This window comes from Serratia sp. 3ACOL1, assembly GCF_003668775.1.
GTDB classification, from domain to species: Bacteria; Pseudomonadota; Gammaproteobacteria; order Enterobacterales; family Enterobacteriaceae; genus Chania; species Chania fonticola.
This window is the reverse complement of the sequence record NZ_CP033055.1, coordinates 4,782,567-4,840,237: the sequence shown is the minus strand read 5'-3', so window position 1 is coordinate 4,840,237 and position 57,671 is coordinate 4,782,567. Positions and strand designations below refer to the sequence as shown.

Here is a 57,671-nt window from a genome sequence, read left to right as displayed (position 1 = left end):
GGTCATTGCGCGTTTGATCTTCTTGGTCACCGCCTTCGGATCTTCCAGCAGGCCGATCACGTTGTTACGGTTATCGTCCGACTTGGACATTTTCTTGGTCGGCTCTTGCAGCGACATCACGCGCGCACCAGATTTCGGAATAAACGGCTCCGGCACTTTGAACACGTCGCCGTACAGCGCGTTAAAGCGCTGGCCAACGTCACGGCTCAGTTCCAGATGCTGCTTCTGGTCTTCACCGACCGGCACCTGATTGGTCTGGTACAGCAGAATGTCTGCTGCCATCAGTACCGGATAGCTGAACAGACCGGCGTTGATGTTTTCCGCATAGCGCGACGACTTGTCTTTGAACTGGGTCATGCGGCTCAGTTCACCGAAATAGGTGTAGCAGTTCAGCACCCAGCTCAGTTGCGTATGTTCTGGCACATGAGACTGCACGAAGATGGTACTTTTCTCTGGATCGATGCCACAGGCCAGGTACAGCGCCAGCGTATCCAGGGTGGCTTTTCGCAGCTGTTGTGCATCCTGACGCACGGTGATGGCATGCAGATCGACTATGCAGTAGATGCAATCAAACTCGTCCTGCAGCTGCACCCACTGGCGCAGCGCCCCCATGTAGTTGCCGATAGTCAGTTCACCGGACGGCTGCGCGCCGCTGAAAACGATGGGCTTACTCATAGTTAAATTTCCCGATCTTCTAAAGATGACAGCCCAAGTGCGGGCAACAAATCGGCGAAGCGCTCCAACACGCGGTCGGGGTGGCTCAGGGCGATCGCTTCACCGTAGTTATATCCGTAAGTCAGACCGACGCTCGGGCAACCTGCCGCCTGCGCCGCCTGAATATCATTGCGTGAATCACCGACGAACAGCACTTCACCGGCCCGCAGGCCAAGCTTCCCGAACACCAGATACAGCGGGGCAGGATGTGGCTTTTTCTCCACCACGTCGTCACCGCCGATAATCAGTGAGAAAAAGTCGATAATGCCGAGCGACGTCAGCAAAGGGGCCACAAAGGGTGTCGGTTTGTTGGTGACCAGCGCTAGCGGGTAGCCAAGCTTGGCCAACTGGGCCAGCGTCTCTATTACCTGTGGAAACAGGCGGCTGCCGCTTTCTACGGTTTGCCCATAGAAATGGTCGAAACGTTGACGCATTTGCAGGCACAGCTCTGGCGTGGCTTCCACCTCTGCCCAGCGCAGCGCACGCTGGACCAGCACATCGGCACCGTTACCAATCCAGGTGCCAACACGGGCCTCACCGGCCTGCGGCAGACCCATTTCAGCCAACGCCATATCGATGGCCGCCGCCAATCCCGGTGCACTGTCTACCAGCGTGCCGTCGAGATCGAAGGCCAGACCACGGATAGCGCTAAAATCAGCCATGACTCACCTTTGCCAGCTCGCTGCGCATCTGATCGATCACCGCGCGGTAATCCGGTTTGCCAAAGATGGCCGAGCCTGCCACGAACATGTCCGCGCCCGCTGCAGCGATCTCAGCAATGTTGTCTACCTTCACGCCGCCGTCCACTTCCAGGCGAATGTCGCGGCCGCTTTCGTCGATCAGTTTGCGAACCTGACGCAGCTTGTCTAACGTGCCATGGATAAAGGATTGACCACCAAAACCAGGGTTGACCGACATCAGCAGGATCACGTCGATCTTGTCCATCACGTAATCGAGATAGCTCAACGGGGTCGCTGGGTTAAACACCAGACCCGCCTTGCAACCGTTCTCTTTGATCAGTTGGATGGTACGGTCAACGTGTTCGGAAGCTTCGGGATGGAAAGAGATGTAGGTTGCCCCAGCCTTGGCAAAGTCCGGCACGATGCGATCGACCGGTTTTACCATCAGATGGACGTCAATCGGTGCGGTAATGCCGTAATTGCGCAAGGCTTCGCACACCATTGGCCCGATCGTCAGATTAGGCACGTAGTGGTTATCCATCACGTCAAAATGCACCACGTCAGCACCGGCGGCCAACACTTTGGCAGTATCTTCACCCAGGCGGGCAAAATCTGCAGACAGAATGGACGGGGCAATCAAAAACTTTTTCATCCGCTTCTCCAAACGTAGGGGTCGAGTTATTCAGCTTTTTTATACAGCGCCAGAAGTTCGTTCACTTTACTACGGCCTAAAATATTGCGGCTGATGGTGCGACGAGCCTTCACCACATGCAGCGAAGCATGCTGATACCAGTCACGCGTCAGCTCGGTGTCATGGTTGGAAATCAACACCGGCACCTGACTTTCAACCGACAGCTGATGCGCAATGCGCGCCAGCCCTTGCTGATCGGCCAGGCTAAAGCTGTTGGTGTGATAAGCGGTAAAATTCGCCGTTGCCGACAGAGGAGCATATGGCGGATCGCAATAGACCACCGCACCTTGGGTCGCCTTCACCATGGTATCGTGATAGTGCTCGCAGACAAAAGTGGCATTGCGTGATTTTTCAGCAAACCAATACAGCTCTTCTTCCGGGAAGTAGGGCTTCTTGTAACGCCCAAACGGCACATTGAACTCACCACGCAGGTTATAGCGGCACAGGCCGTTATAGCAGTGGCGGTTCAGATACAGGAACAGCAGCGCACGCCGATACTCATCGGCAGTGGTGTTGAACTCTTCGCGCAGCAGGTAGAACTGCTCTGAGTTATTGAATTCGTCGGTGAAAAGCAAGCGGGCATCGCGCACGAAATCACTCGTGCGCAGCTTAACGATGTTATACAGGCTGATAAGGTCGCTGTTGATATCGGCGAGAATATAAGCCTCGTACTCTGTGTTCAGGAAGACTGAACCCGCGCCCACGAAGGGCTCGATTAAGCAGTTACCCTCTGGTAAATGACGACGGATCTCGTCTATCAGCGGGTATTTTCCACCAGCCCATTTTAAAAAAGCGCGGTTTTTCTTCATGCCGTCAGTTAGCTACTTATTACAATTCAGAGCGGCGGATATGTACTCTGCTTCAGACAGCACATCAGCGCACAAAATTAATGATTATTTTTTCAGGTCTTGCTGTACTTGCTGTACAGGACGGACCCATGGTTTTTTCGCCTGAACTTCCGCCGGCAGCGTGGCGATGGCACGCTTGGCCTCCGCCGAAGAAGCGTAGTTGCCGCTCACTAACACATACCAGGGCTTACCATCACGCTTGGTCTCGTACACCATAAAGTGTGGCAAATTCTGTTGCTTGGCAAAGGCATTCAACGTATCGGAGCGTGAGGCACTGCTCAACTGCAGCGTGTAATGGCTACCCGGTGCGGTTTTCAGTGAGCTTCCGCTGCCGCTCACCACACCACTCTTGCCTTTGGCCGGTGGGGTGTAAACCGTGGTGGTGGTCGCAGAAGGTTTGACCGATGCTGTCGGCTTGGTGGCTGATGGCTTGGTGGCAGACGTTTTATGCGGCTGCGTCGCAGCGGTTGCATTGCCATTCGCCGCCGGACGCGCGGTAGCACCGTTCATCACGGTCGCCGGAGCGGTTGGTAAAGCGGAAGCTGGGGCATTAATATTTTGCGCGGCAGCTGCATCAACCTGACCTTGCTGTGATGACAAGGCATCGGCCATGTTGCCAGGTAGATCGACACGCTCACCAGCACCGCCCTGTGGCGCTACAGGTTGTGCTTCGGTCGGCGTGCTGGAGATAGGTGGGACGCTAACAGTTTGAGGCTGAGAGGTGCTGACACCGTTGTTATCGTTGGTATCCGTAGTGCCGCCCGCAACGCCGTTGTTGCTGGTGGTCAGCGACGATGAGCCCGACAGATTGATGTCGCGGGTTGCCCCTTGTTGCGCAACCTCGTGCTTGGTAGGTGCCTTTAGCGCCGAACCGATGCCTATGATCAGCAACAGCAGCACCAAAATGCCAATCCCAATCATCATATGCTGACGTGAAACGGCAAAACGCGGCCCAGTTGCGGCTGGCCGACGTGAACGCGAAGGACGGCGATCGCTGGTATCAGGCCTGAGATCGTCTTCTGGTTTAAATTCATCCATCTGAAACCCTCCAACTAGAGGCAAAATCTCGCCACCCAGGTGGTTCGAGACTATTAACCCGATGATGGCAAAGCGACATCTGTCTCGCCCTGCGCACAATTTTTATAGAGTCTAACAGCAGCCAAGCTACTGTTATAGCCCGCAAGCTCAAGCACTGTCGACCTGCGTCAAATTACGCCATCCATGGAATTGCCCGGCGGGCAAGGTTCAGCCCGGATAGCAGCAAAGAAACGGCTGCATATCAACCTGGCGAAACGTTAATGCTATTGAGTGTAACCGACTTACGCGCGCTGTGTTGGTAAACAGTCGGCGATAGATGCCAGCACCAGCTCATGGGCAACACCGCCACGAACTTCTGCTTCACCAATGCCCTTCGGCAATACCAAACGCAACGCCCCCGCCAACACTTTTTTATCACGCAGCATGTGTGGCAGATAGGCCTCAGGCGTCATTTCCTGCGGCCCGCAAACCGGCAAACCGGCGCGCAGCAGCAGCGCCTTGATCCGTTCGATATCGTCAGCCGAGAACTGGCCCAGACGACGTGCTGTTTCAGCAGCCATCACCATGCCAGCCGCCACGGCTTCACCGTGCAGCCAGACACCGTAGCCCATTTCGGCTTCGATGGCATGGCCGTAGGTATGGCCCAGGTTGAGCAGCGCCCGCAGACCGTTTTCACGTTCATCGGCAGCCACCACTTCGGCCTTCAATTCGCAACAGCGGCGGATACAGTACGCTAACGCGTCCATATCCAGCGCAACCAGCGCATCAATATTATTTTCCAGCCAGACGAAAAAATCACCATCGAGAATAATCCCGTATTTGATCACTTCCGCCAGACCAGAGGAGAGTTCACGCGCCGGTAAAGTACGCAGGCAGTCCAGATCTACCACCACCGAAGCCGGTTGGTAGAAGGCGCCGATCATATTTTTACCGAGCGGATGATTGACGGCGGTTTTGCCGCCAACGGAGGAGTCCACCTGCGAGAGCAGCGTGGTAGGAACCTGGATAAAACGCACACCGCGTTGATAGCACGCTGCGGCAAAGCCGGTCAGATCGCCAATCACGCCGCCGCCGAAGGCAACTAACGTGGTATCGCGACCGTGGGGCTTTTCCAGCAGCGCCGAGAACACCTGCTCGAGTACGGCCAGAGATTTATACTGTTCGCCATCAGGTAGAATCACCTGATCCACCACTACGCCGCCCTGTTCCAGCACCGACCGGATTCGCTCCAGATACAACGGTGCCAAAGTCTGGTTGGTGACCAGCATGACCTGTTCACCCGCCTTTAGCGGCATAAAAGAAGCCGGATCGTCAAACAATCCGGCGGCTATGGTAATCGGGTAGCTACGCTCCCCAAGCGTTACGGTAATTCTCTCCATGTCGCGCTCAGTTCTCGGTGTGGTTTATCCCCGCCAACGCGGGGAACACAATCAGAATTTCCGCATTTGCCCGCGGCCAACACGGAACCCGCTATCAGTTACTTTCCAGCATGTTGATAATCTGGTTGGCAACCACTTTAGCGCTTTGATCGTCGGTGCGGATAGTGACATCTGCAATTTCTTCGTACAACGGATTACGCTCTCTAGCCAGCGCTTCCAGCACCTCACGCGGAGGAGAGTCTACCTGCAGCAGCGGACGCTTCTTGTCGCGCTGTGTACGGGCCAACTGCTTCTCGATAGTGGTTTCCAAATAGACCACGACACCACGCGCCGACAGGCGGTTACGCGTTTCACGCGACTTAACCGAGCCCCCGCCGGTAGCCAGCACAATCCCTTGCTTTTCCGTCAGTTCATTAATGACTTTTTCTTCACGATCGCGGAAACCTTCTTCCCCTTCCACGTCGAATACCCAGCCCACGTCAGCTCCGGTACGTCGCTCAATTTCTTGATCGGAGTCGAAAAACTCCATATTGAGTTGCTGAGCTAACTGACGGCCAATAGTGCTTTTGCCGGCACCCATAGGCCCAACCAGAAAGATATTGCGTTTCTCTGCCATGTTTTTCGGTATTACTAAGACAATTCGTTAATGATAACCCGCCCCGCCAATCAAATTAGCGGCGGGACCTAAACTGAAACCTCATGAGCGATAGTGCGAGATCAGACGAAAAATTATCTCAACACTCTTGGTAGTTTGGCAACCGAATAAATCACTATCCACGCCGCAGGAGGGAAACCATACGTTTTTAACGGCGTCTTATACCCTATGGATCCCAGGTTTCAGCCTGGAAGACGACGGGTACAGCATTAACAAAAAAACCTCGGTGCTCAATTCGGTAACCCTTGTAAGCTAAATCGGCCGCAGCGTCAAACTCAGATGCCTCTAAGGCACGAAAAAAAGTGCATTTGCTTGCCAACTTTTAAGCGTTTTCAACGGCTAGGATTTTGGACTAAGACCTCGTGAACCGAGCATTGCAGCGAGATCTCCGCCTGGAGTTTATCTGAAAAAGTCTCGGGATGTCGTGATTTGGCAGATTAACGGCAACTTTCGTCGGTTTGCCTCATTTGGCCTTGGCGTCATCACCGTGCCAAACATCACGATCGAGACAATTTAGACCTTAACCAGTGTAGGCGTGATGAAAATCACCAACTCGCGCCTTTTATGCTGTTGGTTGCTGTGTTTGAACAGCGATCCCAGCAAGGGGATATCGCCCACGCCAGGGACTTTATCGGTCGCCTGGTTGCGCTGACGCTGAAAAATGCCCCCTAAGACGATGGTTTCACCATCTTTCACCGTCACTTGGGTTTTAATCTCCTGCTTGTCGATCGCCAGCGCCTCTCCTTCGCCCTGTTTGATCGAACGCCCGGGCATATTCTGGCTGATCTGTAACGTCAGGGTGATGCGGCCATTGGGTAAAATCTTTGGTGTTACTTCCATGCCCAGCACCGCGTCCTTGAACTCGATCGAGGTGGCACCGCTGGAACCGCTCGACACCTCGTAGGGGATTTCCGTGCCCTGTTTAATGCTGGCGGTTTGCAGATGTGCGGTGAGCAGGCGCGGGCTGGCGATAATCTCCACCTGATTTTCCTGCTCCAGCGCCGACAGTTCCAGATCCAGGATGCGCCCGCTGATGCGTGCCAGGTGGAAACCGGCCGTTATGGCGCTGTTCTCTACCGGCAGGCCAACGCTGAAATTGTCTATCCGCAGCTTTTTGGCTGGCCTTTCTTCTGCCGCCAGCCCCCACCTTACGCCAAGCTCCCGCAAATTCTCGCTGCTGATGGTGACAATATGGGCAGCCAGCTGCACCTGTTCCAGCGGGGTATCCATCTCTGCCACCCAGGTTTTCAACTGGGCCAGCGCCTGAACGGTGTCACGCAGCAGCAACGCGTTGCTGCGTTTATCCACCACGACGCTGCCACGCTCGGTCAATAATTTGCCACGTTGGCTATCCAGGCTCTGCGCTATCTCGCTGGCCTCCGCGTTTTGCAGCGTGATCGTCAAGTTGTGCAGCGGCTCCTGCTGCGCCAACGCCCGCTGCCGACGAAGCAGCTCCTGCTCATCCGGCAGTGGGAAAACCATCATCACATTGCCCTCCAGCGTCATCGTCAGCTTGCCCATGCGTAACACCACTGCCAACGCCTGCTGCCAGGGAACATTGTCCAACCGCAGCGTCAGATTGGTGTCGACCCCCTCGGCTGCGACCAGGTTCAGGTCTTGATACTCCGCCAGCGCCTGTAAAATCAGGCTGACCGGGGTATCATGGAACGCCAGCGACACCGGTTTTTCCTGCTGCACACCCGCCATCACCGCTAGAGGGAGAGCCAGCCACCCCACAAAAAACCACTGATATCCTTTCATCACTTTTCCTTACGGTTTTTTCCCCAACGTTAGCACCACACTGCCCGTGCGTGGCCGACATGCTTCTGCCCTATCCTGCGCAACGAGCTCAAGCTGCCGGGGCTGGATCTGTATCACTTGCCAATCCCCATCCAGCACCCGCTGCCGGGGCAATAACCCCAACCACTGCCCCTGTGGGGTGACCACCCAGCCATAGCGCAAATCCGGTGTGCCAATAATCCCTTTCAGCCGCCAGCCCTCTGGTGAAACGGCAGGATCGGCACAGGCCGCCGTTAGCGGTGGCTGGAACGGATCGCGATACTGTTCAGCCCACAGCGGAGCCGAGAGCAACAGCCAAAACCACCACGCCTTATTCATCCACCGCCTCTTCTGAGCTAATCAGAGTCAGTTGAGTGGTTAACCCTTCGGGCTGCCTCTCGATCTTCATCTGCCCAATCCTGCGGGTGGATGGCAGCGCCTCCAGCAAGCGCAACAAGCCATCGAAAGCTAGCTGTAACCTTATCTTTTGCTGGGCTGGTTTCTCCTGCTGCTGGAAACGTAGCAGCCGCCCCCCAAGCTGATAGAGCTGAGTCCCCAAATCCTCCGGCTCATCAGGCACGATCAACACCTGCTGCCCCAACCGCTGCTCAAGCTCTGCTAACGGCGGTAGCTGGCTCAGTTGCTGCTGACGCTCGGCAATCTGGTGTACCAACTGCTGACGCTGCTCATCCAGCCTTTCCCACCGTTGCCATTCCCCCGTGATCACCCCACTGCAGGCCAACAGCCCAACCCCAGCTAATACCAGCCATTGAGCCGCCAGCAACTGCCAACCAGGCCGGGCTAGCCAGGGAATAAGCCAGTCTGGCAGGGGCTTATCCATCCTGCCCCCAGCGTGCCGTGACAGTGAACGCCAGCCCTCCCTCCTTACGCTGTGTGACTTCAACCAGGCGACAACCCTGCAACAAAGGTAGCGCGGCCAACCGCTGTTCAAAGGTGACAATCTCCCCATACGCCCCACCTTGCCCCCGCAGCAAAATCCCCCTGGCGTTCTCTTCAAAATCCGTGAGCCACAAAGTGTCCGGCAGCGCTACCGAGAGCTGTTGCAATAGCGACAAGTAACGCAGGTTGCGCGCTCGATTATGCTGGTAACGGGTGCTTTCTGCGGCCAAACGGGCCAATTCGGCCATCTTTTGCTGCGTCTGCTGAATACGCCCAGCCAGCTCAGTGTGTTGCTGCGTTAAGCCCTGCAATATCGACCGTTGCTTGGCCTGTTGGTAGAACAGCAAAAAGTAGGCTGTCGTGAGCGTAGCCAGCACCAGCAGCAATTGAGCAACGAAGCAGCGTAACCAGAAGGTGTAGCGTTGCCGCTGCCGTCTGAGGCGCCAGGGCAACAGATTGACCTGATACATCAGGCATCCTCGCGGCGCAGGGCCAACCCGCCAGCCAGAACAAACGCCATTGGCTGGGCGGGCAGCGGCGGGTATAAGCGGCTGAAAGCCGTGAACGGCGACCAGGGCATGGCGCCTTCTGGCGCGGCCTCGTCCAGCACGCTGCTGTAATACACCTCTTTAGCCCCCATGGCTGGGCAAGCTGAACGCAGGGCTGCCAACGCCTGCTTGACGCCGACGGCTTCCCCCGCAGGCAAGACGCCATAAGCAAAAGACATCGCTCGCGGCGCTACCCATAACCATTCCGACTCCAGGCGATGCAGCAGCCCGGCATCGGGAGCCAAGCCGGCAAATGCAGCCATCATGCTTAGCGCATTGGGTGCGATATCGATCACCTGGGGATGCAGATCCGCCAGTTGCAGGCAATGCAGCCATTGTTGCAGCTCCTGCTGGCGGGCCGCGGTGAGCAGCAACTGATGGGTATTGGGCTGCGCCTGGCGGTAATCCATTGCTAACGTCTGGCTGTCTAACGGGAACTGTTTCAGGCCCTGGGTGGTGATGTAGTCATGGCGAACCGGCTCCTGCAAGCGCAGATCCGGTAGGGGTAACGTCTGCTGTAATACCCGCTGTGCGGGTAAAGCAATGCGTAAGGAAATATGTCTTGGTAACCGGCTACGCCACTGCTTGAGTAGCGCCACCAGCATTGCAGAACTCTCTAAATGCCCCGCCCGCAGCGCCGAATAGGGCAATGCCTGTTGCCACCAGTGGCGCAATTGCCAACCGTTACGCCGACGCTGCGCAGCCAGCGCTCTGATGCTGTGATCCTGGATATCCAACCCCACCTGCCACGTTTGAGAAAACATATTTCACCCCACCTCCGTACCCTCAGATAACAAAAGAACATATCCATGTTGCAGGCTTGCCTTTATACTACCGCGCGGTTGTTTATAAACTGCCCAATTGACATGAAATGGGAAATCTCAGGTGAAGTTCGTAAAGTATCTTTTAATCCTTGCAGTGTTTTGCATCGTGCTGGGAGCAGCCTCGATTTTTGGCTTGTACAAATATGTCGAGCCACAGCTGCCCGATGTCGCAACGCTGAAAGACGTGCGGCTACAAATCCCGATGCAGGTTTACAGCGCGGAGGGCGAACTGATCGCCCAATATGGTGAAAAACGCCGTATACCTCTCAAGCTGGACCAAATCCCACCGGTGATGGTGCATGCCTTCATCGCCACGGAGGACAGCCGTTTCTATGATCATCACGGGGTCGATCCCGTTGGTATCTTCCGTGCCGCATCGGTCGCGCTGGTTTCCGGCCATGCTTCGCAGGGGGCCAGTACCATCACCCAGCAGTTGGCCAGAAACTTCTTCTTGAGCCCGGAACGCACCTTGATGCGCAAAATCAAGGAAGCCTTCCTGGCGATCCGCATTGAACAGATGCTGACCAAGGATGAAATTCTTGAGCTGTATCTGAACAAAATCTATCTGGGTTACCGCGCTTATGGCGTGGGTGCTGCCGCGCATGTCTATTTTGGTAAGGATGTCAGCCAACTGACGCTGAGCGAAATGGCCACCATTGCCGGATTACCCAAGGCACCGTCCACCTTTAACCCGTTGTACTCCCACGATCGCTCCGTAGCGCGTCGTAACGTAGTGCTATCGCGGATGCTGGATGAGCGCTACATCACGCAGGCGCAGTACGATCAGGCCCGCAATGAGCCTTTGGTAGCCAATTACCATGCGCCGGAAATCAGCTTCTCCGCCCCTTATCTTTCTGAGCTGGTGCGTCAGGAGATGATCAAGCGTTACGGTGAAAACGCCTATACCGACGGTTACAAGGTCTACACCACCATCACCAAGCGGCTGCAACAAGGCGCGCAGGAGGCGGTACGTAACAACATCCTCAACTACGACATGCGCCACGGCTATCGCGGCCCGTCAAACGTGCTGTGGAAAGTGGGTGAACCAGCCTGGGATCAGAAACAGATTGTCGATTCCCTGAAGAACCTGCCGAACTATGGCCCGCTGTCTCCTGCAGTGATCCTGCAGGCGGATGCCGAACAGGCTACTGCCATGCTGGCCGATGGCAGCCGCATTGCGCTCCCCATGTCTGGCATGCGCTGGGCACGTGCGTTCAAGAGCGATACGGTGCAAGGCCCTACGCCGAAGCGCGTCACCGACGTGGTGCAGCCCGGCCAACAGATCTGGGTGCGTAAAGTTAACGACAACTGGTGGCTGTCACAGGTGCCGGACGTGAACTCGGCGCTGGTATCGCTCGATCCTAACACCGGCGCTATCAAGGCGCTGGTCGGCGGCTTCGATTTCAACCAGAGCAAGTTCAACCGCGCAACCCAGGCACTGCGCCAGGTGGGTTCCAACATCAAACCGTTCCTGTACACCGCGGCGATGGATAAGGGGCTGACGCTGGCCACCATCCTCAACGATCTGCCGATCACCCGTTGGGATGCCGGTGCCGGTACCGACTGGCGGCCAAAAAACTCGCCACCTACTTACGTCGGTCCTATCCGGCTGCGCCAAGGCCTTGGCCAATCGAAAAACGTGGTGATGGTGCGGGCAATGCGCGCCATGGGCGTGGACTATGCCGCTGAATATCTGCAACGCTTTGGTTTCCCGGCGCAAAACATCGTGCATTCGGAATCGCTGGCGCTGGGATCGGCTTCGTTCACCCCGCTACAGGTGGCACGCGGCTATGCCGTGTTGGCCAACGGTGGCTACCTGGTTGACCCGTACTTCATCACCAAGATCGAAGACGATACCGGTAACGCGATATTCGAAGCCAAACCCAAAGTGGTCTGCGACAGCTGCAACCTGCCGGTGATCTACGGTGATACGCATCGTTCGGCCATGCTTTCCGATGATAACACCGAGAACGTGGCGGTCTCGCAGGAAGGCAACAATGCCAACGTACCGATGCCGCAGCTTGAGCAGGTAACCCCGGCCCAGATGCAGCAGGATAACGACCAGCAGTATGCGCCACATGTGATCAGCACCCCGCTGTCGTTCCTGATCCGTGATGCGTTGAACACCAATATCTTCGGTGAACCGGGCTGGATGGGCACCGGCTGGCGCGCAGGCCGCGATCTTAAACGCCATGATATCGGCGGCAAAACCGGTACCACCAACAGTTCGAAAGATGCCTGGTTCTCCGGCTACGGCCCAGAAACAGTGACATCGGTGTGGATCGGTTTCGACGATCACCGCCGCAATCTTGGCCGTTCCTCCGCTTCAGGTGCCATCCCGGATCAGATTTCCGGTGGTGAAGGTGGGGCGAAGAGTGCTCAACCGGCTTGGGATGATTTTATGAAGGTGGCGCTGGAAGGCCTGCCAGAGCAGAAAGTCACTCCACCGCCGGGGATTGTCAGCGTGACCATCGACAAGAGCACCGGCAAACTGTCCAACGGGGGCGGAGGTAGCCGTTCCGAGTACTTTATCGAAGGCACTCAACCCACGGAGTTCTCGGTACATGATGCCGGAACCACCCTGACAGACCCTGGTGGCGAAAGCCACGAGCTGTTCTAAAAACGACAATGGCCAGAGCAATCTGGCCATTTTTTTATCTTAACCGGCGGGCGCCGCATGTTGTGAGCCCGGGCGGGTTTGTCAGCAGCGCCCGTGCAGATGAATCGATGGAGGGTTAGCGTGAACCGCGCAGGAATGCCTCTGCCAGGAACAATGCGCTGACATTGCGCGCCTCACGAAAGTCCGGTTCCGCCAGCAGTGCCATCATGTTGGCTATCGGCCAACGCACCTGGGGTAACGGCTCTGGCTCATCCCCCTCCAGGCTTTGCGCATAGAGGTCGTGTGCCAGCACGATATTCATCTGGCTGGAAAAATAGGAAGGTGCCATCGTCAGTTTGCTGAGGAAATCAAAGCGCCCGGCCCCAAAGCCGACCTCTTCCATCAGTTCACGGTTAGCGGCTTCCAACACCCCTTCGCCAGGGTCGATCAGCCCTTTGGGGAAGCCCAGCTCATAGGATTCGGTGCCTACCGCATATTCACGGATCAGCAGCAAATCATCCCCTATCACCGGCACAATCATCACCGCTTCGCGTTCCGAAGGGCGCATACGCTCATAGACCCGCCGCACACCGTTACTGAACTCCAGATCGACCGACTCCACGTTAAATAAACGCGAGCGCGCGACCGTTTCGACTTTCAGAATTCTAGGTTTTTGCAGCTGTTTATCCATGATTGCCTCAAATAGGTTAACCGCCTAATACACTGAATACTCAGTACTCTCAGGCAGATAACCAGGATAATAATATGCGCGTTGTGGTAGACAGCAAAAGGGTCAACCACTGGCTAAACTCGATCTTGATCACATTGTGCGTTAATGGGAACCATTTCCGCAACGAGCTTAGCCTGTAATTTACTTTTTTTTAACAAACCTGACCAGCAGCTACCCCGGTGGATAAAAAAACAGGTAGGCAAATAGGATAATCCTGATATCCGGACACCATGAGGATTGCTATGCTCGTGCAGGTTAAAAAATCGTACGGTAAATGCCTAACGATAGCCACGAATGAGAGCCGGATAACAACTAATACGGTGGGTCATTCTATCTCTGGGCGGTTAACTCCGTATAATGTCTGGCTTTGCGTAAGATTGGCGGTTTCATGGGTGTAGGACGAGAATAGCATGAGCACAATAGCGTTGATATTGGCCTTAGCGCTAGCCTGCCTGATCGCTGCTGGCCTCTACTTGTGGTTTAAATTCCGCCCCCAGCCAGCCTTGGCAGGTATCCTGCCGTTCGTCAAACCTAACCACCGCAAACTGACCGCGCCAGAGCGGGCAGCTATCGAGAATTACCTCAACCAACAGAACCACCTGGGCAACAAACTGCTGTCGGGTTCCACTTCCCTGCCTTCTGCCAGGCTGGCGTTGACCGCACAGAGCGACAACGTTTACCCGATCACCCATGCCATCACCCGCTATGGTCTGGCCAGCGATGAACCCAACAACTGGCGCTACTACCTCGACTCGGAAGAGATCCATCTTCCTCCGTTTTGGGAGCAGTACATCAGCGCCGATAACCATGTCGAAGTGATCAAAACCCAGACGCTACCGCTGGTGATCTCACTCAATGGCCATTCGCTGCTGGATCATATTTACGACAGCCCACCTTCGCCGGTAGTGACTACAACCCCGACAAGGAACGCCTCCATCCGCAAAGAAGAGAGCGAACATATTGAGTTGGTGAACATTCGCAAGGAAACCCGCGAGGAACATGAGCTTAACCGGCCGAACGGCGTCAAGGAAGCGGCCCTCATCTCTGCTGCCCTACTGCTGCTGTTCCTTAGCCTGATCAGTCCGGTGGTAGTGATCCCCTGGATCATTCTGGTGGCGGTGCTGATGATCGTCTGGGGCTGCTGGCATCTGTTGCGCCGCCCGAGCGAAAAAGAGCTGAAAGAGGTGCACTGTCTGCGCGGCACGCCAAAGCGCTGGGGGTTATTCGGTGAGTCCAATCAGGGGCAAATCAGTAATATCTCTTTTGGCATTATCGATTTGATCTACCCCCCGCACTGGCTGCCTTACCTGAATGCGGACCTGGGTAAAACCACCAATGTGGATATCTACCTCAACCGGCAGGTGGTACGTCAGGGGCACTATCTTTCCCTGCATGACGAAGTGAAGAACTTCCCCTTGCAGCATTGGGGCAAGAACGCCGTATTAGCGGCCAGTTCGCTCGTGGTGCTGTTGTTACTGTTAATCTACATTCCACTCAGCCTACCCGCTAAATTGAGCACCGCGTGGTTACAGGGCACACAGAAGACGGAAGTCACCAGCGTTCAGGCGCTGGAGGCCATTCCACTGCATATCGGCGATAGGCTGAAAATTCAGGGCAACGGCATGTGCTACGTTCCTTCGGGCAACAACAGCGCCACTGCGCCGAGCTTTATGCCTTTCGATTGTTCGGGGATCTACTGGAATACGGCTACCCCGCTGCCACAACCTGAATCGGAAGTGATCGATAAAGCTGCCGCGCTGATGGCCACCATCAACCGGCAACTGCACCCAAGCGGTGCCGAGCAGAAAGTGAACCCGCAGTTGGCCAGTGCCATTGAAAAGTCAGGCATGATCCTGCTGGATGACTTTGCGGATATCGTATTGAAAACGCAGGACCTGTGTGGCACGGAGGCCGACTGTGTGCGCTTGAAGAACGCATTGGTCAATCTGGGCAACGTCAAGAACTGGGCCAACCTGGTGAAACGGGCCAAATCCGGGGCGCTGGAAGGCGTTAACGTTCTGCTCCGTCCGGTCAGTGCTGAATCGCTGGAAAACCTGAGTAACGCGGCTACCTCTGCCTTTGTGGTGCGGGAAACCCGTCAGGCCGCTGCGGCCCTCAACAGCCCACCGCCGGGCGGTTTTTTGATTACCAGTGACGAAGGCAAGCAGTTGGTGGATTATCCCTTGCCCACACAGCCGCTGAACGAATACAACTCACTTGACCAATGGAAAGAACTACAGCGTCTTAGCAGCATGTTGCTACATACGCCGTTCCGGGCAAACGGGGTGATCACCAATATCTTTGTCGATGCCAACGGCACTCGGCATATCGCCCTGCATAGTGAACCGGATATCGTGACCCTGTGGCGCTATCTTGGCACCAGCCTGCTGTTGCTGGTGTTGGTCGTCGTGCTGGGTTACAACTCCTGGCGGCTGGTGCAACGCAGGCGCAAAAACCAACATCGCCTCGCCGATATCCAGCGCTATTACGACAGCTGCTTCAACCCGCAGCTCACCCCGATATCCATACGCCCGATGGCGTAGCCTCCGCCCTACCATCCGCCTATACTAGGCTGTATGTTTTTTATCATCCGCGGGATACCGCTATCCCGCCTATGGAGTTGGTTCATGGTTCCTGAGTTTGATTGGCACGATATTGATACCGTACTGCTGGATATGGACGGCACCCTGCTGGATCTGGAATTCGACAGCCATTTTTGGCTAACGCTGGTACCGCAGGCGTTAAGTGAGCAACGGGCCATTCCCTTCGACGACGCCAGCAAAATCATTCACCAGGAATACCTGGCCGTGCAACACACCATGAACTGGTATTGCTTTGATTACTGGAGTGAACGCCTCGGGCTGGATATCTACCAAATGACCAGCGAAGTCGGCAACCGCGCTCGGCTACGTGAAGATACCCAGCCGTTTTTGCAGGCGTTACGCGATGCCGGGCAGCGCACCATCCTGCTCACCAACGCGCATCCACACAGTCTGGCGGTGAAGGTTGAGCACACCGGTTTGGATCGACACCTTGATTTATTACTTTCCACCCACACATTTGGTTATCCAAAGGAAGATCAGCGTCTGTGGCAGGCCGTGCAGCAGCAAACCGGCTTTGACCCGCAGCGCACGCTGTTTGTGGATGATGGTGAACCCATTCTGGATGCCGCAAGCAAGTTTGGTATCCGCTACTGCCTTGGCGTGCAGAACCCGGATTCCAGCATGGCGAGTAAAACTTTCCAGCGTTATCCGTCGATGAGCGACTACCGCCAGTTGATACCGGCCTTGGAACGGAGGGAGCAATGAAAGCCAAAGCAACACCGGATGAGGCCGTCCGCCTGGATAAATGGCTGTGGGCCGCCCGATTTTACAAAACCCGCGCACTGGCCCGTGACATGATCGACGGCGGCAAAGTGCACTACAACGGGCAGCGCGGCAAGCCGAGTAAAGCCGTTGAAATCAATGCCGAAATCAAGCTGCGTCAGGGCAACGACGAACGCATTGTCATCGTGCTGGCCATCAATAGCCAACGGCGTGGAGCCGATGAGGCGCAGCTGATGTATCAGGAAACCGAGGCCAGCATTGCCAACCGCGAGAAAGTGGCGCTGGCACGCAAGATGAATGCGCTGACCATGCCGCATCCGGATCGTCGTCCGGACAAGAAAGAGCGGCGCGATTTGATTAAATTTAAATTTGGCGAGCAGGAATAATCCCTCGCCTCAAAGAGAGAAAACTATGTCCAACCATGACCAATTGCACCGTTACCTGTTCGAAAACTACGCGGTGCGCGGTGAGCTGGTTACCGTCAGCGAAACCTATCAGCACATCCTGACCAACCATGATTATCCGGCACCGGTACAAAAATTGCTGGGCGAGTTGCTGGTCGCCACCAGCCTGCTGACCGCCACGCTGAAGTTCGACGGTGACATTACCGTTCAGGTGCAAGGTGACGGCCCGCTGAAACTGGCAGTGATCAACGGCAACAATCGCCAAGAAATGCGTGGTGTAGCCCGTGTCGAAGGCGAGATTGTGGCCGACAGCACCCTGCACCAGATGCTGGGTAACGGCATTATGGTGATCACCATCAGCCCGTCTGAAGGTGAACGCTATCAGGGCGTGGTGGGTCTGGAAGGTGAAACGCTGGCCCAGTGCCTGGAAGGGTATTTCCGCCAGTCCGAGCAGTTGCCAACGCGCCTGTTTATCCGCACCGGCGAAGCCGAAGGTAAACCAGCGGCTGCCGGCATGCTGCTGCAGGTGCTGCCAGCTCAGGACGGCAATGCCGATGATTTCGACCATCTGGTACAGCTGACCGCCACCATCAAGGATCACGAGCTGTTCACCCTGCCGGCTAATGAAGTGCTGTATCGCCTCTATCATCAGGAAGAGGTTACGCTGTACGAACCCCAGGACGTGATCTTCCGCTGCACCTGTTCACGCCAACGCTGTGCCGATGCCTTGATCACGCTGCCAACGGAAGAAGTGGCCGATATGCTGGAACAGGATGGCAACATCGATATGCACTGTGATTACTGTGGTAATCATTATGTATTCGATGCGTTAGACATTGCCGCCCTTCACAACGGCAATGCCGACAGCAGCACCCAACTGCATTAAGCAACACCGCGGTGTGACGTGCGTCGAGTTGTGACGCACGTCAGGCCCCACCGTTTGCACGCTTGCTTTATTCCGTGGTCTACATCTCATAACGTAACTAAAAAACGTTTAATACGTTAAATATTTGATACCTATCGCGGTTACATCTCCATGGATCCCTACAATTGTCGCCAGAAATTCTGTGATCAAGGAGTAGTGACATGCGTGTTAATGGTATAACCCACCAGGATCTTGCCGCTTATGGAATTCATAACGTTGGTGAAATCGTTCACAATCCGAGTTATGAATTACTGTTTAAGGAAGAAACGGACCCTTCACTGCAAGGGTTTGAGCGTGGTGTAGTAACCAATCTGGGTGCCGTTGCCGTCGATACCGGCATCTTCACCGGCCGTTCGCCAAAAGATAAGTACATCGTTCGTGACGATATCACCCGGGACACCGTCTGGTGGGCCGATCAAGGTAAAGGCAAAAACGATAACAAACCTCTCAGCCCTGAAGTCTGGGCAGATTTGAAACAACTGGTCACCGAGCAGCTTTCCGGCAAGCGCCTGTTCGTGGTCGATACCTTCTGCGGTGCTAACGCAGATTCCCGCCTGAAAGTCCGCTTTATCACAGAAGTGGCCTGGCAAGCGCATTTCGTCAAAAACATGTTTATCCGCCCGAGCGATGAAGAACTGCAAGGCTTTGAGCCTGATTTCGTGGTGATGAACGGCGCCAAGTGCACCAACCCGAACTGGCAGCAGCAGGGAATGAACTCGGAAAACTTCGTGGCATTCAACCTGACCGAGCGTATGCAGCTGATCGGCGGCACCTGGTACGGCGGCGAAATGAAAAAGGGTATGTTCTCCATCATGAACTACCTGCTGCCGCTTAAAGGCATTGCCTCCATGCACTGCTCGGCCAACGTGGGCGAGAAAGGCGACGTGGCAGTGTTCTTCGGCCTGTCCGGCACTGGTAAAACCACGCTGTCCACCGATCCGAAACGCCAACTGATTGGCGATGACGAACACGGCTGGGATGACGATGGCGTCTTCAACTTCGAAGGCGGCTGCTACGCCAAGACCATCAAGCTGTCGGAAGAAGCCGAGCCAGATATCTATCACGCCATCAAGCGTGATGCGCTGCTGGAAAACGTCACCGTCCTGGCCGACGGTACTGTGGACTTCAACGACGGATCGAAAACCGAGAACACCCGCGTTTCCTATCCGATCTACCACATCCACAACATCGTCAAGCCGGTATCCAAAGCGGGCCACGCTACCAAGGTGATCTTCCTGACTGCGGACGCCTTCGGCGTACTGCCGCCGGTATCACGCCTGACGGCCAACCAGACCCAGTACCACTTCCTGTCCGGTTTCACCGCCAAGCTGGCCGGTACCGAGCGCGGTGTTACCGAGCCAACGCCAACCTTCTCTGCCTGCTTTGGCGCGGCATTCCTGTCACTGCACCCAACCCAGTATGCAGAAGTGCTGGTCAAGCGCATGCAGGCAGCCGGAGCCCAGGCTTACCTGGTCAATACCGGCTGGAACGGCACCGGTAAGCGTATCTCGATCAAAGACACCCGCGGCATTATCGACGCCATCCTCAACGGTGAAATCGATAAGGCTGAAACCATCACGCTGCCAATCTTCGATCTGTCGATGCCAACTGCCCTGCCAGGCGTTGATCCGGCCATCCTCGACCCACGTGCCACCTATGCCAGCATAGAGCAGTGGGAAGAGAAGGCGCACGATCTGGCGAACCGCTTTATCACCAACTTCGACAAATACACCGATACCCCGGCAGGCGCTGCACTAGTCAGCTCGGGTCCGAAACTGTAATAGCGTTGATTACCCCCTAAGCCAAGGCGCGGAATTCCGCGCCTTTTCTATTTGTGGCTGATTTGCACTTGAGGTTGGTTTGAATTCGTGGCTGACTTGCACTTGTGGTCAATTTGTAGGGGCGCCGCATGCTGCGCCCGTTGGAGGTTGGAGGAGGCACATATGGACTTGAAACAAACGTTACTGAAGAAGCCACCGCGTTATGGATTGGGAACCTGGATGCATCAACACTTTGCCGAATTAGGCGGCGTCGAGTTGAAAATCCCGCCGCGCGGGGAGAAACCACCGCGCGATGTCACCTTTGGCGATGAAGATGAAGGAAACACGAAACCCTGACCAGGCCACAATGCTGCGGCCTTAAGTCAGGATATCAGGCGTTCTCTTTGGCTGGCGGATTCCCGCTGGAAGTTTCTTTCTTCTCGATCGGTATTGGGAGATAGGCTCGGATACGCAGCCCACCGCGCTCGCTGGTGCCGATATCCAGCACGCCAGCATGAGCGTCAATGATGCGCTGCACGATCGCCAACCCTAACCCGGTGCCGCTGGTGCTACGCGCACTGTCGCCGCGCACAAAGGGTTGGAACAGGTGCTTCAGCTCTTCCGGCTTGATACCGGGGCCATCATCCTCCACCTGGAACCAGCCGCGCTGCAGTTCTCGCCCGCTGCTGACCTTGATCCAGCCGTTGCCATAGCGCGCCGCATTCACCACCATGTTCACCACCGCACGTTTGATCGATAACGGATGCACATTCACCATCAGCTCACCCGGCAGAATATCGGTTTCAATCACCCGTTCGTAGCCACTTTCTGTCGCCACCACTTCGCCCAGAATGGAGTTCAAATCGCAAATTTCGGTTTGCATCTCCTGGCCGGTACGCAGGTAATCAATAAACTGTTCGATGATGGCATTACATTCTTCGATATCTTTATTGATCGACTCCGCCAGATAACCGTCTTGCTCGCTCATCATTTCCGTCGCCAGACGGATACGCGTCAGCGGCGTGCGCAAGTCATGACTGACCCCCGCCATCAGCAGCGTGCGATCGTCGGCCAGCAACTTCACCCCAGAGGCCATCTGGTTGAAGGCCCGGGTTACCGAACGCACCTCAGAGGCACCATACTCACGTAGCGGCGGCGGAATAATGCCTTTGCCTACCTGCAAGGCAGCATGCTCAAGCTCCACCAGAGGGCGGTTCTGAATGCGGATAAACAGCCAGGCGCCGCCTATCGCCAGCAACATAATCGCCAGGGTGTAGCGGAACAGCGGCGAGAAATCGCCTTGATGGATTTCGGTCAGCGGGACGCGCACCCAGATATCCGGCTGCAACCAGGTTTTCAGCCAGACCACCGGGGAGTTTTTGTTCACCTCGACGCGGACATCGGTCGGGCCACCCAGTTGCTGCGCCATCTGCTGGCTAAGGAATTGGTAGTGTTGCGCCCAGCGCAGGCCGCTCTCTTCCGCAGCCGCGTTGGTATAAAGCGAAATGCCCAGCTCGCGGTAGATCTCGCGGCGGAACGCTGGCGGCACCTCCAGCAAGGTACCGTCCTCCAGTTGCAGCCGATCGGTCATCAGCATACGAACTTCGTACGCCAATACCTTATTGAACTGCTGCAGACTGGGCAGGATGGCGAAGTTAAGCACCACCAGATAGGTCGTCACCAGGCTGACAAACAGCAAGGTGACGATCAACAGCAAAGTTCGGGCAAACGAGCTACGCGGTGAAAAGCGTAATCTCCTCATGCCTTACTGCCGTCCGGGACGAAGACGTAGCCAAGACCCCAAACGGTCTGGATATAGCGTGGATGTGCCGGATCTTCTTCAACCATGCGGCGCAGGCGCGAGATCTGCACGTCGATGGAACGCTCCATCGCACTGTATTCACGGCCACGGGCCAGGTTCATCAGCTTATCACGCGACAACGGTTCACGTGGGTGGCTGACCAAAGCTTTCAGCACCGCGAACTCACCGCTGGTTAATGGCATAGGTTCATCTTCACGGAACATCTCGCGCGTGCCGAGGTTCAGTTTGAATTTACCAAAGGCGATCACCGCCTCTTCCTGAGAAGGCGCACCCGGCAGTTCGTTGGCCTGGCGGCGCAGCACGGCACGGATACGAGCCAGCAGTTCACGCGGGTTGAACGGCTTAGGGATATAGTCATCGGCACCGATTTCCAGCCCGACGATACGGTCCACTTCTTCACCCTTGGCGGTCACCATAATGATCGGCATCGGGTTGCTTTGACTGCGCAGGCGACGGCAAATGGACAGCCCGTCTTCACCCGGCAACATCAGGTCTAATACCATCAGATGGAAAGACTCACGCGTCAGCAAACGATCCATTTGCTCAGCGTTAGCAACGCTGCGAACCTGGAAGCCCTGTTCGGTTAAGTAACGCTCTAAAAGCGCACGCAGGCGCATGTCATCATCGACGACCAGAATCTTGTGATTCTCTTGCATTGTCTGACTCCCAAAGGCTGTATTGCCTGATTCTAGACTGTGGCCCGCACTTATGCATTGGCACCGCTGGCGGCTATTTGGCAACAGCCTCGTATTGTTCAAAAACTCCATCATTACTGACAGCGTTTAATGGTATATATTCTAGACGAAATTGTTACAAAGCTTATTCTTTTGCCCAAATATCAACAATTTTCACTTAAACCGGAGCCGCAGATCGGTAAAAAACTTCCCGCTGCGTATGATGTACACTCTTGGCAGAAAACCGCAAGACTGGCGAATTGGCAGTGTACCTCAGGTTTATAAAAAAAACGCCAACGGATATGGTGGCCGCTTTATGCGAGAATTGCCCACTGCTCCTGTGATTCGATGATGGATGACAATGAAAACATTGCTGATCACCCGTGAGGGTTACAACAAACTCAAAAAAGAACTGGATTACCTGTGGCGTGAAGACCGCCCGGAAGTGACCAAGAAAGTCACCTGGGCCGCCAGCCTGGGCGACCGAAGTGAAAATGCCGATTACCAGTACAATAAAAAGCGGCTGCGTGAGATCGATCGCCGGGTGCGTTATCTCACCAAGTGCCTTGAGCAGCTGAAAATTGTCGATTATTCGCCACAACAGGCGGGCAAGGTGTTCTTTGGTGCCTGGGTAGAGATCGAGAATGACGATGGTGATACCAAACGCTTTCGCATCGTGGGTTACGACGAAATCTTTGGCCGTAAAGATTACATCTCCATCGACTCACCAATGGCTCGCGCCTTGCTGAAAAAAGAGGTGGGGGATACGGCTACGGTTGAGACCCCGGCAGGTATTGCCTACTGGACGGTCAACGAGATCGAATATATCAAAGACGAAGAATAGTTGAGACCGTAGGGGCGCTGCATGCTGCGCCCGTCAAAACCTCGGCCCTCTGGACTGGCATTTTCCCCCTGCAAAACGTATAACTATCCCCCTATCGATTATCGCTGCTAACAGATACCTGACTTATGACTGATCCACTGAGCCGCATTATTGCAACCGAACTGCAGGCCCGCCCGGAGCAAGTTGACTCCGCCATCCGTCTGCTGGATGAAGGTAATACCGTGCCGTTTATCGCACGCTATCGTAAGGAAGTCACCGGGGGCCTGGATGATACCCAACTGCGTCAGTTGGAGACTCGTCTGGGCTATCTGCGTGAACTGGAAGATCGCCGCCAAACCATCCTCAAGTCCATTGAAGATCAGGGTAAACTGACCGAACAGTTGGCGGGGGCAATCAACGCCACGCAAAGCAAAACCGAACTCGAAGACCTTTACCTGCCCTACAAACCGAAACGCCGCACCCGTGGGCAGATCGCTATTGAAGCCGGTCTGGAGCCGCTGGCAGACTCCCTGTGGCAAGATCCGCAACAGCAGCCAGAACAGCTGGCCGAAGGATTTGTCGATGCCGAGAAAGGCGTGGCAGACGTCAAAGCGGCGCTGGACGGCGCACGCTACATCCTGATGGAACGCTTTGCCGAAGACGCGACCCTGCTGGCAAAGGTGCGTGACTACCTGTGGAAAAACGCCCATCTGGTGTCCAAGGTTGTCGACGGTAAAGAAGAGGAAGGCGCGAAATTCCGCGACTACTTCGATCACCACGAACCAATTGCGCAAGTGCCTTCGCACCGTGCGCTGGCAATGTTCCGTGGCCGCAATGAAGGCGTGCTGCAACTGGCGCTGAACGCCGATCCGCAGTTTGAAGAAACCCCGCGTGAAAGCCAGGGCGAGCTGATTATCACCAACCATCTCAACCTGCGCCTGAACAACGCGCCGGCAGATGCCTGGCGTAAATCCGTGGTTAACTGGACGTGGCGCATCAAGGTGTTGCTGCATCTGGAAACCGAGCTGATGAGCACCCTGCGTGAGCGCGCGGAAGACGAAGCGATCAACGTTTTCGCCCGCAACATGCACGATCTGCTGATGGCAGCCCCGGCCGGTATGCGCGCTACCATGGGCCTGGATCCTGGCCTGCGCACTGGCGTTAAAGTGGCGGTGGTGGATGCCACCGGCAAGCTGGTTGCCACCGATACCGTTTATCCGCACACCGGGCAGGCAGCCAAAGCCGCTGCGGTCGTTGCCGCGTTGTGCATCAAACACAAGGTTGAGCTGGTTGCCATCGGTAACGGCACCGCATCACGCGAGACCGAGCGTTTCTTTGCTGAGCTGCAACAGCAGTTCCCGGACGTTAAAGCCCAGAAAGTGATCGTCAGCGAGGCCGGAGCTTCGGTGTATTCCGCTTCCGAGCTGGCCGCGTTGGAGTTCCCGAACCTGGACGTTTCGCTGCGCGGTGCGGTTTCCATCGCCCGCCGTCTGCAAGATCCGTTGGCCGAACTGGTTAAGATCGATCCGAAATCTATCGGTGTGGGCCAATACCAACACGACGTCAGCCAAAGCCAGTTAGCCAAGAAGCTGGACTCGGTGGTGGAAGACTGTGTGAACGCCGTTGGCGTTGACCTGAACACCGCCTCCGTGCCGCTGCTGACCCGCGTAGCTGGCCTGACGCGCATGATGGCGCAGAATATCGTCACCTGGCGTGATGAGAATGGCCGCTTCAGCAACCGTGAACAACTGCTGAAAGTGAGCCGTTTGGGGCCAAAAGCCTTCGAGCAGTGTGCGGGCTTCCTGCGCATCAACCACGGCGATAACCCGCTGGATGCCTCAACCGTTCACCCGGAAACCTACCCGGTGGTGGAACGCATTCTGGCCGCGACCCGCCAGGCTCTGCAAGATTTGATGGGCAACCCGAGCGCGGTACGCAGCCTGAAAGCCAGCGATTTTACCGATGAGAAATTCGGCGTACCAACGGTCACCGACATCCTGAAAGAGTTGGAAAAACCGGGCCGCGACCCACGCCCGGAATTCAAAACGGCTACCTTCGCCGAAGGGGTGGAAACCCTCAACGACCTGCAGGTGGGCATGATCCTGGAAGGTTCGGTCACCAACGTCACCAACTTTGGTGCCTTTGTTGATATCGGCGTTCATCAGGATGGCCTGGTGCACATCTCGTCATTGGCGGACAAGTTCATTGAAGATCCACATACCGTGGTGAAAGCCGGCGATATCGTCAAGGTGAAGGTGATGGAGGTCGATCTGCAGCGTAAGCGTATCGCACTGAGCATGCGCCTGGATGAGCAACCGGGTGAAGGTTCACCACGCCGTGGCGGGGGCAATAATAACGCTCCAGCTCGCGATAAAAACTCACGCCCTGCGGCTAATAAGCCTAAACCACGCAACAGCCCCCCGGCAGGTAACAGTGCCATGGGTGACGCGCTGGCCGCGGCATTTGGCAAGAAATAATGAGCTGAGGGGATAAACCTTTATCCCCTCCTTCGGCTATCTCTTGGACAAACCTCCTGTTCAAGAGACATCGCTGGCTTATAGATCGTCTCTCCGTTCGGACCCTTACCTGACTTAATCGGCAGGCCGCTGATGCCGGTATAACACAGGGATTTATTGGAACTTGATTGATGGAACAACAATATCAGCAATGGCTAATGGCTCTTTCAGCCCCCATGGTCGCGATAAATGCTCATACCGGCTGCACCTTTGACTCGCTAAAATATTATCCCTTCGACACCACTTTCGATTTAAAAGAAAGCTGGGGGATCACCTCGCGCTCTGGTGTGATCAATATGATATTACGCATGGTGGATGCAGGGCATGCGAGAGAGCTGGCACACTACTATTCTCTCTGGCATCGTCTCAGTCCGACGCAATGGCAGGAGCATGTGGAACAACAGTCAGTTGAAGAACAGGTGTTGATGCAAATAGTCGCTGATACGGCGGTTATTTGTGGTGATGGAGGCATCCGTTCCTGGGACCTGGGGCGGCTGAGTTTTCTTTGTCGCGTTGCTCAGCTCCATGGCTGGTTTACCGCTGAGGAAAATCTGTGGTTCCATACTCGGCTAGCACTGCGTGCCCGCCACTATTACGCGAATTGGGAAAGCTATTACGCCGCGTTTTTCGTTGGCCGAGCCTATTGGCAATCATTAAATCAGGAGACCCCTGAACAACAGCAATATGCTTTTTGCCATTACAGTGGAACGGAAAACTATATTCAGATGCAACAGCACCTCTATTGCCACGCAGATAGCCCCTTAAAAAATCTGGCCTGGCACATTGACTGCCATGAAATGGAGAAACCGGCGTCTCTGGAAGAGGTTGATTGGTCATGAATCAACGTTGCTGGCAAATATTAGGCATTGAGCCAACGGAAGATCAACAAGCCATTCGCGCCGCCTATCGCAGTAAGCTCCCCGACCATCATCCTGAAAATGACCCGAGCGGTTTTCAGCTATTACGTCAGGCTTTTGAGCACGCGCGAAAACTGGCCGAGACCCCGTTTATGCTGCGTTCTGCACAGAGTACTGAAGATGATGGTCCTCATGATGTGGGAACAGCTCAACTCGAGCAGGCCCCCGAGCCGCCGCCATCCGCTGCAGAACCATTATTCGAGAGCATGCTGGCCCAATTTGATGCTCTGTTGAATACCCCCGAAACACGTTATCAGCCACAAAGCTGGCATCGCTATATCGCTCAGTTGGATCAGTACGATATTGCACTCATTGACCGGCTACGCTGGTACTTGCTCGATCGTGTTTACCACTCACCATGCATCTCTACCGACTGCGTCAGACTATTAGCAGACCGTTTGAACTGGCGGCATCGCCTGAATGAACTGGAGCAGGACGACGCTGCCCGGATGGATGATTATTTAGATTATATCGCACGCGCCGATATCTTCGATCTTTCCACACTGTCGTCAATCAGCCTGCCTGCCCAAGTAGAAACCGTTGCCTTCTTCCGCCATGCGTATCATCTGTACTGGAATGAGCCAGAGTGGATGCTGCGTTTACTGCTGAGTAATCCATCAGTGATTTACTGGCCTGATTGCCCACGGTTGATGAAACAGCTGGCGCAATGGTACAGCCTGGCGGAAGTTCCCAGCGAAACGTTGCGGGATCACTGTTTGGCACAGCTGGAGCTGGACGCAGAGAATAGCGATTGGTTGTACCTGGCTGCCCGGCATTGTGCTTTGCTGCAGGATAATCAGCGGGCGTTTGATTATTGGCTACAGCTATATCGGTTAGAGCAACATGCGCAGGCCGAGCAAGGGTTATTGGATTGGTGCCTTGAACAACATCCAGCTTATCTACCGCTGTTGATCCAGGCTTTTGATCGGCCGGTTTACCCTGCGGCGGCAGGGATAGCGGCAGATGATGAGATGCAAGATTTCCTGACCCCGACCCAAACGGTACAGACCTTGGTACGTTGGGGAGAGGCCGCTCAGTTAAACTGGGCAGAAGTGCCGATTGCCCAGGCTTATATCTATTGGAAATCCGGTAACGGTCATGTCGGTGTGATGTATGACCAGCTAATGCTTGATGATGGTTCCGACCCTCTGCGATTACTCTACCGCCACGCCTGCATGCTAACCTTGGGTAATGAAGGCCTGTTGCAGCAAATTATTGACCAACCCACACCGGCCGCTCCCCTAGAGGCCCTGATCCTGCAAGGGCTGCAATCTCAGGCGGCACAGCGGCTGGCATGGTTGAATGATTCGAGCGTCATTGCCAACTTCATTCAGTGGCTGGATGGCCCAATTGACCACCATCTGCCAGAGAGATACACCGATACTGACTCCGCTAGCTGGCATCAAGCCGTCTTCTGGCTGCGGCAATGGCGTTACCTGTCACCAGCACGATTGAACCGCTTGTATCAGGAACCGGCGTTTAGTGCACAGCTTGGCACCATCAATGACTGGTTGAATTATTTAGCTGCCGTGGACCAGATTGAGATCCCACCGTTTAGCGACGCTACCGCACCCTGGGATCAATACCGGCAAACCTGTTTACTGGTGCTATTACTCAATGGGGCGGCCGGGCATATCGATACTGTCCGTCAGATAAACCGCTTAACGCTCAGTGAACAACACCCCGTCTACGAACTGTATCCATTAATCCGGCAACTCGCCCCGGCAAAGGGTGACCTGGTCTGGCAGCTTGAGCAACAATTGCGGTTGGATAACCGTCTGCACTACCTTTGCTGGTTGGAATTACCCGTATCTATTAATCAGTTTTTGCTCCGCGTACAGAGCCAGTCAGAGCTGTGCAACTGCACTAATGTCAATCATTTCTATCATCGTGTTGCCAGTTGGCCTGATGAGATAGAACAGGCTCCGATAGCCGAGCAAGCCTTGCTTCACGCATTTTTACTGCGCCATGGCGACCAGTCAATACAGGACAGAAGCCGGGAGGCGCTTGAACGGTTAGACTGCGGCAATCAGGGGGAAGCGGAGCTACGGCAGGCATTGCTTAACGGTAAAAAGCCCAAAGCCCTGGGGAACTCAACGCTGTTTGCCCGGGACTCATTGCTGACCAAAATAGCTCAGGTTGGCTATCGCCTGTATGACTACGATTGGGATAAGTTGGATCAAGATGAACGTCAGCAGCTGATGGCCTGCCTGGCAGATAACCGCCTCTCCCCCATTCTGCGATTGAATGCCGGGTTATTAGTGCAGCTATCGGAGCAGCGCGTCATTGAAAAACAGCGTGCGAAAGAACAAAGACCAGACACTCGCTTCTGGCAGTTCTGGCAATTTGACCGACGCATCAACCGCCTGGGCCTGCTGGCTCAGCTGACGCTAGTACCGCTGGTGATGGTTGCGGTTTACCTACTGCTCATCAACGTGCTTTCGGCCTGGGTCATTATCGGGTTACTGCTGCTCAATACGTTCAGCGCACTGCTGCGGCGCAGTCATGATTTAAACCGTAAATACCCGGTCTTTGAAGCTGTGTTGCTGATATGCATGCCTTATCTGATCCTGCTGTATCTGCTGATCCCCGGCGTGAAGCACGCGAACCAATATGGCCCGCCGCCAGGAGAAAAACGCTGAGGATTGTGGCGTGAGGAACTGCCCCCAACGTTTTATGGGGGCAGTTGACGTTCAGAAACTCATCTCGTCCAGAAAACGTTCCAGCCGCAGGCGTATGGGCTGGATTTTTTGCTCCTGCTGGCTAACCAACACCGCTTCAAACTCCTGCAACCACAAACCGATCTGCATACGCTCATCCCCCAGTGACTGCGCCCAGGCTTTTTCCAGCCTCGCCTGCAAGGTACGGTTAGACAGCGTATCGCGTGGATGCACTTTTAGCTCCTGCAAACGCTGCTGACTTTGTTTTCGCTGTTCCGGGCTCAGGCCAATGGGGCTGTGGTCGATCACTTTTGAGAAGGAATCACCACTGTCTGGCAGATGGACATCAACCTCTAACAGCCCATTGATATCGTAACTGAAACGAACGTCCAGTGATTGAATATGGCCGTTAGGCTTTACCGGCACGGTAAACTCATCCACCAGGATATTGTTGTCAACATGTGGGCTTTCACCCTGATAGATCGCTATCCGGATCGCCTTTTGCTCCACATGCGTCGTGGTGAAACTTTCAACCCGTGAAGTCGGGACCACGGTATTACGTTCCAGAATTGGTGAGAAAATCCCATGTCGATCCGCATTCGAGGTAGCGATGCCCAGCGTATAGGGGCAGACATCCGTCAGGATCACTTCGTCGATATTCTGATCGCGCAGGCGGCAGGCGGCATGTACTGCGGCACCTAGCGCTACGATGGTTCTGGGATCGAGGTGCTGATGCGGCAACTGACCAAATAGCTTCACCACCAGTTTTTGGATGGTGTTCAGCTTAGTGGCTCCGCCGACCAATACCAGGTGATCCATCTGCTGCGGTTGCAAACGAGCATCGTGCAACACCTGTTCAATCGGTGCGCGCAGGCGATTAAGCAGCGGCAGCCAGATCTCCCCTGCTTTACGTTCATCCAGCTCTATTTCCCATTGCCGGTCCTGCCATTGCCAATGCAGCTGATGCGAGCCCTGTTGCTGATTAAGTTGGCATTTCCACTGCTCGACGCAATCATACAACCGTGCCATATCATGGGGCGCGATCTGCGAGGCGTTCAGTTGCCATTCGTTGAGGCAGGCTTTAATGATTGCCTGGGTAAAATCTTCACCGCCAAGATAGTTATCACCCGCCGAAGCGTGCACCTCAATCAGCGGCAGATCATATTCCAATACCGTGACGTCAAAAGTGCCCCCGCCCAGGTCAAACACCAAAGTACGGCCAACCCCTTGAGTGTGCAGGCCATAAGCCATTGAAGCCGCAGTCGGTTCATTAATCAGCCGTACCGCATTTAAACCGGCCAGTTCGGCGGCAAAGCGGGTCTGCTTGCGTTGCTCATCGCTAAAATAGGCAGGTACCGAAATCACCACGTCGCGGATCGGCTGGCCAAGAAAACTCTCTGCGTCAGATTTCAGTGATTTCAGCACGATGGCCGATAGCTCTGGGGCGTCAAACGTCTGTTGATCCAGTTTGAATTTCTTCTTGCTACCCATGTAACGTTTAAACAGCGCTGCCGTCTTTTGTGGGTGGGTCGTCAGGCGAGATAACGCAGAGCGGCCAACCAATATTGACCCATCTTCATCAATGCTGACGACCGAGGGGGTAAGAAATTCATTGAGCGCGTTGGGGATTAAGCGCGACTCCCCGTCTTGCCAGACACTGATCAGGCTATTGGTGGTGCCTAAATCGATGCCGATTGCCGGGGTAGCGTCATGCTGCTGTAACATCGTCCTGACCTCGTAGAGAAGGATACTTGTCGCGCCTGGCGCTTCTAGTAGAGCGGAATTGTGCGCGACAACGTAGTCCATGATGGGGTTTTTATATCGTTTGATATTAGCATGATGGTATTAGGTAGCTCATCGCCATGGAATTTATTTGCTTGAAAGTCATGTTCAACTTTAGCCAATCAATGCGCTAGCTCGGGGATGACATCCCGCCTAACGTGGCTTTACCAAAATTGCTCCCTTCATTGACACCAGCCATAGATTACCCAGTAATATGCGGATACCAACAACAGGGAATGTAAAATGAATAGTCAAAATCAAGACGTAAGTAAGTTTTTAAGCTATGTATTACGCCACCAACCAGAATCTATCGGTTTAACGCTGGATAGTGAAGGATGGGCAAACATCGATTCGCTTATCGCCTGTGCAGCTAAAAAGGGTAGGATACTTGACCTGCCACTAATAAGATCGGTTGTAGAGAATAGCGACAAGAAGCGCTTCTCTATTTCTGATGATGGCGGTTATATCCGCGCGGTACAGGGGCACTCCTCAAAACAGGTTGATATCAACTACGAGGAACAGACCCCGCCACAGTACCTTTACCATGGCACGGCAACACGTTTTATCGATTCAATTCATCAAGACGGATTGCTCGCAGGCTCCCGTCAATATGTGCATCTATCTGCCGATATCACTACAGCGACCGCCGTTGGCCAACGGCATGGCAAGCCTGTTGTGTTAACCATCGATGCTTTGGCAATGTACCAAAATGGCTTTAAATTTTATCAGGCTGATAACGGAGTCTGGTTGACGGCAACTGTGCCAGTGAAGTTTATTGGTGAGTGATGGTGGAGATGAAAGCATTTTTGCCAGTTGCCCTTCTTGCGCCACCGTTAGCGGCGCCCCGACAATTTTGACTTGCCGCAATAAAATGGCGATTTTTTTGTCACCCAGTTTCGCGTCATCGCTTTCAGCCCCCATACCGGTAAAAATGCCCCGTTGTTAACACCCTTATTAACACCGCCCTTTCAGGCCGTCGATTGTGCCGTAAACACAAATACTTACCCCTCTCATTTACAGCAGGCGATGTTGCCAGATCTGCGCCACAAAACTTTCAGCCACGCCAATAGAGCTACAACTGTTTCATTACCGCAAGGAAATGCACAAATTTGCAACTTAATTAACCTTTTGCACTCATTTGCAGTACGTTTGGCTTAGTGCTAAAACTAGGGCTGGCAAGGCGTCCATTGCAGATATGACAGCATTTACAATTGCCCATACATTCCGTATTGAATACGATAATTGTTATCACTATGATTCTGTGTATTCATTGCTCTGTTTTTGGCTCGGCTCTCCTGGCCCCATACACCTTTTCGCAGGTAGTCTGGGCAGCAAATGTTCTGAAGGTGGCATTCCCGTGGGAATTCCCAACTCATTGAGAAGGCAATATGCAGCTGCTTCCTAAACATACCTATAAAATCACCGGCTTCTCCAGCGAGATCAGCCCGGCCTACCGCCAGAAATTGCTGTCGCTTGGCATGCTGCCCGGCTCGCAGTTTGACGTAGTCCGCGTGGCACCGCTTGGCGACCCGATAGAAATAAAGACTCGCCGCGTTAGCCTGGTACTGCGGAAAAAAGATTTAGACCTGATCCTGCTAGATAGCCAACCGTAACGCGCTGTCCCCGCCTCAGGCAGTTGCCGTGTGCAAACGCGGCCGATACTTAATTTACTGATATCACGTTGGTTTATGAAAAAAATCACTATTGGCTTAATCGGTAACCCGAACTCGGGCAAGACGACGCTGTTCAACCAGCTCACCGGGTCGCGCCAGCGGGTCGGTAACTGGGCTGGGGTGACGGTTGAGCGTAAAGAAGGCCAGTTTACGACGCCGCAGTCACAGGTCACGCTGGTGGATTTACCAGGCACTTACTCACTCACCACCATCTCCGAACAAACCTCGCTGGATGAGCAGATCGCCTGTCACTATATCCTGAGCGGCGATGCGGATATGCTGATCAACGTGGTCGATGCCTCCAACCTGGAACGCAACCTCTACCTGACGCTGCAACTGCTGGAGCTGGGTATTCCGTGCATCGTGGCCTTGAACATGCAGGATATTGCCAAGAGTCAGAATATTGAGATCGATGTCGCCGCCCTGGCCGAGCGCCTTGGCTGTCCGGTGGTATCCATGGTTTCTACCAAGGCCGACGGCATTGGCCTGCTGAAACAGACCATCGATAATCATCGCTTCAATCAGTTAAAAGCGCTGGTGGCCTATCCGCCGCTGCTGCTAGACGAAATCACTACGCTGACCGAGGCCATGCCTCAACAATTGCCCACCGAACAGCGGCGCTGGCTGGCCCTGCAAATGCTGGAGGGCGACATCTACAGCCATCAGTTGGCCGGGAAAGCCACCGAGCTACTGGCACATTCCAGGTTAGCGCTGCAACAGCAGCAGCAGGAAGATCCCGCGCTGGTGATTGCCGATGCCCGCTACCAGTCGATCGCCACTATCTGCGATGCGGTCAGCAACGCCAAGCTGGCGTTGCCAAACCGCCTGACGGAGGTACTGGATCGGGTGATCCTCAACCGCTGGCTGGGGGTGCCAATCTTCCTGCTGGTGATGTACATCATGTTCGTATTGGCGATCAACATCGGCGGCGCACTGCAACCAATCTTCGATCTCGGTTCGGCGGCCATCTTTATTCAGGGCATCCAGTGGGTCGGTTATACCCTGCATTTCCCGCAGTGGCTGACCGTCTTCCTGGCGCAGGGCGTGGGCGGCGGTATCAATACCGTGCTGCCGCTGGTTCCCCAGATCGGCATGATGTATCTGTTCCTGTCATTCCTGGAAGACTCCGGCTATATGGCTCGTGCGGCATTTGTCATGGACCGCCTGATGCAGGCGCTCGGGTTGCCGGGTAAATCCTTTGTGCCGCTGATCGTCGGCTTTGGCTGTAACGTGCCATCCATTATGGGCGCACGCACCTTAGATGCCCCACGCGAACGCCTGATCACCATCATGATGGCCCCTTTTATGTCTTGCGGTGCACGTTTGGCAATTTTTGCCGTATTCGCCGCGGCCTTCTTCGGCAAGGATGGCGCGGGCGTGGTGTTCTCACTGTATATGCTTGGCATCGTGGTGGCGATCCTCACCGGTCTGGTGCTGAAATACACCATCATGCGCGGCGAAGCATCGCCGTTTGTGATGGAGCTGCCGGTTTATCACGTGCCGCATCTGAAAAGCCTGCTGCTGCAAACCTGGCAACGCCTGAAGGGCTTCGTGTTACGCGCTGGGAAAGTGATCGTCATTGCCAGCATCTTTATTGGCGGCTTGAACAGCTTCTCGTTCAGCGGCCAGCCGGTAGACAGCATCAATGATTCAGCGCTGGCCTCAGTCTCCAAGGTGCTGACTCCGCTGTTGCAACCCATGGGCGTACACAGTGATAACTGGCAGGCGACCGTCGGGCTGGTGACAGGGGCGATGGCCAAAGAAGTGGTAGTTGGAACGCTCAACACGCTGTACACCGCAGAGAACATCACCAATGAGCACTTCGATGCCGCCAACTTCAATCTGCTTGATGAACTCGGTGCCGCCGTCAATGAAACCTGGCAGGGCCTGAAGAACACCTTCAGCCTGAGCGTACTCTCCAACCCTATCGAAGCCAGCAAGGGCGATGGTGAGATGGGCGTGGGCTCAATGGGTGTCATGAGTAGCAAATTTGGCACTTCAATCTCTGCCTACAGCTATCTGATTTTCGTGTTGCTGTACGTTCCCTGCGTCTCGGTGATGGGAGCCATTGCACGTGAGTCCAGCCGTGGTTGGATGACCTTCTCCATCCTGTGGGGGCTGAACGTGGCCTATTCGCTGGCAACGCTGTTCTATCAGTTCGCGACCTTCAGCCAACATCCGCAATACAGCGCGACGGCGATCCTGATCGTGCTGCTGTTCAATGCACTGGTGCTATTGGGCTTGCGCAAGGCACGGAGCCGCGTAACGATCCGCTTGCGTAGCGCCGCCTCGGCGTCCTGTTGTCAAAGTTCGGGTGACTGCCACTAATGGCCAGCCTGCTGCAAATCCGTGATGCGCTTGCCCTACGAGGCAGCGCTCAGGCACAACAGCTGAGCCAGCAAATGGCAACACCCTTGCCATTGGTAGAGGCAATGCTGCAGCGTTTGACCGCGATGGGGAAAGTTGAACGTATTGAGCTCGATAGCAGTGAATGCCTGAGTGGCAGTTGCAAAAGTTGTCCGGAAGGGCTGGCTTGTCAAACGGTGATCTATCGTTTGAAGGAGTGAATACAGGGGCGCAATAGTTTGCCTGCGCCCCCGCACTTGAAGATTATTGCTTGTCTTTATACACGTCAGCTACGGCGCTGAACTTGCCATGCTCACGGGCAGCCAGCACGACATAATATTGGCCCCCTTTCTCATCGGCCAGTTTGGACAATTCATCTTTCAAGTCCATCGGATCGGTGGCCTGTGCAGTTGAAGACACGGTGCCAATTTTCTCATACTTGCCTGGGTTCTTATCCAGCTCGTCCTTAGTTAGCAAGGTTGCAGCCATCGAACCGAAAGACACTGAACCTACAATCAACGCCGCAACGATCATCTTCAATGATTTCATGACAATACCTCTCAATGGATAAATTGGATTTTTATGAAAGCGACTAACAACAAATGCGTCATCGAGCTTGGCTACTGCGACGTCTAACAGCTTCGTTGCTTTCCCTGACGAAGCTCCCTCTGCCCAGAAACAAATCGCCAAGGTGAAGATTGATAAGCCCACATTCACCTTGTAGCCACGCATTTACCCCTTCAAGTATCGAACAGGTTTAGTTTTTATCCACTTATTGGTTAAAAATTTACCGCCGTTTTGTGCTTTTATAATCTGTAATCAATGAGATATCGCCGCAAGACCGCGCCATTACTCGGTTGCAACAAATTGATTAATAATGTTAGCGAATGCTTCGGGGTGAGAGATAAACGGCGCATGGGCCGCTTTGGCGATCACCTCCGAGGTGGAGTTCGGCCACAATTCGTCCAGCAGGCTAGCCACTTTGCGCGGCACCAGCCCGTCGAGGTAACCATAAATACGCAGTACCGGCATCGTCAGTGTCGCCATGGATTGGCGTTGATCTACTGTGCGTAGCATCTCCAGGCCGCCGTTAAGCACCTCAACGCACGGCATCGGCTGGTTGAGCACCACGGTTTTCAACTGGCGCGCATCCTGGCGAGCGCTTTCCGTGCCCAGCGTTTGCAACGCCAGGAAGCGCTCCACGGTGCGCTGGAAATCATGGCTGAGCTGCTGCTGGAAGCCACTGAGCACCTCCGGGCGGATCCCCGGCCACGGATCGTGTGCCGTAAAGCAGGGCGAAGAAGCCACGGTGATCAGCCCGGTTACCCGCTCAGGCTGCATAAGGGCGATCTGCCCGGCTACCAGCCCACCAAGGGACCATCCCAGCCAATAAGCCTGCTTGGGTGCGGCGGCCAGCAGTATCTCGGCCATCTCCCTTAACGAAACGGCACCATAGCCCTGGCTGCGGCCATAGCCAGGCAAGTCCACCAGGTGTAGGCGAAAATGCGGAGCCAATCGCTCCAACGTGCAACCCCAGACCTCGGCATTCAATCCCCATCCGTGCAGCAGCACAAGATCGCGATCGCCTTCACCTAAGGTTTGCCAATACAGCTCTGTCATCAGTTATTGTCCTTACTCGTCGCCTTCCAAGCGGTAGCGTTTTGCACGACTCGAAATTCATAGAATATTAAAAAGGGGGAGGTGACTATGCTACCAATCCACAGCCGCTGTTGGCTATGCCGGCAACCATTACGGCTGATGCAACAGGGCATCTGCAGCTACTGCCTGCGTACGTTGCCCGCCAAACCTTGTTGCTGCCCAGTTTGCGGTTTGCCCAGTGGCGATCCCCATCAGCCTTGCGGACGATGTCTGCAAAAGGCGCCCCCTTGGCAAGCCTTGGTATTTGTTTCGGATTATCGCCCGCCCATCAGCACCCTGGTGAAAAATTTCAAATTCCAGCAGACACCCGCACTGGCTCCCACTCTGGCTCGTTTGATCCTGCTGCACTGGTTGCAGGCGCACCGAGAGCAACATCTGAACAGACCGGAGGTGATTTTAGCGGTACCCTTGCAGGATAAACGCTGCTGGCGACGTGGCTATAACCAAAGCGAGCTGTTGGCCCTGCCACTGGCCCGCTGGTTGGGCTGCGAATATCGCCCTGCGGCATTACGCCGTATCAGGGCAACCGCGCCACAACAGCAATTGATAGCGCGCCTACGGCGGCGTAATCTGCGTGGTGCTTTCCGTTGTGATGAGAACCTGGCAGGGAAGCATGTGGCATTGCTGGATGATGTGGTTACCACTGGCAGCACCATGGCAGAAATCGCTACACTATTACAGAAGCAAGGCGTCGCATCGTTGCAGATTTGGTGCGTTTGCCGCACGTTGTAGTACCACGGCAATGGGCGTATTATAACCTACTATAGAAGTCAACTATTGAGCTAATGCTATGATCCGTATAACAGATGCTGCACAGGAACACTTTGCCAAGCTGTTGGCAAGCCAAGAAGAAGGCACCCAAATCCGCGTATTCGTGATCAATCCGGGTACGCCGACGGCCGAATGCGGTGTCTCTTATTGCCCGCCAGACGCGGTGGAAGCGACAGATACCGAACTCAAGTTCGAAAAGCTGTCCGCTTACGTCGATGAGCTGAGCGCGCCTTATCTGGACGACGCTGAAATCGACTTCGTCACCGATCAGCTCGGCTCACAGCTGACGCTGAAAGCGCCGAACGCCAAAATGCGCAAAGTGGACGACAATGCGCCACTGATGGAGCGCGTAGAATACGTGCTGCAATCGCAGATCAACCCGCAGCTGGCTGGCCATGGTGGCCGTGTGACGCTGATGGAAATCACCGACGACGCGCTGGCCATCCTGCAGTTCGGCGGCGGTTGCAACGGTTGTTCAATGGTCGACGTCACGCTGAAGGAAGGGATCGAGAAAGAGCTGCTGCAAAAGTTCCCGGAACTGAAAGGCGTGCGCGATCTCACCGAGCACCAGCGCGGCGAACACTCCTACTACTGATAACTATCAGGGCGCAGTTCCGTTTTGCGCCCTGCCTATCTCCATCGGGGTCGGTAAACCGCCCCGATGCATTTAGCTTACCGAAACCTTTCTGCGTCGCTTATCCAAATCCTTCAATAAACGGTTGACCTCAACATCGTCAAACATCGCTTCCAAGGTCTGGCTCAGCTTGCGCCGCCAGTTCGGGTACTGATCGCTGGTGCCGGGAATATTGACCGGTTCTGCCATATCCAGCCAGTCTTCCGGTTGCAGGCCCAGCAACGCGCTGGCGCTGTCAGCCACATAGCGTTGCAGACCCCGGTTCAGCAACGGGCTCATGTTCAACAACGAGGCTTTCTTGCCGACCTTTTGCGGTACGCAGCCGTAGCGATGCAGCCCGTCCAGTAACCCCTGCTTGGCCCGTTCACGATCGGCAAACAGCTCTTTGAGCACTTCCGCATCCGGGTATAACCCCAGTTGCTTGCCGAGCGTCAGATCGCCGCTTTGCCAATAGCCACGCAGCGTTGGCAGATCGTGGGTGGTAATGGTCGCCATTGCCTGCACCGGATAAGACTGCGGCGCACGGAACTGCTTCTCCGCATCGTGCTCGAAATACAGTACCTTGTAGGAATAGACGCCGCTATCACGCAGTTTGCCGACGATCTCCACCGGCACGGTCCCTAAATCTTCCCCAATCACCATGCAACGATGGCGCTGACTTTCCAAGGCCAACAGCGCCAACAGATCGTCAACCGGGTATTTCACATAGGCGCCGTGATCGGCCGTTTCACCATAAGGGATCCACCATAAACGCAGCATCGCCATCACGTGATCGATACGCAAGGCGCCACAGCTGGTCATATTGGCCCGCAGCAAATCGATGAACGGTTGATACCCACGTGCCACCATCACATGCGGATCCATCGGCGGCAGGCCCCAGTTTTGCCCCAGCGGCCCGAGAATATCCGGCGGAGCACCCACCGAGGCTTGCATGCAATACAGCTCGCGTTCACACCAGGTTTCCGCCCCGCCCTCTGCCACCCCGACCGCCAGATCGCGGTACAGGCCAATCGGCATCTGGCACTGCTGGCTTTGGCCGAAGCACTCGGCAAACTGGCTGGCCGCCAACCATTGCAGCCACAGGTAGAAGGTAACCTCATCCTCATGCTGCTTACAGAAGGTTTCCACTGCCGGGCTATTGCCCTGCTGATACTCCTCCGGCCAGGCTGGCCATCCCCACATAGTGCTGTCTTTAGCACTGAGATGAGCATGTAACGCGTCGAACGTTGCCTGCTGATACAGGCTGCTGCCCCCTTCGCCGACGAAGCGTTCAAATTCCTGCTTCAGCGCATCCTGCGGCTTGCGGGCCTGGAAATGCGGGAAAGCCAGCTTCAACGCCGCCAGCTTCAACTGCGTTACCGTGCTGTAGTCCACCAGCTCACTACTACGCGCTTTGGCCAACAGCTTCTGCGTCGCGGCCTTCTGCCACCATTTTTGCGCGGCCTGGCTGAGCTGGAAATCCTCCACCACGTTGACGTCGATATACACCACGTTCAACCAGCGGCGCGAAGACGGGCTATAAGGGCTGGCGCTTTCCGGGCTGGCCGGATACAGCGCGTGGATCGGGTTGAGCCCGATAAAGGCGCCGCCGCGTTCCCCCACCTCACCGACCATCGCCCGCAGATCGCCAAAGTCGCCAATCCCCCAGTTACGCTCGGAACGCAGCGTGTAGAGCTGTACGCAGGCTCCCCACAGCTTCTTGCCGGTCAACAAGGCATCCGGCTCGTAGCAACGCTTGGGGGCAACAATCAGCCGGCAGGCCCATTGCTGCTCCCCCTGTGACAAAGTGAGCTGGTGATAACCCAGCGGTAACTTGCCCGGCAGGGTCAGGGTTTTATGCGCACTGGCACGGCCTTCTTGCTGGCTACCATCCTCGCGCAACAATACCCACTGAAACTCGCCTTCTCCCCCCAGCGGCAGCGCCACCGGGTTGCCTTGATAAAAGACTTTAACCTGCGGCAAGGGAGCCGTTGACGGCTGCAACGACGCGGGGTTCATCGCCGCCAATAGCTTGCGTTTGGTTTCTGGCGAAATTGCCTGCCGTTGGCCGTGGGCATTGATGTAATCGGCAGCAATCCCAGCCTGGGCTGCTACCTGATCGATACCTTTACTCATTCGCACTCCTTAACGCTTGGCTTGCCAAATGCGTTGCTGATAGTCACGGATCGAACGATCAGAGCTGAACATGCCTACGCGCGCGGTGTTAAGGATAGTGCGGCGCGTCCATTCGTCGCGGTCACGATACAGTTTGTCTACCTGCCGTTGAGCTTCGCAGTAGGAAGCAAAGTCCGCCAGCACCAGATACGGATCGCCACCTTCCAACAGGCTGTGCAGCATCATATCGAATGCGTGCTTGTCACCGTGACTGAATGCGCCGCTGGCCAGTTCGTCCAGGATTGCCTTCAGGTGCTTGTCTTTCTTGCGATAGCTCAGCGGATCATAACCCTTGGCCAACAGCGCTTTAACCTGCTCCACGGTGTTGCCGAAAATAAAGATGTTGTCCTCGCCGACCTGCTCGGCGATCTCGACGTTGGCTCCGTCCAGCGTGCCAACGGTCAGTGCGCCGTTCAGCGCCAGCTTCATATTCCCGGTGCCCGACGCTTCTTTACCGGCGGTGGAGATCTGCTCGGAAATGTCCGCTGCCGGGATCATCAATTCAGCGACAGAAACGCGGTAATCAGGGATGAAGGCCACTTTCAGACGATCTTTGACGATCGGATCGTTATTGATCTTCTCTGCGGCCTGGTTGATCGCATAGATGATGTTCTTCGCCAGGTAGTAGCCCGGCGCGGCTTTGGCACCAAACAGGAATACGCGTGGCACGATGTCCAGGTTCGGGTTATCCCGCAGTTGGCGATACAGAGAAAGAATGTGCAGCAGGTTCAGGTGCTGGCGCTTGTACTCGTGCAGGCGTTTGATCTGCACGTCGAAGATTGCGTCTGGATTGAGCGTCAGCCCCATTACGCTGTGCACGTAGTTGGCCAGGATCACCTTGTTATCACGCTTGATCTGCTGATACTTCTCGCGGAATGCGGCATCTTCAGCGTATTTTTCCAGCCCCTTCAGCGCATCAAGATCGTTGGCCCACTCCACTTTCAGGGTGGTATCGATCAGGCCCGACAATGCCGGGTTACACTGCTTGAGCCAGCGGCGCGGCGTAATGCCGTTGGTAACGTTGTGGAATTTGTTCGGCCACAGCTGGTGATATTCCGGGAACAGATCTTTTACTACCAGATCCGAGTGCAGCTGGGCCACACCGTTCACCGCAAAGCCGCTGACCACGCACAGGTTGGCCATGCGTACCTGCTTGTTGTGGTGTACTGCCAGCTTGGCCCACACCGCCTCATCGCCCGGCCAGTGTTGGTCTACCAACCGCTTAAAGTTGGCATTGATCTGCTTGATGATGGAGAAGTGGCGCGGCAGCAGGCTGCGGACCAGTTTCTCATCCCAGCACTCCAGGGCTTCCGGCATCAGGGTGTGGTTGGTATAGGCAAAGGTCTTGCTGGTGATCGCCCAGGCCGCATCCCAATCCAGTTGGTGCTCATCGAGCAGAATACGCAGTAGCTCTGGAATGGCGATGGTTGGGTGGGTATCGTTGAGTTGGATCACTTCGTACTTCGGCAACTCTTCAATCTTGCGCCCGGCCAGATGGTGTTTACGCAGAATATCGGCCACTGAGCAGGCACACTGGAAATACTGCTGCATCAGGCGCAGGCGTTTGCCATCCTGATGGTTGTCATTCGGATAGAGCACCTTGGTCAGCTTGGCGGCTTCTACGCCCTGCTTTTCCGCCTGCAGGAATTTGCCGTCGTTGAAATCCCCCAGATCGAATGGATGAGTATGCGTTGCCTGCCACAGGCGCAGCGGCTGGGTGACCCCGTTACGGAAGCCCAGCACCGGCAGATCCCAAGCTTCCCCACGCAGGGTAAACTCCGGGTGCCACAGCTCGCGGCCATCGGCCAGTTTCTCGATCTTGCCACCAATCCCGACATCCACCGCCAACGCAGCATTATGGCGGAACCACGGGTAGCTCTCGCGCTGCCAGTTATCCGGTGCCTCTTGCTGATGGCCCTCTTTGAACGACTGACGGAACAGCCCGTATTGATAGTTCAGCCCATAGCCGGTAGCCGGTTGCTCCACCGTAGCCATCGAGTCCAGGAAGCAAGCGGCTAAACGCCCCAGACCACCGTTACCCAACGCCGGATCGGTTTCCTGCTCCAACAGATCGGCCAGCTTGACGTCCTGCTCTGCCAACGCCGCCTCAACGGTGTCATACCAGCCAAGGTTGATCAGGTTGTTGGCCGTCAGGCGGCCAATCAGGAATTCCATCGAGATGTAGTTTACATGGCGCAACGACTTGCTGCTTTTACGCGGCGCAGGCTGCGCGGCCAGCTGTTCGGCGAGAGCGGCACTTACGGCCTCCCACCATTGATGCTGAGTCATCTGCTGTGCGGAGCTGAGGCCAAAACGCTGCCACTGACGAGTCAGTGCAGCCAGAAAAACGTCCTTTTTGAGCATAGGCTGTGACATAGGTAAAACTCTCTATCCGGTGTACCCGTCGTCTTTCAAGCGGCAACTTGAGTTCCATTGGGTAGTAAATGGGCCAATTTTTTCACTATCGTGCCGGGGAGAACCCGCAATGGCATCATCCCGCCTGGGGGTTAGCTGGGGAGGAGGATTGGGGCGTAGCTGAAACTGTGATCTCAGGCACTTTTTAAGCCCCCTTGCGTGCGGTAAGAAAGCCCATCGATATCACCGGTGAGCATAAAATCGACGGCAAACCTCAGGACGTTAGCACAGTTATGATAGCTGATGAAGTTTTGTACTTGTCCACTCACAGCCGAGAAACAGGGTAATTTCTGAGGGTAATCAGGCGCGATGTAAAGCGCAGTTAGAGCGGAACCGGGGGCAAACATAAAAAAGTGTGATCAATAGCAATTTAACTTCAAGCCAAAGCGCAAGCTTGTTGCATTACCGTTGACGATGTTCGAAGTTAAAGAGGGGGATTAATTACGAGCTACAAAATAATTAACTCAACCCGGTCCCGAGACAGGAACACGGTGAAATAAATCCTTCGGGCAGTCCTTCGGCGGCGGGAACCGCACTTTACACCTGGAATATTATGCTGATCCCATCAAAACTGAGCCGTCCGGTACGGCTGCAAAATACCGTGGTACGCGATCGTCTGCTGGCGAAGCTGGCCGGTGCGGCGAACTATCGCCTGACATTGGTCAATTGCCCGGCAGGCTACGGTAAGACCACGCTGGTGGCACAATGGGCTGCGGGCAAATCGGATCTGGGGTGGTACTCCCTGGACGAGAGCGACAACCAGCCGGAGCGCTTCGCCAGCTATCTGATCGCCGCGCTGCAACAGGCCACCACTGGCCACTGCGTGAAAAGCGAGGCATTAAGCCAGAAGCACCAATACGCCAACCTTTCGGCGCTGTTTGCCCAGCTGTTTATCGAGCTGTCTGACTGGCACCAGCCGCTGTACCTGGTGATCGACGATTACCACCTGATCACCAATGACCAGATCCATGAAGCGATGCGTTTCTTCCTGCGCCACCAGCCAGAAAACCTGACGCTGCTGATCCTTTCCCGCACCCTGCCTCCCCTGGGGATTGCCAATCTTCGCGTACGCGATCAGCTGTTAGAGCTGAGCACGCGCCAGTTGGCTTTTAATCATCAGGAGGCGAAACAGTTCTTTGACTGCCGCCTTACCTCCCCGCTGGAGCACAATGACAGCAGCCGTCTGTGTGACGAAGTGGAGGGCTGGGCAACCGCCTTGCAGCTAATCGCGCTCTCCGCCCGTCAATCCACCTCTTCCGCTCAGCAATCTGCCAAACGTCTGGCCGGGCTGAACGCCAGCCACCTGTCCGATTATCTGGTGGATGAGGTGCTGGATCGCGTCGATGCCGATGCCCGCGCGTTCCTGTTGCGCTGCTCGGTACTGCGTTCGATGAACGACGCGTTGATCGTTCGCCTGACCGGAGAAGACAACGGCCAGCAGCGCCTGGAAGAGCTTGAGCGCCAGGGCCTGTTTATTCACCGTATGGACGACACCGGCGAATGGTTCTGTTTCCATCCGCTGTTTGCCTCGTTCCTGCGCCAGCGTTGTCAGTGGGAATTGGCGCTGGAACTGCCAGGCCTGCACCATGCGGCGGCGGAAGGTTGGCTGGCGCTCGGGTACCCGGCGGAAGCCATTCACCATGCGTTGGCAGCCAGCGATGTCAGCATGTTACGCGATATCCTGTTGCAACATGCCTGGTCGTTGTTCCATCACAGCGAACTGGCCTTGCTGGAAGAGTGTCTGAATGCCCTGCCGTACGAACGGCTGATCCAGAGCCCGAAACTGGCCCTGCTGCAAGCCTGGCTGGCACAAAGCCAGCATCGTTACAGCGAAGTGAATACCCAGCTGGAACGCGCCGAACAGGCCATGCTCCAGCAAAAGATCGTCATTGACCAGACTCTGCATGCTGAATTTGACGCGCTGCGTGCTCAGGTGGCAATCAACGCCGGTAAACCGGAAGAGGCCGAACGGCTGGCCACCGAGGCGCTGAAATTCCTGCCGCTATCCAGCTATTACAGCCGCATCGTGGCCACCTCGGTCACCGGTGAGGTTCACCACTGCAAGGGGGAACTGGCACGCGCGTTGCCCATGATGCAGCAAACCGAACAGATGGCTCGCCGCCATCAGGCTTATCACTATGCGCTGTGGGCGCTGTTGCAGCAGAGCGAAATTCTGATCGCGCAAGGGTTCCTGCAAGCCGCCTATGAAACGCAGGATAAGGCCTTCGAACTGGTGCGTGAACAGCATCTGGAGCAGTTACCGATGCATGAATTCCTGCTGCGCATTCGCTCGCAGGTACTGTGGTCGTGGTCACGGTTGGACGAAGCCGAAGAAGCGGCACGTGAAGGGCTGAAGGTGTTGGCTAACTACCAGCCGCAGCAACAGTTGCAATGCCTAGCGATGTTGGCGAAATGCTCGCTGGCGCGTGGCGATCTGGATAATGCCAATGCTCACCTGCTGCGCAGCGAAGTCCTGCTGCATGGCTCGCAGTATCACCGAGACTGGCTGACCAATGCCGATAAACCAAGGGTGATCCACTGGCAGATGACCGGGGATACCACCGCAGCGGCCAATTGGCTGCGCCATACCGAAAAACCGGGGATGGCCAACAACCACTTTATGCAGGGGCAATGGCGTAATATCGCCCGCGTGCAGATCCTGCTTGGGCAGTACGAAGAAGCCGAAGTGGTGTTGGACGAGCTGAACGAAAATGCCCGCCGCCTGCGGTTGGTGAGCGATCTCAACCGTAATCTGCTGCTCAGTAACCACCTCTACTGGCAGATGGACCGTAAAGTGGATGCCCAGCGCGCGCTGATAGAATCGCTCTCGCTGGCTAATCGCACCGGGTTTATCAGCCACTTTGTGATCGAGGGAGAGGCTATGGCGCAGCAGCTGCGTCAACTGATCCAGCTCAACACGCTGCCGGAGATGGAACAGCATCGCGCCCAGCGCATTCTGCGCGATATCAACCAGCATTACCGGCACAAGTTCGCCCATTTTGACGAGAACTTCGTTGATAAGCTGCTAACTCACCCACAAGTGCCGGAGCTGATCCGCACCAGCCCGCTGACACAGCGTGAATGGCAGGTGCTGGGCCTGATTTACTCCGGTTACAGCAACGATCAGATCGCCGGGGAACTGGCCGTGGCGGCCACCACCATCAAAACCCATATCCGTAATCTGTACCAGAAACTGGGGGTCGCACATCGGCAGGAAGCGGTGCAGCAGGCGCAGCAGTTGCTGAAAATGATGGGTTATGGCGCATAGTTTAAAAGCAGATCAGTAGGTTAAGCCCGGTGTAGCGCCCCTCACCCTAACCCTCTCCCACAGGGAGAGGGGACCGAACGTGCCACATTTGACAACTGCGTTCGACCCTAAATCCGTAAGGGGTGACTGTACACAGCTGGTTTCATCTTTACTCCACTGCCTTGCTCTCTATTTTTGTCATTCTGGGTGATTTCCCAAGATGAGCATTAATCCTCCTTTTATTAAGTAACCTATAGTTTAGATAATATATAGAGCCTGATATATCCACCAAATAAATAGGTAGAGCGATATCACCAGCGGTTAATCTAAAGCCCGCCGGTTTTCTCATGACATTATCGTTTCATCTGGGTACTATTGCGGCAAATTTCCATAGGGAGTTGGGATTGTGGCAATAAACAGGAAAACACTTATTGTGGCAGGGATTTATCTTGCCACCTCTCCGGCCATGGCGAGCACGGAAACCCTCATCGATTATAGTTCTCGGCCCGACGCCGGGGTTTATCTGGGGAATCAGGTTGCCGCATCAACGTTATTTTCTCATACCCTGCACCAAAGAAAGACCGCGCCAGGGGACAGTCAATTCTGGATGCGAGTTTCGGGTTATCACAGCAAGGATCTGAGCGCGGGCGATAACGGCTTGCCCGTCGATATGGATCGTCAGGTCTTTATGCTTGGCGGCGATTTGTTGGCCTTGGATAACAACAAAGAAGAGTGGACGGCAGGCCTGATGACCGGCTACGGCCACGCCAAGAGCAGCGCTAACCACGCCACCCTCTCATCCGAAGGTAAAGTCGACGGCTATTCTATCGGCGCTTACAGCACCTGGTATCAGGATAAGAAAAAGCATTCTGGGGCGTATGTGGATTCCTGGCTGCAATATGCCTGGTTTAACAACAGCGTGACCTATGCCCAAGGCAAGCAGAATTATGACAGCACCGGCTTTAGCGCCTCGCTGGAAACCGGCTATGCCTTGCAGCCTTTTTCAGCACTCGAGTTGATTATCGAGCCACAGCTGCAGATTATTTATAACCGCTTTGATGCCGATAATTATCAGGATCCGGCAGGCGTCTATATTCATCAGGCCGATGCGCCAAACTTTACTTCACGCGTCGGTATTCGCTGGTACAGCGATCAAGACGATTATACTACCGCCTATCTCGCCACCAACTGGTGGCATAATAGTGGCAAGAACACGGTCAATTTTAATGATACGCGGGTAGAATCCAATTCGCTGGATGATCTGTTTGAGGTCAAATTAGGCCTGCATTCGCCTAGTACTTACAACATGCAGCTGTGGTTTGAAGGCGGGATCACCATGGGAGCCAACAGCTACCAGGATTACGGCGGCACCTTGGGTGTGAGCTATCGCTGGTAATAATGCTACGGCTGCAAGACGGCGGGGGTAAAGACCCTGCCGTTGCTCTGGTCTAATACCTGCAGAAATTGGATACAATAAAGACATTATCCCATTACCCGGTATTTTGCAGTTATGGAACAGTTTGAAACGATCGACGTTGTGCAGGCACACCAACGCCTGAAAGACGGTAGCGCCGCACTGGTTGATATCCGCGATCCACAAAGCTTTGAAGCTGGGCATACGCCAGGCGCTTTTCATCTGACCAACGCCACCCTGTCCGCCTTTATGCAGCAGAACGAGTTCGATCGCCCAGTGATGGTCATGTGCTATCACGGTAACAGCAGCCGCAGCGCCGCGCAGTATCTGCTGCATCAGGGGTTTGACGCGGTTTACAGTATTGATGGCGGCTTTGAGGCCTGGGTCCGCCAGTTCCCACAGGACGTTGAGACCTCCGCTTGATCCCCATTAGGCCGCCTTTCTGGGCGGCCAATTGCTGAATTCTGCACTGTTTTTGTCAGATCCCTTCCCTGCGCTCAGGATTTCAACGGTATAATCAGCCGCCAATGCCATCGGCGGTTTTGCCCGTGGCCAAAGTCATCTACTTAGACGGAAAACCTATGGTTCGAGTGATCGCCGTATCCAACCCTCGCCTGGCGCAGGCCTTTGTCGATTACATGGCAACGCAGGGGGTTGTACTTGAAGTCCGCGCCACGGGCGATGCAGCCGAAATCTGGCTGGCGGATGAGGCCCATCTGGAGCAGGTGCAACACGAACTGCAACAGTTCCTGCTCGATCCGCTCAACCGCCGCTATCAGGCCGCCAGTTGGCAGGCAGGCAGCACCGACGCCGGTCTACAGTATCAACAGTTTTCTTACCTGCAAATCATCCGCAGCAAGGCCGGGCCACTGACGCTGACGGTGATGAGCCTGTGTATTCTGGTCTATATCCTGATGCAGGTGCTGGGCGATGATACCGTCATGTTCTGGCTCTCCTGGCCTCAAAACAGCTCGCAATATGGCCAGCTGTGGCGCTGGGTCAGCCATGCGTTTCTGCACTTCTCGCTGCTGCACATTACCTTTAACCTGATGTGGTGGTGGTATCTTGGTGGTCCGCTGGAAAAACTCCTCGGCACCGGCAAGCTGTTTGTGATCGCCGTAGTGTCGGCCTTTTTCAGCGGCTGGGCGCAGTCGTTGTTCAGCGGTGCGCTGTTCGGCGGGCTTTCCGGGGTAGTTTACGCGCTGATGGGCTACGTCTGGCTGAGCGGAGAACGCGCACCGGAACGCGGTTTGAACCTGCCAAGGGGCTTAATGGTCTTTTCCGCGCTCTGGCTGGTGGCCGGTTATTTCGATATTTTAGGAATGTCGATCGCCAATGCGGCACACGTTGCCGGTTTAGTGATAGGGTTATTAATGGCATTCTGGGATACGCGGCATCGCGCGCACAACGAACAATAACAACCAGGCACATCGGTGTATTAGGGGAATATCGTGAAGCAAACACAGCGTCATGACGCAATTATCGAATTAGTGCGCCTACAGGGATATGTCAGTACGGAAGAGCTGGTGGAGCACTTTGCCGTCAGCCCGCAGACCATTCGCCGTGATTTGAATGACCTGGCCGATCAGAACAAAATACAGCGTCATCACGGTGGGGCTGCGTTACCTTCCAGTTCGGTGAACACCGCTTATCACGATCGTAAGGTGATGTGGTCGGAAGAGAAAGCCCGCATCGCCCAACGTGTAGCCAGCCAGATACCGGACGGTGCCACGCTGTTTATCGATATTGGTACCACGCCGGAAGCGGTAGCCCACGCCTTGATGGGCCATAAAAATCTGCGGGTCGTGACCAACAACCTGAACGTGGCCACCCTGCTCACCGCCAAGGAGGATTTCCGCCTGATCCTGGCCGGTGGCGAAGTCCGTACCCGCGATGGCGGCATTATGGGCGAAGCCACGCTGGACTTTATCTCCCAGTTCCGCCTTGATTTCGGCATTCTTGGCATCAGCGGCATCGATATGGATGGTTCGTTGCTCGAATTCGACTATCACGAAGTGCGAACCAAACGCGCGATTATCGAAAACTCCCGCTGCGTGATGTTGGTTACCGACCATTCCAAATTTGGCCGTAACGCGATGGTGAACCTGGGTAACATGAACCTGATCGACTATCTGTTTACCGATCAGGCTCCACCGCCTAGCGTGATGAAGATTATCGAGCAGTACGACGTACAGTTGGAACTCTGCTGATCGCCCCGCCCCCTCACCAAATGGAGAGGGGGCCTAACGTGCCACAGATTAGCTCATCACCCAGGGCAATACATGCGGCCATTGCTGAAGCTCCAGTCAGCGGCGTTGTTGAACTGAATAATCACCATGACATCATCGGGATGAATATTCAGCCCCCTGTTCAGGCGCTCACTCAGCACACGGTAAAAACTCTGTTTCTGCCCGACGGTACGCGGCTTTCCCGCGATGATCTGAAACAGGATAAAGTTGTCGCTGCGTTCACCACTCTGATAATGCCGGTCAAAAATGCGCTGGCTGGCAGGTAGCGTGTCTATGACCTGAAAACGGTCGTCTGGCGGAACGTCAAACTCCTCCGTCAGGCTCTGGTGCAGAATGTCAGAAATTTTCTGAAGTTGTGTCTCACTGTAGCCTTGGCGAAGTGTAATTCGGCTGAAGGGCATCAGATACTCTCCTCATCAATACAACCGATTGCAGATACTGCGGCCGGCCAGCCTGCATAAAAAGCCAAATGGGTGAACGCTTCAATAATCTCCTGGTGGCTCAGACCATTTTTCCGAGCAAAATCGAGGTGCCACGGTAGTTGTTGCACCCGCCCTAGCGCTGCCAGAGCAGACAATGTTATCAGGCTGCGATCACGCGGGGAGAGCTCACCGCGCTGCCATATATCATCAAAAAGAACCTCCTTGCTCAATTCAGCCAGTTTGGGGGCCAGTCGGGCAAGCATGTCTCGGTCGGTGGATTGGGTCATGGCATTCTCTCCGTATTGACAGTCAGCCCATTCTGGCGCGATAGTCACATCCTGATAATCGAATTAATCAGGACCAACCATCCTGAATATAAGGATGATAATGAAGAAGCTTTTACCCGCGCTGGATCTGGATGCACTCCGCAGCTTTGTTACCGGCATTGAATGTGGCAGCTTTGCACTAGCGGCAACACGCCTGTCCCGCTCCACTTCCGCCGTCAGCGCCCAGCTGAAAAAGCTGGAAATGCAGTGCAATTCGACATTGGTGATGAAAAAGGGCCGTCATCTGGAACTGACCCCTCAGGGTGAAATGCTGATGGGTTATGCGCGGCGCATGCTGGAGCTAAACGATGAAACACAGCGTGCTCTGAAAGGAGAATTGTTAAAGGGGGAGATAAGCATTGGTATGCAGGAGGATTTTGGTGAATCGCTGATGCCAGGGATCCTCGGCCAGTTCAGGCGCCATCATCCAGAGCTGAAGATCATCGCCAGGGTTGACCGTCAACGTGCGCTGCAAACCGCATTAGACGATAAAACGGTCGATATGGCACTCATGTGGCAGCCAGATGCACAGATACGCGAAGGCCGACGGTTAGGCGAACGCCAGCTAGAGTGGATTTACCATCCGGACCTGGATCTTTCTGGTCTGCTGGCAAAAGGTGAACCGCTACCACTGGTGATGTTTGAAAGCCCGTGCCTGATGCGCTCGCGTGCTACTGCCAGCCTGGATGATGCAGGGATCCCCTGGCGGGTAATGTTTGTCAGCCACAGTCTGAGCGGTATCTGGGCTGCGGTTAAGGCCGGGTTTGGCCTGACCGTGCGCACACGCCTTGGCATGCCAGGAGATCTGCACATAGCGGGCAACCTTCTGCCAACACTCGGAAATCTGGGGATCACACTTGAGCAGACCAAGGCCGACGGTGAGAATCTCACTGCGCGGACCATGCTTGGCCAGTTAATGGAGGAAGCGTTGTCAGGATTGAAATGATACCCATACTTATGTTCATCCTCTTATCCACCCCAGTCGCTTCGTCACCAAAATCAAAAACCTCCTTATATCCACGCCCGCAATGGGCATGGGTTTGCGGCGGATGTGGCTAAGCGAAAGCTGCATCAAATATCCCTTCAATTTGTATACCTACTATCACCAAACTGTTATCTCTATCACGCAAGAATGTTTTTGTTTGGTTAACTCTTGGCTTGCTTGTTGGTTTCCGATTACAATAATGAGCGAAAACGAACATAAAAGAGCTATTTCGAACACCAGGAGGAAGTTAACGTGGAAACCAAAGACTTGATCGTTATCGGTGGTGGTATCAACGGAGCCGGCATCGCAGCCGATGCAGCCGGGCGTGGGCTGTCCGTACTGCTGCTGGAAGCGCAAGACTTGGCCTGTGCTACGTCTTCCGCCAGTTCAAAACTGATCCACGGTGGCCTGCGCTACCTGGAACACTACGAGTTTCGTCTGGTCAGCGAAGCGCTGGCCGAACGTGAAGTGCTGCTGAAACTGGCACCGCACATCGCCTTCCCAATGCGTTTCCGCCTGCCGCACCAGCCCCATCTGCGCCCGGCCTGGATGATCCGCATCGGCCTGTTCCTGTACGATCATTTGGGCAAACGCACCAGCCTGCCAGGCAGTAAGGGTATGCGCTTTGGACCAGACTCCGTCCTGAAGCCGGACTTAAAGCGCGGTTTCGAATATTCTGACTGTTGGGTAGACGATGCGCGCCTGGTCGTGCTGAACGCCCAAGCCGTGGCCGAACGCGGTGGCGAAGTGCGCACCCGCACCAAAGTGACCCGCGCCTGGCGCGAAAATGGCCTGTGGATGGTGGAAGCCATCGACGTCGACAGCGGCAAAACCTTTACCTGGCGCGCCAAAGGCCTGGTAAACGCCACCGGCCCATGGGTAAAACATTTCTTCGACGATGGCCTGAAGCTCAAGTCTCCTTACGGTATCCGCCTGATCAAAGGCAGCCATATCGTGGTACCTCGGGCACATAACCAGCCACAGTCTTATATCTTGCAGAACGAAGACCACCGTATCGTGTTCGTCATTCCGTGGCTGGACGAGTTCTCCATCATCGGCACCACCGACGTGGAATACCACGGCGATCCGAAAGACGTGAAGATCGACGATAACGAAATCAACTATCTGTTGAAGGTGTATAACGATCACTTCAAAAAACAGCTGGGCCGTGACGATATCGTCTGGACCTACTCTGGCGTACGCCCACTGTGTGATGACGAATCTGACTCACCGCAGGCCGTAACTCGCGACTATACGCTGGATGTGCATGACGAGCAGGGCAAAGCCCCACTGCTTTCCGTGTTTGGTGGCAAACTCACCACTTACCGCAAACTGGCCGAGCATGCGATGGAGAAGTTGGCTCACTACTATCCTGGCTGTGGCCCGGCGTGGACCAAAAACGGTTCCCTGCCAGGGGGCGATATTGACGGCGATCGCGATAGCTATGCCGCTAAACTGCGCCGTCAGCACGGCTGGATGACGGAGTCTCTGGCTCGCCGTTACGCTCGCACCTATGGCAGCCACAGCGAAATTATCCTGGCCAATGCCAATAGCCTGAGCGATTTGGGTGAAGACTTCGGCCATGACCTGTACGAAGCTGAACTGCGTTATCTGGTAGAGAAAGAGTGGGTTGTCGAGCTGGATGATGCCCTGTGGCGCCGTACCAAACTGGGGATGTGGCTCAGCGAAGAACAGCAGGCGCGGGTGAAAACCTGGCTGGCAGAAAATGCCAAACCAAAGGCGCTGTCGTTAGCGTCTTGATTGAGGTGTGAGTAGACGGGCGCAGCATGCAGCGCCCCTACGGCATACGGGACGCAACAAGTTAAATTCAAGGGCCGGTGATCCGGCCCTTGGCTATTACAGCTTTATCGGTTTGATATTCCAAATCTCGTCCGCGTACTCCTGGATCGTGCGGTCGGAAGAGAAGTAACCCATGTTGGCGATATTGAGTATCGCGCGTTTGGTCCAGTCGTCCTGATTGAGATACACCTCATCCACCTTATCCTGCGTATCCACATAGCTGCGATAATCGGCCAACAGTTGATAGTGATCGCCAAGATTGACCAGTGAATCGAACAGGCTGCTGTAACGCTTGGGCTCCTCGGGGCTGAACGCACCGGTAGCAATCTGCGTCAAAGCCAGATGCAACTCTTCATCCTGCTCGTAATACTGACGTGGGTTATACCCATCGCGGCGCTGCGCTTCCACCTGATCGGCGGTATTGCCAAAGATAAAGATATTCTCTTCACCCACGTGTTCCAACATTTCGACGTTGGCCCCGTCCAGCGTACCGATGGTCAAGGCACCGTTGAGAGCAAACTTCATGTTACTGGTGCCCGAAGCCTCGGTCCCGGCCAGCGAGATCTGCTCGGAGAGATCGGCCGCCGGAATGATCATCTGGGCCAGGCTCACCCCGTAGTTAGGGATAAATACCACCTTCAAATCATCATGCACTCGCGGATCGTTGTTGATCAACTTCGCTACGTCGTTGATCAAGCGGATGATCTGTTTGGCGGCATAGTAGGCAGAAGCCGCTTTACCCGCAAAGATCACTACGCGCGGTACGCGTTTGGCATCGGGATCCTGCAGCAGACGGTTATAACGCGTGATCACATGCAATACGTTCAGCAGTTGCCGCTTATATTCGTGGATCCGTTTGATCTGTACGTCGAACAACGCGTCGGGGTTCACCACCACGTTGAGCTTTTTCGCGATATACGCCGCCAGCCGCTCTTTGTTCTGCCGTTTGGCAGCCTGTACGGCCTGCAAGAAGCTTGGGTAATCCGCATTCGCCTTGATTTCGCCAAGCTGGCTGAGATCGGTACGCCAGTTATGGCCAATACTGTCATCCAGCACTTTGGACAGCGGCCGGTTAGCCAACCCCAACCAGCGGCGCGGCGTGACCCCGTTGGTTTTATTGCAGAAGCGATCGGGGAATACGCGAGCAAAATCGGCAAACAGGGACTGTACCATCAGTTCGGAGTGCAGCGCCGAGACGCCATTCACCTTATGGCTGGCGACCACGGCCAACCACGCCATTCGCACCCTGCGCCCGTTGGTTTCATCAATGATAGAGACCCGTGCCAGCAATTGATTATCGCCCGGCACCACTTGCTTAACCTGCTTGAGGAAATGGTCGTTGATTTCGAAGATCAACTGCAGGTGGCGCGGCAGGATCTTGCCCAGCATATCAACCGGCCAGGTTTCCAGCGCTTCGCTCATCAAGGTGTGGTTGGTATAGGAGAATACCTTTTCCACCACTTCCCAGGCATCCAACCAGCTGAATTTGTGCTCATCAATCAGCAGGTGCATCAGCTCAGGGATCGACAACACCGGGTGGGTATCATTGAGGTGGATGGCAATCTTGTCGGCCAGATTGTCGAAGGTTTTGTGCATCGTCCAATGGCGGTTGAGGATGTCCTGGGTAGTGGCTGAAACCAGGAAATACTCCTGCCGCAGGCGCAGTTCACGCCCGGAATAGGTGGAGTCATCGGGATAGAGCACGCGCGAGACGTTCTCGGAGTGGTTTTTATCTTCCACAGCCGCAAAATAATCCCCCTGGTTGAACTTACCCAGGTTGATTTCATTACTGGCCTGAGCGCTCCACAAACGCAGCGTGTTGGTGGCATCGGTATCAAAGCCCGGGATCACCTGATCGTAGGCAATGGCGATAATCTCTTCGGTTTCCACCCAGCGGGCCTTCGCCCCTTCCTGCTGAACGCGGCCACCAAAACGCACTTTATAGCGGGTATTGTGGCGTGGGAACTCCCAAGGATTACCGTATTCCAACCAATAATCTGGCGACTCCATCTGTTGGCCGTCGACGATGTTCTGCTTGAACATGCCATATTCATAGCGGATACCGTAACCCCGGCCAGGCAGCGCCAGCGTGGCCAACGAATCCAGGAAGCAGGCAGCCAATCGACCCAGACCGCCATTGCCCAGGCCAGGATCGTTCTCTTCCTCAAGCAGTTCACTCAGGTTCAGACCCATCTCATCGAGTGCGTCCTCAATATCCTGGTAAATCCCCATAGATAACAGCGCATTCGACAGCGTACGGCCAAGCAGAAACTCCATCGACAGGTAATACACCTGCCGGACATCTTGTGAAAGCTGGGCGCGATTGGATCGCAACCAACGTTCCACCATCCTGTCGCGCACCGCAAACAACACGGCATTAAGCCAGTCGTGCTGAGTGGCGATAGCCGGATCCTTACCGACAATAAACATCAGTTTATAGGCGATGGAATGTTTCAGCGCTTCGACACTGACCGTGGGTGAGGTGTAACTAAACGGTGAAGTCATAGTAATTCAATCCCAAGTACGTGATTACAACAAGCGTTGATAAAGCGACAGATATTCCTTTGCCGCGACTTGCCAGCCAAAATCCAGACTCATGGCGTGGCGTTGTACGTGATGCCAATGTCTCGGCCTGCTCCAGAGTACTAGAGCACGCCGAATGGCATTGCCCAGGGCAACAGCATTACAATCATCAAACACAAATCCGCTGGCAGTGCCGTCGGCCAGGTTCTCCAGCGCACAGTCCACCACCGTATCTGCCAACCCACCGGTGCGGCGCACCAGCGGCAACGTGCCATATTTCAGGCCATAAAGCTGTGTTAACCCGCAAGGCTCAAAGCGGCTGGGCACCAGGATCACGTCCGCTCCGCCGATAATGCGGTGGGAGAAGGCATCGTGGTAGCCAATCTGCACGCCGACCTGTTCCGGATAATCGGCCGCCGCGGCCAGGAAAGCCTGCTGCAATACCGCGTCCCCCGCCCCCAGCAGCACCAACTGCCCCCCTTGATCCAGCAACGCTGGCAAGGCTTCCAGCACCAGATCCAACCCTTTCTGGTTGGTCAAACGGCTGACCACCGCAAACAGTGGCAACGATTCATCCACCTGCAGCCCCATGGCTTTTTGCAGATGAACCTTATTCTTGGCCTTGTTTTTCAAGCTGTTGGCGTCATAGCGTGCCGCCAGGCGCGCATCGTGTGACGGGTCCCAAATCTTGTCATCAACACCGTTGAGAATGCCGCTCAACCGCCCTTGCCGCTGCCGCTCCTGGAGCAGCCCTTCCATCCCGTAACCAAACTCCGGCTGGGTGATTTCACGCGCATAGGTCGGGCTGACGGCGGTGATATGGTCGGCGTAGTACAGGCCTGCCTTCAGGAAAGACATCTGGCCATAAAACTCCAGGCCATAGATATTCAAGAATGACGATGGCAACCACAGCTCCGCCATATGGTGGGCGGAGAATAGCCCCTGATAGGCCAGATTGTGTACGGTGAAGATCGAGCGTGCCGGGTGGCCATTCGCCGCCAGATAAGCGCAGGCCAGGCCAGCATGCCAGTCGTGAGCATGGACCAGTTTTGGCCGCCAGTAATGATCCAACCCCTTCGCCAGCTCGCAGGCCATCCAGCCCAGCAAGGCAAAACGGCGGTGGTTGTCCGGGTAGGCATACATCGACTGATCGTGGTACGGGCTGCCCGGCCGGTCATACAGCCAGGGGGCATCGATCAGGTAAACGCCCACGCCATGATAGGTACCATAACGCAGGCCTACGCGCCCGGCAAAAGAGTCGATCTCGGCAACCAATACCGTGTCCGGGATACCGTTGCGCACGTCAGGAAAAGCCGGTAATAGCACCCGAACATCAGCTCCTGCGGCAATCTGCGCCGTCGGTAATGCGCCAACCACGTCTGCAAGCCCGCCGGTTTTAAGCAGTGGGAACATCTCGGAACATACGTGTAAAACCTGCATTATCACTCCTGAAATTCGGTAAAAACGTCTTTACGCAGATAAGGGGCGCGGCTTGCCACGCCCTAGGTTCCGGCCGGAATGGCTACAGTTTTGCCAACATTTCGCGCGTTACCAGCACGATGCCCTCTTCCGAGCGGTAAAAACGCTTGCTGTCTTCCTCGGCGTTTTCACCAATCACCATGCCTTCGGGAATATGGCAGGCACGATCGATAATGCAGCGACGCAGGCGGCAGGAGCGACCAACGTTGACATCGGGCAGTAATACTGAAGAGTCGATAGTGCAGAAGGAGTTCACCCGCACCTTCGAGAACAGCACCGAATGCACCACCACAGAACCGGAGACAATGCACCCACCGGCCACCAGCGAGTTCATGGTCATGCCATGGCTGCCGGAACGGTCTTGCACAAATTTGGCCGGTGGCAGTGGCTCCATATAGGTACGGATCGGCCAGGAACGGTCGTACATATCCAGCTCAGGCGTTACCGAAGCCAGATCGAGGTTGGCGCGCCAGTAGGCTTCCAAGGTCCCGACATCACGCCAATACGGTGGTAGATTCGGACCACATCCCACACAGGAAAGCGTAAACGGATGCGCCCAGGCAGCACCCTGCGCGGTAAT

At 55.2% G+C, this 57,671-nt stretch carries 48 protein-coding genes and 1 pseudogene (2 of these 49 cut by a window edge); 24 read left to right on the top strand and 25 right to left on the bottom strand.

Features of this window, described 5'->3' with window-relative positions:
• The 12 genes from trpS to pilM all read right to left on the bottom strand — a co-directional run.
• Positions 1 to 675 carry the 5' portion of a tryptophan--tRNA ligase gene (gene trpS / locus D9980_RS21790; protein WP_021181695.1) on the bottom strand. Its footprint begins 330 nt before the window's first position, so 675 of the gene's 1,005 nt are visible here — the first part of the coding sequence; it begins with the start codon at positions 673 to 675; the stop codon falls past the left edge of the window.
• 2 nt (positions 676 to 677) lie between these two features.
• The gene (locus D9980_RS21785; RefSeq protein WP_121608426.1) at positions 678 to 1,376 is read right to left on the bottom strand and encodes a phosphoglycolate phosphatase; all 699 of its coding nucleotides are present in this window, start codon (positions 1,374 to 1,376) and stop codon (positions 678 to 680) included.
• On the bottom strand, positions 1,369 to 2,046 hold the full coding sequence (rpe, locus tag D9980_RS21780; protein WP_024482734.1) for a ribulose-phosphate 3-epimerase: 678 nt from the start codon (positions 2,044 to 2,046) through the stop codon (positions 1,369 to 1,371). The genes D9980_RS21785 and rpe overlap by 8 nt, the downstream gene beginning before the upstream one ends.
• Positions 2,047 to 2,072: 26 nt before the next feature.
• Positions 2,073 to 2,894, bottom strand: coding sequence for an adenine-specific DNA-methyltransferase (gene dam, locus D9980_RS21775; RefSeq protein ID WP_021807471.1), 822 nt, complete (start codon positions 2,892 to 2,894; stop codon positions 2,073 to 2,075).
• An 84-nt stretch (positions 2,895 to 2,978) separates the two neighbouring features.
• Positions 2,979 to 3,971, bottom strand: a complete 993-nt coding sequence (locus D9980_RS21770; protein WP_121608425.1) for an SPOR domain-containing protein — start codon at positions 3,969 to 3,971, stop codon at positions 2,979 to 2,981.
• Between the two features lie 281 nt (positions 3,972 to 4,252).
• A complete protein-coding gene (gene aroB / locus D9980_RS21765; protein WP_121608424.1) occupies positions 4,253 to 5,350 on the bottom strand; it encodes a 3-dehydroquinate synthase in 1,098 nt (365 codons plus the stop codon).
• A gap of 94 nt (positions 5,351 to 5,444) precedes the next feature.
• The gene (gene aroK / locus D9980_RS21760) at positions 5,445 to 5,966 is read right to left on the bottom strand and encodes a shikimate kinase AroK (protein ID WP_005271698.1); all 522 of its coding nucleotides are present in this window, start codon (positions 5,964 to 5,966) and stop codon (positions 5,445 to 5,447) included.
• A gap of 552 nt (positions 5,967 to 6,518) precedes the next feature.
• Positions 6,519 to 7,766 carry a DNA uptake porin HofQ gene (hofQ, locus tag D9980_RS21755; protein WP_121608423.1) on the bottom strand — a complete coding sequence of 416 codons (1,248 nt, stop codon included), beginning with the start codon at positions 7,764 to 7,766 and terminating at the stop codon, positions 6,519 to 6,521.
• Positions 7,767 to 7,775: 9 nt separating this feature from the next.
• The gene (locus D9980_RS21750; RefSeq protein WP_024482739.1) at positions 7,776 to 8,123 is read right to left on the bottom strand and encodes a DNA utilization family protein; all 348 of its coding nucleotides are present in this window, start codon (positions 8,121 to 8,123) and stop codon (positions 7,776 to 7,778) included.
• Complete coding sequence (locus D9980_RS21745) at positions 8,116 to 8,625, bottom strand: hypothetical protein (protein ID WP_024482740.1); 510 nt, start codon at positions 8,623 to 8,625, stop codon at positions 8,116 to 8,118. Before D9980_RS21745 ends, D9980_RS21750 begins: the two co-directional genes overlap by 8 nt.
• Positions 8,618 to 9,154, bottom strand: a complete 537-nt coding sequence (locus D9980_RS21740) for a PilN domain-containing protein (RefSeq protein WP_024482741.1) — start codon at positions 9,152 to 9,154, stop codon at positions 8,618 to 8,620. The genes D9980_RS21745 and D9980_RS21740 overlap by 8 nt, the downstream gene beginning before the upstream one ends.
• Complete coding sequence (gene pilM, locus D9980_RS21735; RefSeq protein WP_121608422.1) at positions 9,154 to 9,996, bottom strand: type IV pilus biogenesis protein PilM; 843 nt, start codon at positions 9,994 to 9,996, stop codon at positions 9,154 to 9,156. Before pilM ends, D9980_RS21740 begins: the two co-directional genes overlap by 1 nt.
• 121 nt (positions 9,997 to 10,117) lie before the next feature.
• On the opposite strand from pilM, the gene mrcA reads away from it, so the two are divergent.
• Entirely contained in the window at positions 10,118 to 12,676 is a 2,559-nt protein-coding gene (gene mrcA / locus D9980_RS21730; protein WP_121608421.1) for a peptidoglycan glycosyltransferase/peptidoglycan DD-transpeptidase MrcA, read from the top strand.
• Between the two features lie 115 nt (positions 12,677 to 12,791).
• Here the strand turns inward: mrcA and nudE are convergent, their stop codons facing one another.
• Positions 12,792 to 13,346 carry an ADP compounds hydrolase NudE gene (nudE, locus tag D9980_RS21725; protein WP_024482744.1) on the bottom strand — a complete coding sequence of 185 codons (555 nt, stop codon included), beginning with the start codon at positions 13,344 to 13,346 and terminating at the stop codon, positions 12,792 to 12,794.
• 449 nt (positions 13,347 to 13,795) lie between these two features.
• Between nudE and D9980_RS21720 the strand changes: the two genes are divergently transcribed.
• From D9980_RS21720 to D9980_RS21695, 6 genes and pseudogenes are all read left to right on the top strand, one after another.
• Complete coding sequence (locus D9980_RS21720) at positions 13,796 to 15,928, top strand: intracellular growth attenuator family protein (RefSeq protein ID WP_121608420.1); 2,133 nt, start codon at positions 13,796 to 13,798, stop codon at positions 15,926 to 15,928.
• An 84-nt stretch (positions 15,929 to 16,012) separates the two neighbouring features.
• Positions 16,013 to 16,693, top strand: a complete 681-nt coding sequence (yrfG, locus tag D9980_RS21715; RefSeq protein WP_024482746.1) for a GMP/IMP nucleotidase — start codon at positions 16,013 to 16,015, stop codon at positions 16,691 to 16,693.
• Complete coding sequence (hslR, locus tag D9980_RS21710; protein WP_024482747.1) at positions 16,690 to 17,097, top strand: ribosome-associated heat shock protein Hsp15; 408 nt, start codon at positions 16,690 to 16,692, stop codon at positions 17,095 to 17,097. Before yrfG ends, hslR begins: the two co-directional genes overlap by 4 nt.
• A 25-nt stretch (positions 17,098 to 17,122) precedes the next feature.
• Positions 17,123 to 18,001 (top strand): Hsp33 family molecular chaperone HslO, encoded by an 879-nt coding sequence (hslO, locus tag D9980_RS21705; protein ID WP_024482748.1) that lies wholly within the window; start codon positions 17,123 to 17,125, stop codon positions 17,999 to 18,001.
• A gap of 200 nt (positions 18,002 to 18,201) precedes the next feature.
• Positions 18,202 to 19,821, top strand: a complete 1,620-nt coding sequence (gene pckA, locus D9980_RS21700) for a phosphoenolpyruvate carboxykinase (ATP) (RefSeq protein ID WP_121608419.1) — start codon at positions 18,202 to 18,204, stop codon at positions 19,819 to 19,821.
• A gap of 150 nt (positions 19,822 to 19,971) precedes the next feature.
• A pseudogene (locus tag D9980_RS21695) lies at positions 19,972 to 20,157 on the top strand (plasmid stabilization protein); the annotation flags it as partial.
• A gap of 34 nt (positions 20,158 to 20,191) precedes the next feature.
• Here D9980_RS21695 and envZ read toward each other — a convergent pair.
• Positions 20,192 to 21,562 carry a two-component system sensor histidine kinase EnvZ gene (gene envZ, locus D9980_RS21690; protein ID WP_024482751.1) on the bottom strand — a complete coding sequence of 457 codons (1,371 nt, stop codon included), beginning with the start codon at positions 21,560 to 21,562 and terminating at the stop codon, positions 20,192 to 20,194.
• The gene (gene ompR, locus D9980_RS21685) at positions 21,559 to 22,278 is read right to left on the bottom strand and encodes a two-component system response regulator OmpR (RefSeq protein ID WP_004709363.1); all 720 of its coding nucleotides are present in this window, start codon (positions 22,276 to 22,278) and stop codon (positions 21,559 to 21,561) included. The genes envZ and ompR overlap by 4 nt, the downstream gene beginning before the upstream one ends.
• Before the next feature lie 379 nt (positions 22,279 to 22,657).
• Between ompR and greB the strand changes: the two genes are divergently transcribed.
• The 4 genes from greB to D9980_RS21665 all read left to right on the top strand — a co-directional run bounded on the left by greB (position 22,658) and on the right by D9980_RS21665 (position 29,194).
• Positions 22,658 to 23,140, top strand: a complete 483-nt coding sequence (greB, locus tag D9980_RS21680) for a transcription elongation factor GreB (protein WP_121608418.1) — start codon at positions 22,658 to 22,660, stop codon at positions 23,138 to 23,140.
• Positions 23,141 to 23,265: 125 nt separating this feature from the next.
• Complete coding sequence (locus tag D9980_RS21675) at positions 23,266 to 25,596, top strand: Tex family protein (RefSeq protein WP_121608417.1); 2,331 nt, start codon at positions 23,266 to 23,268, stop codon at positions 25,594 to 25,596.
• A gap of 170 nt (positions 25,597 to 25,766) precedes the next feature.
• Entirely contained in the window at positions 25,767 to 26,474 is a 708-nt protein-coding gene (locus D9980_RS21670) for a DUF1266 domain-containing protein (protein ID WP_121608416.1), read from the top strand.
• The gene (locus tag D9980_RS21665; RefSeq protein ID WP_121608415.1) at positions 26,471 to 29,194 is read left to right on the top strand and encodes a DUF805 domain-containing protein; all 2,724 of its coding nucleotides are present in this window, start codon (positions 26,471 to 26,473) and stop codon (positions 29,192 to 29,194) included. Before D9980_RS21670 ends, D9980_RS21665 begins: the two co-directional genes overlap by 4 nt.
• A 51-nt stretch (positions 29,195 to 29,245) precedes the next feature.
• On the opposite strand, the gene D9980_RS21660 is transcribed toward D9980_RS21665, so the two are convergent.
• Positions 29,246 to 30,937 (bottom strand): molecular chaperone HscC, encoded by a 1,692-nt coding sequence (locus tag D9980_RS21660; protein WP_024482755.1) that lies wholly within the window; start codon positions 30,935 to 30,937, stop codon positions 29,246 to 29,248.
• A 300-nt stretch (positions 30,938 to 31,237) separates the two neighbouring features.
• On the opposite strand from D9980_RS21660, the gene D9980_RS21655 reads away from it, so the two are divergent.
• The 4 genes from D9980_RS21655 to D9980_RS21640 all read left to right on the top strand — a co-directional run bounded on the left by D9980_RS21655 (position 31,238) and on the right by D9980_RS21640 (position 35,234).
• Positions 31,238 to 31,780, top strand: a complete 543-nt coding sequence (locus D9980_RS21655) for an RNA 2'-phosphotransferase (protein WP_121608414.1) — start codon at positions 31,238 to 31,240, stop codon at positions 31,778 to 31,780.
• A 602-nt stretch (positions 31,781 to 32,382) separates the two neighbouring features.
• A complete protein-coding gene (feoA, locus tag D9980_RS21650) occupies positions 32,383 to 32,607 on the top strand; it encodes a ferrous iron transporter A (RefSeq protein WP_024482757.1) in 225 nt (74 codons plus the stop codon).
• A 75-nt stretch (positions 32,608 to 32,682) separates the two neighbouring features.
• Positions 32,683 to 34,995 (top strand): Fe(2+) transporter permease subunit FeoB, encoded by a 2,313-nt coding sequence (gene feoB / locus D9980_RS21645; RefSeq protein WP_121608413.1) that lies wholly within the window; start codon positions 32,683 to 32,685, stop codon positions 34,993 to 34,995.
• Positions 34,995 to 35,234 carry a FeoC-like transcriptional regulator gene (locus D9980_RS21640; protein ID WP_121608412.1) on the top strand — a complete coding sequence of 80 codons (240 nt, stop codon included), beginning with the start codon at positions 34,995 to 34,997 and terminating at the stop codon, positions 35,232 to 35,234. Before feoB ends, D9980_RS21640 begins: the two co-directional genes overlap by 1 nt.
• 43 nt (positions 35,235 to 35,277) lie before the next feature.
• Here the strand turns inward: D9980_RS21640 and D9980_RS21635 are convergent, their stop codons facing one another.
• A complete protein-coding gene (locus D9980_RS21635; RefSeq protein ID WP_021181721.1) occupies positions 35,278 to 35,562 on the bottom strand; it encodes a YdgH/BhsA/McbA-like domain containing protein in 285 nt (94 codons plus the stop codon).
• Between the two features lie 300 nt (positions 35,563 to 35,862).
• Positions 35,863 to 36,633 (bottom strand): pimeloyl-ACP methyl ester esterase BioH, encoded by a 771-nt coding sequence (gene bioH / locus D9980_RS21630; protein WP_121608411.1) that lies wholly within the window; start codon positions 36,631 to 36,633, stop codon positions 35,863 to 35,865.
• Between the two features lie 87 nt (positions 36,634 to 36,720).
• Here bioH and gntX point away from each other — a divergent pair, with 87 nt between their 5' ends.
• Together gntX and nfuA are read left to right on the top strand one after the other, a co-directional pair.
• Positions 36,721 to 37,404 (top strand): DNA utilization protein GntX, encoded by a 684-nt coding sequence (gene gntX, locus D9980_RS21625; RefSeq protein ID WP_071681375.1) that lies wholly within the window; start codon positions 36,721 to 36,723, stop codon positions 37,402 to 37,404.
• Positions 37,405 to 37,462: 58 nt separating this feature from the next.
• On the top strand, positions 37,463 to 38,038 hold the full coding sequence (gene nfuA, locus D9980_RS21620; RefSeq protein ID WP_021181724.1) for a Fe-S biogenesis protein NfuA: 576 nt from the start codon (positions 37,463 to 37,465) through the stop codon (positions 38,036 to 38,038).
• 72 nt (positions 38,039 to 38,110) lie between these two features.
• On the opposite strand, the gene malQ is transcribed toward nfuA, so the two are convergent.
• Together malQ and malP are read right to left on the bottom strand one after the other, a co-directional pair.
• Positions 38,111 to 40,192, bottom strand: coding sequence for a 4-alpha-glucanotransferase (gene malQ, locus D9980_RS21615; protein ID WP_121608410.1), 2,082 nt, complete (start codon positions 40,190 to 40,192; stop codon positions 38,111 to 38,113).
• Between the two features lie 9 nt (positions 40,193 to 40,201).
• Positions 40,202 to 42,607 carry a maltodextrin phosphorylase gene (malP, locus tag D9980_RS21610; RefSeq protein WP_121608409.1) on the bottom strand — a complete coding sequence of 802 codons (2,406 nt, stop codon included), beginning with the start codon at positions 42,605 to 42,607 and terminating at the stop codon, positions 40,202 to 40,204.
• Positions 42,608 to 43,199: 592 nt separating this feature from the next.
• Between malP and malT the strand changes: the two genes are divergently transcribed.
• The 5 genes from malT to D9980_RS21580 all read left to right on the top strand — a co-directional run bounded on the left by malT (position 43,200) and on the right by D9980_RS21580 (position 49,517).
• Positions 43,200 to 45,914 carry an HTH-type transcriptional regulator MalT gene (gene malT, locus D9980_RS21600; protein WP_121608408.1) on the top strand — a complete coding sequence of 905 codons (2,715 nt, stop codon included), beginning with the start codon at positions 43,200 to 43,202 and terminating at the stop codon, positions 45,912 to 45,914.
• A 412-nt stretch (positions 45,915 to 46,326) separates the two neighbouring features.
• A complete protein-coding gene (locus D9980_RS21595; protein ID WP_121608407.1) occupies positions 46,327 to 47,289 on the top strand; it encodes an autotransporter outer membrane beta-barrel domain-containing protein in 963 nt (320 codons plus the stop codon).
• Between the two features lie 114 nt (positions 47,290 to 47,403).
• Positions 47,404 to 47,730, top strand: coding sequence for a thiosulfate sulfurtransferase GlpE (glpE, locus tag D9980_RS21590; protein ID WP_121608406.1), 327 nt, complete (start codon positions 47,404 to 47,406; stop codon positions 47,728 to 47,730).
• Positions 47,731 to 47,888: 158 nt separating this feature from the next.
• Complete coding sequence (gene glpG / locus D9980_RS21585; protein WP_121609071.1) at positions 47,889 to 48,725, top strand: rhomboid family intramembrane serine protease GlpG; 837 nt, start codon at positions 47,889 to 47,891, stop codon at positions 48,723 to 48,725.
• A gap of 33 nt (positions 48,726 to 48,758) precedes the next feature.
• Positions 48,759 to 49,517 (top strand): DeoR/GlpR family transcriptional regulator, encoded by a 759-nt coding sequence (locus D9980_RS21580; protein ID WP_021181740.1) that lies wholly within the window; start codon positions 48,759 to 48,761, stop codon positions 49,515 to 49,517.
• Positions 49,518 to 49,573: 56 nt separating this feature from the next.
• On the opposite strand, the gene D9980_RS21575 is transcribed toward D9980_RS21580, so the two are convergent.
• Positions 49,574 to 49,957 carry a tautomerase family protein gene (locus D9980_RS21575; protein ID WP_121608405.1) on the bottom strand — a complete coding sequence of 128 codons (384 nt, stop codon included), beginning with the start codon at positions 49,955 to 49,957 and terminating at the stop codon, positions 49,574 to 49,576.
• Positions 49,957 to 50,265, bottom strand: coding sequence for a carboxymuconolactone decarboxylase family protein (locus D9980_RS21570; protein WP_021807438.1), 309 nt, complete (start codon positions 50,263 to 50,265; stop codon positions 49,957 to 49,959). The genes D9980_RS21575 and D9980_RS21570 overlap by 1 nt, the downstream gene beginning before the upstream one ends.
• Positions 50,266 to 50,365: 100 nt before the next feature.
• Between D9980_RS21570 and D9980_RS21565 the strand changes: the two genes are divergently transcribed.
• Both D9980_RS21565 and glpD read left to right on the top strand, forming a co-directional pair.
• Complete coding sequence (locus tag D9980_RS21565; RefSeq protein WP_121608404.1) at positions 50,366 to 51,250, top strand: LysR substrate-binding domain-containing protein; 885 nt, start codon at positions 50,366 to 50,368, stop codon at positions 51,248 to 51,250.
• Positions 51,251 to 51,541: 291 nt separating this feature from the next.
• Positions 51,542 to 53,050, top strand: a complete 1,509-nt coding sequence (gene glpD / locus D9980_RS21560; protein ID WP_121608403.1) for a glycerol-3-phosphate dehydrogenase — start codon at positions 51,542 to 51,544, stop codon at positions 53,048 to 53,050.
• Positions 53,051 to 53,146: 96 nt separating this feature from the next.
• Here the strand turns inward: glpD and glgP are convergent, their stop codons facing one another.
• From glgP to glgC, 3 genes are all read right to left on the bottom strand, one after another.
• Positions 53,147 to 55,594 (bottom strand): glycogen phosphorylase, encoded by a 2,448-nt coding sequence (gene glgP, locus D9980_RS21555; protein WP_121608402.1) that lies wholly within the window; start codon positions 55,592 to 55,594, stop codon positions 53,147 to 53,149.
• Between the two features lie 24 nt (positions 55,595 to 55,618).
• The gene (gene glgA, locus D9980_RS21550) at positions 55,619 to 57,052 is read right to left on the bottom strand and encodes a glycogen synthase GlgA (RefSeq protein ID WP_121608401.1); all 1,434 of its coding nucleotides are present in this window, start codon (positions 57,050 to 57,052) and stop codon (positions 55,619 to 55,621) included.
• A gap of 82 nt (positions 57,053 to 57,134) precedes the next feature.
• Positions 57,135 to 57,671: the 3' end of a glucose-1-phosphate adenylyltransferase gene (gene glgC / locus D9980_RS21545; RefSeq protein WP_024482770.1), read on the bottom strand. 741 nt of this gene lie beyond the right edge of the window; the window shows 537 of its 1,278 coding nt (coding positions 742–1,278); its start codon lies off the right edge, out of view — the gene reads right to left on this strand; the stop codon is at positions 57,135 to 57,137.

Coding starts and splice junctions, on each gene's coding strand:
- bioH (WP_121608411.1), bottom strand. CDS start 36,633: ATGACAGAGCTGTATTGGCAAACCTTAGGTGAAGGCGATCGCGATCTT.
- malQ (WP_121608410.1), bottom strand. CDS start 40,192: ATGAGTAAAGGTATCGATCAGGTAGCAGCCCAGGCTGGGATTGCTGCC.
- D9980_RS21740 (WP_024482741.1), bottom strand. CDS start 9,154: ATGTATCAGGTCAATCTGTTGCCCTGGCGCCTCAGACGGCAGCGGCAA.
- D9980_RS21565 (WP_121608404.1), top strand. CDS start 50,366: ATGAAGAAGCTTTTACCCGCGCTGGATCTGGATGCACTCCGCAGCTTT.
- dam (WP_021807471.1), bottom strand. CDS start 2,894: ATGAAGAAAAACCGCGCTTTTTTAAAATGGGCTGGTGGAAAATACCCG.
- pckA (WP_121608419.1), top strand. CDS start 18,202: ATGCGTGTTAATGGTATAACCCACCAGGATCTTGCCGCTTATGGAATT.
- D9980_RS21570 (WP_021807438.1), bottom strand. CDS start 50,265: ATGACCCAATCCACCGACCGAGACATGCTTGCCCGACTGGCCCCCAAA.
- gntX (WP_071681375.1), top strand. CDS start 36,721: ATGCTACCAATCCACAGCCGCTGTTGGCTATGCCGGCAACCATTACGG.
- malT (WP_121608408.1), top strand. CDS start 43,200: ATGCTGATCCCATCAAAACTGAGCCGTCCGGTACGGCTGCAAAATACC.
- D9980_RS21665 (WP_121608415.1), top strand. CDS start 26,471: ATGAATCAACGTTGCTGGCAAATATTAGGCATTGAGCCAACGGAAGAT.
- hslR (WP_024482747.1), top strand. CDS start 16,690: ATGAAAGCCAAAGCAACACCGGATGAGGCCGTCCGCCTGGATAAATGG.
- D9980_RS21660 (WP_024482755.1), bottom strand. CDS start 30,937: ATGTTACAGCAGCATGACGCTACCCCGGCAATCGGCATCGATTTAGGC.
- envZ (WP_024482751.1), bottom strand. CDS start 21,562: ATGAGGAGATTACGCTTTTCACCGCGTAGCTCGTTTGCCCGAACTTTG.
- glpE (WP_121608406.1), top strand. CDS start 47,404: ATGGAACAGTTTGAAACGATCGACGTTGTGCAGGCACACCAACGCCTG.
- D9980_RS21635 (WP_021181721.1), bottom strand. CDS start 35,562: ATGAAATCATTGAAGATGATCGTTGCGGCGTTGATTGTAGGTTCAGTG.
- rpe (WP_024482734.1), bottom strand. CDS start 2,046: ATGAAAAAGTTTTTGATTGCCCCGTCCATTCTGTCTGCAGATTTTGCC.
- D9980_RS21640 (WP_121608412.1), top strand. CDS start 34,995: ATGGCCAGCCTGCTGCAAATCCGTGATGCGCTTGCCCTACGAGGCAGC.
- feoB (WP_121608413.1), top strand. CDS start 32,683: ATGAAAAAAATCACTATTGGCTTAATCGGTAACCCGAACTCGGGCAAG.
- D9980_RS21785 (WP_121608426.1), bottom strand. CDS start 1,376: ATGGCTGATTTTAGCGCTATCCGTGGTCTGGCCTTCGATCTCGACGGC.
- D9980_RS21675 (WP_121608417.1), top strand. CDS start 23,266: ATGACTGATCCACTGAGCCGCATTATTGCAACCGAACTGCAGGCCCGC.
- D9980_RS21670 (WP_121608416.1), top strand. CDS start 25,767: ATGGAACAACAATATCAGCAATGGCTAATGGCTCTTTCAGCCCCCATG.
- D9980_RS21745 (WP_024482740.1), bottom strand. CDS start 8,625: ATGGATAAGCCCCTGCCAGACTGGCTTATTCCCTGGCTAGCCCGGCCT.
- hslO (WP_024482748.1), top strand. CDS start 17,123: ATGTCCAACCATGACCAATTGCACCGTTACCTGTTCGAAAACTACGCG.
- D9980_RS21770 (WP_121608425.1), bottom strand. CDS start 3,971: ATGGATGAATTTAAACCAGAAGACGATCTCAGGCCTGATACCAGCGAT.
- glgP (WP_121608402.1), bottom strand. CDS start 55,594: ATGACTTCACCGTTTAGTTACACCTCACCCACGGTCAGTGTCGAAGCG.
- D9980_RS21720 (WP_121608420.1), top strand. CDS start 13,796: ATGAGCACAATAGCGTTGATATTGGCCTTAGCGCTAGCCTGCCTGATC.
- D9980_RS21750 (WP_024482739.1), bottom strand. CDS start 8,123: ATGAATAAGGCGTGGTGGTTTTGGCTGTTGCTCTCGGCTCCGCTGTGG.
- nudE (WP_024482744.1), bottom strand. CDS start 13,346: ATGGATAAACAGCTGCAAAAACCTAGAATTCTGAAAGTCGAAACGGTC.
- greB (WP_121608418.1), top strand. CDS start 22,658: ATGAAAACATTGCTGATCACCCGTGAGGGTTACAACAAACTCAAAAAA.
- yrfG (WP_024482746.1), top strand. CDS start 16,013: ATGGTTCCTGAGTTTGATTGGCACGATATTGATACCGTACTGCTGGAT.
- nfuA (WP_021181724.1), top strand. CDS start 37,463: ATGATCCGTATAACAGATGCTGCACAGGAACACTTTGCCAAGCTGTTG.
- glpG (WP_121609071.1), top strand. CDS start 47,889: ATGGTTCGAGTGATCGCCGTATCCAACCCTCGCCTGGCGCAGGCCTTT.
- aroK (WP_005271698.1), bottom strand. CDS start 5,966: ATGGCAGAGAAACGCAATATCTTTCTGGTTGGGCCTATGGGTGCCGGC.
- D9980_RS21575 (WP_121608405.1), bottom strand. CDS start 49,957: ATGCCCTTCAGCCGAATTACACTTCGCCAAGGCTACAGTGAGACACAA.
- feoA (WP_024482757.1), top strand. CDS start 32,383: ATGCAGCTGCTTCCTAAACATACCTATAAAATCACCGGCTTCTCCAGC.
- aroB (WP_121608424.1), bottom strand. CDS start 5,350: ATGGAGAGAATTACCGTAACGCTTGGGGAGCGTAGCTACCCGATTACC.
- glgA (WP_121608401.1), bottom strand. CDS start 57,052: ATGCAGGTTTTACACGTATGTTCCGAGATGTTCCCACTGCTTAAAACC.
- malP (WP_121608409.1), bottom strand. CDS start 42,607: ATGTCACAGCCTATGCTCAAAAAGGACGTTTTTCTGGCTGCACTGACT.
- ompR (WP_004709363.1), bottom strand. CDS start 22,278: ATGCAAGAGAATCACAAGATTCTGGTCGTCGATGATGACATGCGCCTG.
- hofQ (WP_121608423.1), bottom strand. CDS start 7,766: ATGAAAGGATATCAGTGGTTTTTTGTGGGGTGGCTGGCTCTCCCTCTA.
- D9980_RS21655 (WP_121608414.1), top strand. CDS start 31,238: ATGAATAGTCAAAATCAAGACGTAAGTAAGTTTTTAAGCTATGTATTA.
- pilM (WP_121608422.1), bottom strand. CDS start 9,996: ATGTTTTCTCAAACGTGGCAGGTGGGGTTGGATATCCAGGATCACAGC.